Annotated in this window: 40 protein-coding genes, 1 tRNA gene and 3 pseudogenes; 17 read left to right on the forward strand and 27 right to left on the reverse strand. The window is 61.7% G+C overall.

Going from position 1 to position 46,755, the window contains the following annotated elements; translation table 11 throughout:
- Nucleotides 1-38: 38 nt before the first annotated feature.
- The 6 genes from M1B35_RS04505 to dibA form a co-directional block, all read right to left on the reverse strand.
- Nucleotides 39-1,019 (reverse strand): sulfate/molybdate ABC transporter ATP-binding protein, encoded by a 981-nt coding sequence (locus tag M1B35_RS04505; RefSeq protein ID WP_123328930.1) that lies wholly within the window; start codon nt 1,017-1,019, stop codon nt 39-41.
- 3 nt (nt 1,020-1,022) lie between these two features.
- A complete protein-coding gene (gene cysW, locus M1B35_RS04510) occupies nt 1,023-1,895 on the reverse strand; it encodes a sulfate ABC transporter permease subunit CysW (protein WP_123328928.1) in 873 nt (290 codons plus the stop codon).
- Nucleotides 1,896-1,907: 12 nt separating this feature from the next.
- Nucleotides 1,908-2,726: a sulfate ABC transporter permease subunit CysT gene (gene cysT, locus M1B35_RS04515; protein WP_268261338.1), complete on the reverse strand. Its 819-nt coding sequence runs from the start codon at nt 2,724-2,726 to the stop codon at nt 1,908-1,910.
- 149 nt (nt 2,727-2,875) lie between these two features.
- A complete protein-coding gene (locus M1B35_RS04520; RefSeq protein ID WP_123328924.1) occupies nt 2,876-3,886 on the reverse strand; it encodes a sulfate ABC transporter substrate-binding protein in 1,011 nt (336 codons plus the stop codon).
- 155 nt (nt 3,887-4,041) lie between these two features.
- Entirely contained in the window at nt 4,042-4,224 is a 183-nt protein-coding gene (oscA, locus tag M1B35_RS04525; RefSeq protein WP_007941032.1) for a sulfur starvation response protein OscA, read from the reverse strand.
- Nucleotides 4,225-4,499: 275 nt separating this feature from the next.
- Nucleotides 4,500-6,419 carry a phosphodiesterase DibA gene (gene dibA, locus M1B35_RS04530; RefSeq protein ID WP_123328922.1) on the reverse strand — a complete coding sequence of 640 codons (1,920 nt, stop codon included), beginning with the start codon at nt 6,417-6,419 and terminating at the stop codon, nt 4,500-4,502.
- Between the two features lie 144 nt (nt 6,420-6,563).
- On the opposite strand from dibA, the gene desA reads away from it, so the two are divergent.
- From desA to M1B35_RS04545, 3 genes are all read left to right on the forward strand, one after another.
- On the forward strand, nt 6,564-7,748 hold the full coding sequence (desA, locus tag M1B35_RS04535; protein WP_123328920.1) for a delta-9 fatty acid desaturase DesA: 1,185 nt from the start codon (nt 6,564-6,566) through the stop codon (nt 7,746-7,748).
- Nucleotides 7,749-7,894: 146 nt separating this feature from the next.
- On the forward strand, nt 7,895-8,890 hold the full coding sequence (locus tag M1B35_RS04540; protein WP_123328918.1) for a GGDEF domain-containing protein: 996 nt from the start codon (nt 7,895-7,897) through the stop codon (nt 8,888-8,890).
- Nucleotides 8,891-8,953: 63 nt separating this feature from the next.
- Entirely contained in the window at nt 8,954-9,202 is a 249-nt protein-coding gene (locus M1B35_RS04545) for a hypothetical protein (RefSeq protein WP_148053460.1), read from the forward strand.
- A gap of 156 nt (nt 9,203-9,358) precedes the next feature.
- On the opposite strand, the gene M1B35_RS04550 is transcribed toward M1B35_RS04545, so the two are convergent.
- From M1B35_RS04550 to M1B35_RS04570, 5 genes are all read right to left on the reverse strand, one after another.
- Nucleotides 9,359-10,573: a response regulator gene (locus M1B35_RS04550; protein WP_268261339.1), complete on the reverse strand. Its 1,215-nt coding sequence runs from the start codon at nt 10,571-10,573 to the stop codon at nt 9,359-9,361.
- A gap of 136 nt (nt 10,574-10,709) precedes the next feature.
- Nucleotides 10,710-11,987: a 4-aminobutyrate--2-oxoglutarate transaminase gene (gabT, locus tag M1B35_RS04555; RefSeq protein WP_123328912.1), complete on the reverse strand. Its 1,278-nt coding sequence runs from the start codon at nt 11,985-11,987 to the stop codon at nt 10,710-10,712.
- Between the two features lie 176 nt (nt 11,988-12,163).
- The gene (gene gabD, locus M1B35_RS04560; protein WP_268261340.1) at nt 12,164-13,606 is read right to left on the reverse strand and encodes an NADP-dependent succinate-semialdehyde dehydrogenase; all 1,443 of its coding nucleotides are present in this window, start codon (nt 13,604-13,606) and stop codon (nt 12,164-12,166) included.
- A gap of 394 nt (nt 13,607-14,000) precedes the next feature.
- Nucleotides 14,001-14,456 carry a hypothetical protein gene (locus M1B35_RS04565; RefSeq protein ID WP_123328908.1) on the reverse strand — a complete coding sequence of 152 codons (456 nt, stop codon included), beginning with the start codon at nt 14,454-14,456 and terminating at the stop codon, nt 14,001-14,003.
- An 81-nt stretch (nt 14,457-14,537) separates the two neighbouring features.
- Nucleotides 14,538-14,867 (reverse strand): hypothetical protein, encoded by a 330-nt coding sequence (locus M1B35_RS04570; protein WP_268261341.1) that lies wholly within the window; start codon nt 14,865-14,867, stop codon nt 14,538-14,540.
- A gap of 285 nt (nt 14,868-15,152) precedes the next feature.
- Here M1B35_RS04570 and M1B35_RS04575 point away from each other — a divergent pair.
- The 4 genes from M1B35_RS04575 (at nt 15,153) to M1B35_RS04590 (ending at nt 19,592) form a co-directional block, all read left to right on the forward strand.
- Nucleotides 15,153-15,229, forward strand: a tRNA-Arg gene (locus M1B35_RS04575).
- A 363-nt stretch (nt 15,230-15,592) separates the two neighbouring features.
- Nucleotides 15,593-16,114 (forward strand): sigma-70 family RNA polymerase sigma factor, encoded by a 522-nt coding sequence (locus M1B35_RS04580; RefSeq protein WP_268261342.1) that lies wholly within the window; start codon nt 15,593-15,595, stop codon nt 16,112-16,114.
- Nucleotides 16,115-17,083: a FecR domain-containing protein gene (locus M1B35_RS04585; protein WP_268261343.1), complete on the forward strand. Its 969-nt coding sequence runs from the start codon at nt 16,115-16,117 to the stop codon at nt 17,081-17,083. It abuts the gene before it with no gap.
- Nucleotides 17,084-17,180: 97 nt separating this feature from the next.
- Nucleotides 17,181-19,592 (forward strand): TonB-dependent siderophore receptor, encoded by a 2,412-nt coding sequence (locus M1B35_RS04590; protein WP_425273390.1) that lies wholly within the window; start codon nt 17,181-17,183, stop codon nt 19,590-19,592.
- A 110-nt stretch (nt 19,593-19,702) separates the two neighbouring features.
- Here the strand turns inward: M1B35_RS04590 and M1B35_RS04595 are convergent, their stop codons facing one another.
- The gene (locus M1B35_RS04595; RefSeq protein ID WP_123328878.1) at nt 19,703-20,641 is read right to left on the reverse strand and encodes a LysR family transcriptional regulator; all 939 of its coding nucleotides are present in this window, start codon (nt 20,639-20,641) and stop codon (nt 19,703-19,705) included.
- A gap of 121 nt (nt 20,642-20,762) precedes the next feature.
- On the opposite strand from M1B35_RS04595, the gene M1B35_RS04600 reads away from it, so the two are divergent.
- The 10 genes and pseudogenes from M1B35_RS04600 to M1B35_RS04645 all read left to right on the forward strand — a co-directional run bounded on the left by M1B35_RS04600 (nt 20,763) and on the right by M1B35_RS04645 (nt 30,649).
- Nucleotides 20,763-21,662, forward strand: coding sequence for an amidohydrolase family protein (locus M1B35_RS04600; RefSeq protein ID WP_268261345.1), 900 nt, complete (start codon nt 20,763-20,765; stop codon nt 21,660-21,662).
- A 401-nt stretch (nt 21,663-22,063) separates the two neighbouring features.
- Nucleotides 22,064-23,247, forward strand: a pseudogene (gene rhmD, locus M1B35_RS04605) (L-rhamnonate dehydratase).
- 15 nt (nt 23,248-23,262) lie between these two features.
- On the forward strand, nt 23,263-23,583 hold the full coding sequence (gene rhaM / locus M1B35_RS04610; protein WP_268261346.1) for an L-rhamnose mutarotase: 321 nt from the start codon (nt 23,263-23,265) through the stop codon (nt 23,581-23,583).
- Between the two features lie 61 nt (nt 23,584-23,644).
- Nucleotides 23,645-24,703, forward strand: coding sequence for an L-rhamnose/proton symporter RhaT (rhaT, locus tag M1B35_RS04615; protein ID WP_123328875.1), 1,059 nt, complete (start codon nt 23,645-23,647; stop codon nt 24,701-24,703).
- A 24-nt stretch (nt 24,704-24,727) separates the two neighbouring features.
- Complete coding sequence (lra1, locus tag M1B35_RS04620; protein ID WP_268261347.1) at nt 24,728-25,498, forward strand: L-rhamnose 1-dehydrogenase Lra1; 771 nt, start codon at nt 24,728-24,730, stop codon at nt 25,496-25,498.
- Nucleotides 25,499-25,513: 15 nt separating this feature from the next.
- On the forward strand, nt 25,514-26,320 hold the full coding sequence (locus tag M1B35_RS04625) for an HpcH/HpaI aldolase/citrate lyase family protein (RefSeq protein WP_268261348.1): 807 nt from the start codon (nt 25,514-25,516) through the stop codon (nt 26,318-26,320).
- Nucleotides 26,321-26,340: 20 nt separating this feature from the next.
- Nucleotides 26,341-27,777, forward strand: coding sequence for an aldehyde dehydrogenase (gene aldA, locus M1B35_RS04630; protein ID WP_123328872.1), 1,437 nt, complete (start codon nt 26,341-26,343; stop codon nt 27,775-27,777).
- Between the two features lie 144 nt (nt 27,778-27,921).
- Nucleotides 27,922-29,253: a carbohydrate porin gene (locus M1B35_RS04635; protein ID WP_268261349.1), complete on the forward strand. Its 1,332-nt coding sequence runs from the start codon at nt 27,922-27,924 to the stop codon at nt 29,251-29,253.
- A gap of 96 nt (nt 29,254-29,349) precedes the next feature.
- Nucleotides 29,350-30,201, forward strand: a complete 852-nt coding sequence (locus M1B35_RS04640) for a hypothetical protein (protein ID WP_268261350.1) — start codon at nt 29,350-29,352, stop codon at nt 30,199-30,201.
- On the forward strand, nt 30,185-30,649 hold the full coding sequence (locus M1B35_RS04645) for a hypothetical protein (RefSeq protein ID WP_268261351.1): 465 nt from the start codon (nt 30,185-30,187) through the stop codon (nt 30,647-30,649). The genes M1B35_RS04640 and M1B35_RS04645 overlap by 17 nt, the downstream gene beginning before the upstream one ends.
- Nucleotides 30,650-30,667: 18 nt before the next feature.
- On the opposite strand, the gene M1B35_RS04650 is transcribed toward M1B35_RS04645, so the two are convergent.
- From M1B35_RS04650 to M1B35_RS04715, 15 genes and pseudogenes are all read right to left on the reverse strand, one after another.
- Nucleotides 30,668-30,850, reverse strand: coding sequence for a hypothetical protein (locus M1B35_RS04650; protein WP_123328868.1), 183 nt, complete (start codon nt 30,848-30,850; stop codon nt 30,668-30,670).
- Nucleotides 30,851-30,922: 72 nt separating this feature from the next.
- Nucleotides 30,923-31,577 (reverse strand): annotated as a pseudogene (locus M1B35_RS04655) (hypothetical protein).
- Nucleotides 31,574-32,155 (reverse strand): RNA polymerase sigma factor, encoded by a 582-nt coding sequence (locus M1B35_RS04660; protein ID WP_268261352.1) that lies wholly within the window; start codon nt 32,153-32,155, stop codon nt 31,574-31,576. The pseudogene M1B35_RS04655 and the gene M1B35_RS04660 overlap by 4 nt, the downstream one beginning before the upstream one ends.
- 37 nt (nt 32,156-32,192) lie before the next feature.
- Complete coding sequence (locus M1B35_RS04665; protein WP_268261353.1) at nt 32,193-33,926, reverse strand: vWA domain-containing protein; 1,734 nt, start codon at nt 33,924-33,926, stop codon at nt 32,193-32,195.
- Between the two features lie 89 nt (nt 33,927-34,015).
- Complete coding sequence (locus tag M1B35_RS04670; protein WP_123328865.1) at nt 34,016-34,576, reverse strand: YbhB/YbcL family Raf kinase inhibitor-like protein; 561 nt, start codon at nt 34,574-34,576, stop codon at nt 34,016-34,018.
- Nucleotides 34,577-34,755: 179 nt separating this feature from the next.
- Nucleotides 34,756-35,043 carry a hypothetical protein gene (locus M1B35_RS04675; protein WP_268261354.1) on the reverse strand — a complete coding sequence of 96 codons (288 nt, stop codon included), beginning with the start codon at nt 35,041-35,043 and terminating at the stop codon, nt 34,756-34,758.
- Nucleotides 35,003-35,368: a hypothetical protein gene (locus M1B35_RS04680; protein WP_268261355.1), complete on the reverse strand. Its 366-nt coding sequence runs from the start codon at nt 35,366-35,368 to the stop codon at nt 35,003-35,005. The genes M1B35_RS04675 and M1B35_RS04680 overlap by 41 nt, the downstream gene beginning before the upstream one ends.
- Nucleotides 35,369-35,423: 55 nt before the next feature.
- Nucleotides 35,424-36,227, reverse strand: coding sequence for a hypothetical protein (locus M1B35_RS04685; protein ID WP_268261356.1), 804 nt, complete (start codon nt 36,225-36,227; stop codon nt 35,424-35,426).
- 34 nt (nt 36,228-36,261) lie between these two features.
- Nucleotides 36,262-36,804 carry a hypothetical protein gene (locus M1B35_RS04690; protein WP_268261357.1) on the reverse strand — a complete coding sequence of 181 codons (543 nt, stop codon included), beginning with the start codon at nt 36,802-36,804 and terminating at the stop codon, nt 36,262-36,264.
- Nucleotides 36,794-37,159 carry a hypothetical protein gene (locus M1B35_RS04695; protein ID WP_268261358.1) on the reverse strand — a complete coding sequence of 122 codons (366 nt, stop codon included), beginning with the start codon at nt 37,157-37,159 and terminating at the stop codon, nt 36,794-36,796. The genes M1B35_RS04690 and M1B35_RS04695 overlap by 11 nt, the downstream gene beginning before the upstream one ends.
- Nucleotides 37,160-37,291: 132 nt before the next feature.
- Nucleotides 37,292-37,471 (reverse strand): annotated as a pseudogene (locus M1B35_RS04700) (YrhB domain-containing protein); the annotation flags it as partial.
- A gap of 95 nt (nt 37,472-37,566) precedes the next feature.
- Complete coding sequence (locus M1B35_RS32135; protein WP_425273388.1) at nt 37,567-37,794, reverse strand: toxin glutamine deamidase domain-containing protein; 228 nt, start codon at nt 37,792-37,794, stop codon at nt 37,567-37,569.
- Nucleotides 37,795-37,999: 205 nt separating this feature from the next.
- Nucleotides 38,000-38,404 carry a hypothetical protein gene (locus M1B35_RS04705; protein WP_268261359.1) on the reverse strand — a complete coding sequence of 135 codons (405 nt, stop codon included), beginning with the start codon at nt 38,402-38,404 and terminating at the stop codon, nt 38,000-38,002.
- A 1,207-nt stretch (nt 38,405-39,611) separates the two neighbouring features.
- Entirely contained in the window at nt 39,612-39,896 is a 285-nt protein-coding gene (locus M1B35_RS04710; protein ID WP_268261360.1) for a hypothetical protein, read from the reverse strand.
- On the reverse strand, nt 39,896-46,755 hold a 6,860-nt coding region (locus tag M1B35_RS04715), incomplete at its 5' end, for a two-partner secretion domain-containing protein (protein ID WP_268261361.1). The genes M1B35_RS04715 and M1B35_RS04710, both read right to left, overlap by 1 nt.

The following is a 46,755-nucleotide window of genomic DNA, read 5'->3' on the forward strand; positions in this document are numbered from 1 at the left end:
CGGCGATGAGGGCCTGGAGATCGACGGTGATTTATCCGTCAGGCTTTTTGCCAGACCTTGGGCTTGAAGAACAAGGTCTCGCCACGGGCCAGTCCGATCAGGCTGTCGTGGTCTTTCACCACTTCGGCTTCGATCAAATCGCTCTGCCCTTCCACCTTGAGGGTCACTCGGGTGGTGGCGCCCAGCGGACGAATGTCGCGCACTTCAGCGGCATGGTGGTCTTCGAGTTCCGAACGTGACAACGACACTTCGTGCGGACGGAACAGCACGTGGTTGTCCTCGCCCAGGTGCAGGCGGTTGGAGTCGCCGAGGAAGTGGTAGACGAAATCGCTGGCTGGGTTCTCGTAGACCTCGCCCGGCGAACCGATCTGCTCGATCACGCCCTTGTTCATCACCACGATGCGGTCGGCCACTTCCATGGCTTCTTCCTGGTCGTGGGTCACGAACACCGACGTCAGGTTGATGTCTTCGTGCAGGCGCGCCAGCCAGCGGCGCAGCTCTTTACGCACCTTGGCGTCGAGAGCACCGAAGGGTTCGTCCAGCAGCAGCACTTTCGGCTCTACCGCCAGGGCGCGGGCCAGGGCGATACGCTGGCGCTGGCCACCGGAGAGTTGTTCCGGGTAGCGGTCGGACAGCCAGTCCAGTTGCACCATGTTCAGCAGCTCGTGGACCTTGGTCGCGATCTGGCTTTCCGTGGGGCGCTGGTTTTTCGGCTTCATGCGCAGGCCGAAGGCAACGTTGTCGAACACGGTCATGTGGCGGAACAGCGCGTAGTGCTGGAACACAAACCCGACGTTGCGATCACGCACGTCGTGGCCGGAGACGTCCTCACCGTGGAACACGATGCTGCCGTCGTCCGGGGTTTCCAGGCCGGCGATGATGCGCAGCAAGGTGGTCTTGCCGCAGCCGGACGGGCCGAGCAACGCCACCAGCTCGCCACTCTGGATGTCCAGATTGATGCTGTTCAGGGCCTTGAAGGCGTTGAAGTTCTTGCTGACATTACGGACTTCGATCGACATGAATTATTCCTCTGCCGCACTGGCGCGCAGGCGGTTGATGCGGTTCTCGCTCCACTGCTTGAGCAGCAGGATGAAGAGCGCCAGGATCAGCAACAGACTCGCCACCGCAAACGCGGCAACGTGGTTGTATTCGTTGTAGAGAATCTCGACGTGCAGCGGCAGGGTGTTGGTGACCCCGCGGATGTGCCCGGACACCACCGACACCGCACCGAACTCACCCATGGCCCGTGCAGTACACAGCACCACGCCGTAGATCAGGCCCCATTTGATGTTGGGCACGGTGACGTGCCAGAACATCTGCCAGCCATTGGCGCCCAGCAACCGCGCGGCCTCTTCTTCCTGGGTGCCCTGCTCCTGCATCAGCGGGATCAGTTCACGGGCGACGAAGGGCACGGTGACGAAGATGGTCGCCAGGACGATGCCCGGCAAGGCGAAGACGATCTGGATGTCGTGGTCCTGCAGCCACGGGCCGAACAGCCCCTGGGCGCCGAACATCAACACATAGACCAGACCGGCGATCACGGGCGACACCGAGAACGGCAGGTCGATCAGGGTCACCAGGATGCTTTTGCCACGGAAGTTGTACTTGCTCACGCACCAGGCGGCGCTGACCCCGAACACCAGGTTCAACGGCACCGAAATCAGCACGGCAATCACCGTGAGCTTCAGCGCCGACAGGGCGTCGGGTTCGAAGATCGCGGCAAAGAACGCACCGAGGCCGAGCTTGAGGCCCTGGGACACCACGATAAACAGCGGCAATAGCAGGAACAGGGCAAAGATCAGCCAGCCAAGGCCGATCAATACCCGCCGCGAAGCCGGGCTGCCACGACGGGCAGCATTGGCCGAGGAAGCGGCGGAAATAGACGATTGGGACATGTTCGCGCCTCCTTAAGGTCGTTCGATGCGGCGCTGCAGCAAGTTGATCAGCAGCAACAGGACAAAGGAAACCACCAGCATCAGCACGCCGATGGACGTGGCGCCGGTGTAATCGTACTGGTCGAGCTTGACCATGATCAGCAGCGGCAGAATCTCGGTCTTCATCGGCATGTTGCCGGCGATGAAGATCACCGAGCCGTACTCGCCGACGCCCCGGGCAAAGGCCAGGGCAAACCCGGTGAGCCAGGCCGGCAGCAGCGCCGGAACCAGGATGTGGCGGAACACCTGCCAGGGTTTGGCCCCCAGGCACGCGGCGGCCTCTTCGACCTCACGGGGGATATCGGCCAGTACCGGCTGCACCGTACGCACCACGAACGGCAAGGTGACGAAGGTCAGGGCCAGGGTGATGCCCAGCGGTGTGTAGGCGATCTTGAAGCCCAGGTCGGTGGCGAACTGGCCCACCAGCCCGGTGGGCGCATACAACGCAGTCAGGGCGATACCGGCCACGGCGGTGGGCAGGGCGAACGGCAGGTCGATCATCGCATCGATGATCTTGCGGCCGGGGAAGGTGTAGCGCACCAGCACCCAGGCCAGCAGCGTGCCAATGACGCCGTTGATGATGGCTGCGTAGAGCGCGGTGCCGAAGCTGAGTTTCAGCGCGGCCAGCACTCGGGGCGCCGAGATAATGGCCCAGAACTGATCCCAGGTGAGTTGAGCGGCATGGACAAACATTGCCGCCAGCGGAATAAGCACGATCAGGCTGAGGTACACCAAGGTGTAGCCCAGCGTCAGCCCGAAGCCGGGTATGACGGGGGAGATACGACGCGACATAAGAGTCCTTGGTTAGCGGAACCGATACGCAAAACCCGCAACTGAATGCGGGCTCTACCTTGTAGGAGCCGGCTTGTCGGCGAAAGGGCCCCAAACCGGGTACCAGCCTTCAGGGCGCCCTCGCTGGCAAGTCAGCTCCTACAACAGGCTTACTGCGCGGTGTAGATCTGGTCGAACACACCACCGTCATTGAAGAATTTCGGTTGCGCAGTTTTCCAGCCGCCGAAGTCCTTGTCGATAGTCACCAGGTCCAGTTTCGGGAATTGCTGGGCGTATTTGGCCGCCACCTTCTCGTCACGTGGACGATAGAAGTTTTTCGCCGCAATTTCCTGGCCCGCCGGGCTGTACAGGTGTTTCAGGTAGGCTTCGGCGATTTGCGTGTTGCCCTTTTTCTCGGCGTTCTTGTCGACCACGGCCACCGGTGGCTCGGCGAGGATCGACAGCGAAGGCACCACGATGTCGAACTTGTCGGCACCGCCATCTTCTTTCAGGGCCAGGAAGGCTTCGTTTTCCCAGGCCAGCAACACGTCACCCTGACCGTTGTTGACGAAGGTAATGGTCGAACCGCGAGCGCCGGTGTCGAGGATCGGCACGTGCTTGAACAGCTCTTTCACGTATTCCTGAGCCTTGGCTTCGCTGCCACCGGCTTTCAGGCCGTAGGCCCAGGCGGCGAGGAAGTTCCAGCGGGCACCGCCGGAGGTTTTCGGGTTCGGCGTGATCACCGACACGTCTTTCTTGATCAGGTCGCCCCAGTCCTTGATGCCTTTAGGGTTGCCCTTGCGCACCAGGAACACGATGGTCGAGGTGTACGGGGTGCTGGCGTCCGGCAGGCGGGTCTGCCAGTTTTCCGGCAGGGTCTTGCCCAGCTTGGCGATTTCGTCGATGTCGCCGGCCAGGGCCAGGGTCACCACGTCGGCACGCAGGCCGTCGATCACTGCGCGACCCTGTTTACCGGAGCCGCCGTGGGATTGCTGGATCTTCACGTTGTCGCCCGGGTGTTCCTTTTTCCAGAAGCTGGTGAATTCAGCGTTGTAGTCCTGGTACAGCTCACGGGTCGGGTCGTAGGACACGTTGAGCAGCTCGTAATCTTTGGCAACGGCGGAACCGGCAAAAACGGCGCTGGCGAGGGCAGCCAAGGCATAGTGACGAATCGAAGACATGGTGAAGCTCCTGAAATTTTTTGACGTGTTGGCTTTTCTTATGGCGCTTCAGGCCCGCATTCGTGCTTGAACGCTCTTCATTCTGCTGGGGGTCATGGCTGACGCCCTCCGGTTGTCCAGTCGGGCCTCTCGATCACGAGAGGGTGACGCGGAATTCAGCTGGGTTTGTTGCCGGGGTTTTGCAGACGGAATTTCTCTTTGCGCTCGATCTGCACGACCTGGGCGTTGTGCACAGTGATTTCCACTGCGCCGAAACGCAGATCGCGCAAGGCGCTTTGAATCTCGCGCAGAATGGTTGCTTCGTCCTGGCCGTCGACGCTACGTAGAGATGCGCTCATGGTTGCTGCTCCTGAATGGGATGTGCCGGGCAGTGGCGGCACTGCTGGTGGCGTGGAGCAATAGTAGATAGCCGCGGATATTCTTAAAAATACTATTTAAGAATGTTTATATAACTAAAAATACAATCCCTTGCAGGCCCTGTGCTGCCTGCGTTTGCACAGCCCAGGGGGTGATTCGCACGGGTCATGGAAGTGGCCCCAGGCCACCCGGGGAGGGGGCGTGGGGCATTCCCGGGCGGGCGCCCGGGAGTGAAGGAAGGGTTCGAACAAGCGAATCAGTGGATCGCCGGTGCCTTGTTCCAGTCCAACTGCGCGGCCGGTACCGGACGGCCGAACCAGTAGCCCTGGGCCAGGTCGCAGCCCTGGTCGAGGAGAAAGCGCGCCTGCTCCATCTGCTCGATGCCTTCGGCATGAACCTGCATGCCCATGCTTTGAGCCAGGGCGATGATGACCCGGGAAATCGCCGCGTCGTCCTCATCAGACGGCAAGCCGGCGACAAACCCCTGGTCGATCTTGAGTTTTTGCACCGGCAGGCGCTTGAGCCGCAGCAGGGACGAGTAACCGGTGCCGAAGTCGTCGATGGCCAGGCGTACCCCTAGCTCACGCAGGCGATGCATCTGCTCAAGGGCCACTTCCGGGTCTTCCATCACGGCGCTTTCCGTGACTTCCAGCTCCAGGAAAGCCGGGTCCAGGCCGGTGTCGTGCAGCACCTGGGCCACTTGCTGGTACAGCTCACGTCGGGCGAACAGGCGCGACGACACATTCACTGCGAGAAATGACAACACCACCCCGTCCGCCTGCCACTGGCACATCTGCTGGCAAGCGTGCTGCATGACCCAGGCGTCGATCTCGGCAATCAGCCCGGTGCGCTCGGCAATCGGGATGAACTCCGCCGGCGACACCAGGCCACGCTCGGGATGCTCCCAGCGCACCAGAGCCTCGACGCCGATCAAGCGGCTGCTCTTGAGGTCGTGCACCGGTTGGTAGAAGACCCGCAACTCCTGCTGCTCCAGGGCCCGGCGCAATTCGAAGGCGATTTCCACCCGCTGCTGGGCATGGGCGGTCAGCTCTTCGGTGTACAGGGCATAGCCGTCGCGACCGGCACTCTTGGCCTTGAACAGGGCCGAGTCGGCATTGCGCAACAGCTGTTCGGCGCTCAGGGCGTCACTGGGGAACAGGCTGATGCCGATGCTGGCGTTGATAAACAGTTGATGCCCCTCCAGCTCGAATGGCTGCTTCAGGCCGTCGATGATCCGCTGGGCCAGGGCGGCCGCCTGCACCAGCTGCGGGCAGCTCTCGGCCAGCACGGCAAACTCGTCGCCGCCCAGGCGCGCCAAGGTAATACCCGGGCCGAACATGCCTTGCAGGCGCGCAGCCACGGCCTTGAGCAATTGGTCGCCCAGGGTGTGGCCGAGGCTGTCGTTGATCATCTTGAAATGATCCAGGTCGATCAGCAGCAAGGCGCAGCCGCGCTTGTGGATCTGCGCCGACGCCAGGGCCTGTTCGGCACGGTCGGTGAACAGCAGGCGGTTGGGCAGGTCGGTGAGCGGGTCGTGGTGGGCCAAGTGGGCCAGTTCGTGCTCGGAATCCTTGATCGCGCTGATGTCGGAGAACACCGCCACATAGTGGCTGAGCTGGCCGTGATCATCCTGGATGGCGCGGATGGTCTGCCATTGCGGGTAAATCTCGCCGCTCTTGCGCCGGTTCCAGATTTCCCCGCTCCACTCGCCGGTGGCCTTCAGGGTCTGGAACATCGCCTGGTAGAAATCCAGGGAATGGTGGCCGGACTTGAACATGCTGGGCTGGTGGCCCAGGACTTCCTCACGCTGGTAACCGGTGATTTCCATGAAGGCCCGGTTGACGTGGACGATCTGGCCGCGAGTATCGCTGACCAGCACCCCTTCGCGGGTGCAGTCGAATACCGCTGCCGCCTGGCGCAGACGCTCGCGGTCTTCACGCTGGTGGCGCAGGCCGCGGTCGGCGCCCAGAAAGCGCAACAATCGGGCCCGGGCACAAAAGATCAGCGCCGCGCTGACCGTCACCCAGACATAACCATTGATCAGTTGCCAACGCGCCAGGTCCGCTGACTCATCGAAGAAACTGCTCAATAAATGATCACTCACCTGCAACCACACAATCGATAGCAGCAGGTAGAGCAGTGCGGCACGCAAGCCATTGCGATAAGAGACCGACATAAGGTCGTCTATGTCCTTACGAAAAGTTCGGGATTATAGAGGAAGAAACATTCCGCCACTCTTATCTGAAAGGCCGACTGGTTTTCTGCCGGGTGTTAGTGATAATGCGAGGGCTGTTTTTCTTTATCGAGGGCCCTATAGCCTATGTGGTACGAAGGTTTGCTTGGCTTGTCGCCTTGGCAATTGGTGGCAGTCACCCTGTTAATGACCCACGTGACCATCGTCGCTGTCACGGTCTATCTGCATCGCTACTCTGCCCATCGCTCCCTGGAGCTGAACGCCGGGCTTAAACACTTCTTCCGCTTCTGGCTGTGGCTGACCACGGCGCAGAACACCCGCGAGTGGACCGCCATCCACCGTAAGCACCACGCCAAGTGCGAAACCGTCGACGACCCCCACAGCCCGGTGATCAAGGGCCTGTCCACGGTGCTGCGCAAAGGCGCCGAGCTGTATCGGGAAGAAGCCCAGAACCCCGAAACCCTGCGCATCTACGGCAAGAACTGCCCGGAAGACTGGATCGAACGCAACCTCTACAGCCGCTACAAAATGGCCGGTATCGCCTTGATGGCGGTGATCGACTTGCTGCTGTTCGGCACCATCGGCATCACCATCTGGGCGATCCAGATGATGTGGATTCCATTCTGGGCCGCCGGGGTGATCAATGGCCTGGGCCACGCCGTGGGCTATCGCAACTTCGAATGCCGCGACGCCGCCACCAACCTGGTGCCGTGGGGCATCATCGTCGGCGGTGAAGAGCTGCATAACAATCACCACACCTACCCCAACTCGGCCAAGCTCTCGGTGAAAAAATGGGAGTTCGACATGGGCTGGGCCTGGATCAAGCTGTTCAGCTTCCTGCGCCTGGCCAAGGTCCAGCGGGTTGCGCCCATCGCCCACCGAGTGGAAGGCAAGGGCCACCTGGACATGGACACCGCCATGGCGATCCTCAACAACCGGTTCCAGATCATGGCCCAGTACCGCAAGCTGGTGATCGCGCCGCTGGTCAAGCAGGAGCTGGAGAAAGTCGACCATTCGGTACGTCATCAATTCCACCGTGCCAAGCGCCTGCTGTCGCGGGAAACCAGCCTGCTGGATGACCGTCACCATGTGCGTATCCAGACCATGCTGGAGCACAGCCAGGCCCTGAAAGTGATCTATGAAAAGCGCCTGGCGCTGCAACAGATCTGGGCCAAGACCAGCTCCAACGGTCACGACATGCTGGCAGCGATCAAGGACTGGGTACACGAGGCCGAGGCCAGCGGGATTCAGTCCCTGCGCGACTTCGCCAACCAGTTGAAAACCTACTCCCTGCGCCCCGCTACTGCCTGACGCCGTTGATCGGTGCGCCCCACTCTGGGGCGCACCGTTCGGAACTTAGCGGCAAATCCCCTATCTCAAGGAACACTTCGCCATCCAGGCGGGCTTTGTGTGGCCGCTGTTGAATACCGCGCGGCACGTCTTTGAGATTTGTGCCGATGGTCAACAAAAACCTAGAAACACCATCTTCCTTCCTCCCCCAGTGGCCCGAGGCCGCGCAGACCCTTATGGCGCTGATGCATGCCCAGGGTGAAGTCGCTCGCCTGACCGAACGCGAGCAGTTATTCAGCTCCTTGCTGGTCAGCGTCAACGCCGTGCTGTGGGCCTTCGACTGGGAGGCGCGCCAGGTGCTATATGTCAGCCCCGCCTATGAGCGCATCTTCGGCCGCGCCGCCGGTCGCTTGCTCGCGGACTTCAACGAATGGCGCGACAGCATCTACCCCGATGACCTGGATTACGCCGAGCGCAGCCTGGCCCAGGTCCTGGAAACCGGTGCCGTGGAAGACCGCGAATACCGCATCCTCGATGCTCAGGGGCAAGTCCGCTGGCTCAGCGACAAGTGCTTTATCAACCGCAATGCCGAGCCCGGCGAGCGGGTGATCATCGTCGGCATCGCCGAAGACATCACCGAGAAGAAGCAACTGGAAGCCGAGTTGCAGCGCCTGGCCACAACCGATGTGCTGACCCAGAGCAGCAACCGCCGGCACTTCTTCGAGTGCGCCCACCATGAGTTCGAGCAGGCCCGCCTGCAAGGCGCGCCCCTGGCGTTCCTGCTGCTGGATATCGATGACTTCAAGGTGATCAACGACAGCTACGGCCACCCCGAGGGCGATCTGGTCCTGCAGCGGGTGGCCGAAAGCGGCCGCGCCGCACTGCGCCGTGGCGACCTGTTCGGGCGCATTGGCGGAGAGGAGTTCGCAGCGGTGTTCCCCGGGTGCTCGCCGGACATGGCACAGCAGGTCGCCGAACGGCTGCAACGGGAGATCCAGCGCCAAAGCTTCAGCCACGGCGGCCAGAGCTTCAGCATCACCGTCAGCCAGGGCCTGACCAGCCTGCTGCCGGAAGATGAAACCCTCGACAGCCTGTTCGCCCGCGCCGACGCCGCCATGTACGAAGCCAAGCGCCAGGGCAAAAACCGTATTGTCACCGGGTAACCGAGGGTGGTTGCTCGCACGTAGGCCGTTTCGCCGGTACCCCGGCTTTCAGGGAAACGTTGGATGGACAAGGAGCAGTTGCTTAGGCGCGTGAACAGCAAGCGCAATGGTTGTCGGGGCAAGCGTTTGGTGTGCGTGCTGATTGGCTTGGCATTTTTGGTGCTGGGCGTGGCGCTGGCGCTGCGCAACGGGCCACACCCGGCGCAGTTGCTGACGCTGATTCCTGCGTGGCCGTTTTTCTACCTGGCATTTTTTGCCGAAGACCAGACCGTCGAAAGCTGGTTCGATCTGTGCGCGAGCCTGGGCAATTGAAAAGGGCCGGCAGGCGCCAGGGCAAAAACCGCATCGTCACCAGGCAACCAAAGGTGATTGCCTTCTTGTAGGAGCTGGCTTGCCAGCGATGGCGTCAGCGAGGCTGGTGCCGTGTTTGAGGGCGTGATCGCCGGCAAGCCGGCGCCTACAAGGGGATTAGCCTTTGCGCAGGCGCGCCAATTCCGGCAGGCCGATCTTCAGCAGGCGCGCGGTCTTGCTCCGGGCCACCTCTTCAGCGCCTTCATGGCTTCCCAAGCGTGCCAACTGCGCCGCCAGGTTCATCGCCAGCGCCTCACGGGAGTAGACCCCGCCGCCCAGGGCATAGACCGAAGCGATCAGCTCCCGCAACTCCAAGGGCATTCGCCAGCGAGTGCGCAACGCCGAGCCATAGGCGGCGCTGAACTCCTCCAGGGCGTCACCAATCTCTTCCTGGTCATCCAGTGCGCCCCCCGCCTGCTTCCACTCCTGCAGGCAGCGCAGCAACGCCAGATCACCCAGCCGATGCAGCAACCCGGCGCAGTAGCAACGCTCCTGGTCCAGGTCCAGCAAACGCGCCAGGCTACGGCCATATTCCGCAGTGTGCAGGGACAGGTTCCAATAGCGCTCGGCGTAGTCCGCCAGGGCCGGATCGCTCAAGCGCGCGCTGCGCTTGAGGGCCAGGCCGAGGATCAGGTTCATGCTTTGCCCGGTCCCCAGCCGATGCAGCGCCTGACCCAGGGTCTGCACCCCCTCGCCATGGTGCTGGGCGGCACTGTTGGCCGCGGCAATCAGCACCGCAGTGATCTGCGGGTCAGTGCGCACTTCATCTTCCAGCAAGCGGATGTCCAGCCCCTGGGGATTGAGGCTGCGCTTGACCGCCAGTTGCACGTCGGTCAGCAGCGGTGCACCGTCGGCAACATCGCGGCGGCGCTCCAGAAAGGTCCACAGGGTCATGCCTGGGGCCAGGGTCGGCACTTCGCATGCTACCTCTTGCCCGGCATCCAGCAGCAGGCCCTGCAGGCGCTGGGTCAGGCCTTCCATGTTGAGAGGCTTGGTCAGGTAGGCGGTGGGCGCCAGCGGCAGGGCCTCGCGCACGCTGGCACTGTCGCTGCGCGAGCTGAGGAGGATAAAGGGCAGCACCGGGTTGCGCTTGCGCTGGCGCACACTGCGCAACACGCTAAGGCCATCGACGCCCGGCAGTTCCCAATCGGCAATCACCAGGTCATAGGGTTTGGCAGCCAACAGGTCCAGCGCCTCCTGGCCCGTGGCACAAACATCCAGCTGTGCGTCACAGCGCACATTCAATAACACCTGTTTCAGCAAATCCCGGGACCAAGGGTCGGCCTCGGCAATCAACACACGGGGTACAGCAGGCAATTCCAAAGCCGTCATGCAAAACGCTCCTGGAGCAATCCTTTGCACCTTAGATCAATGCGGCGCCCTGCATAAAGAGTAAATGGCCTCCAGGCCTATCGATGACGAAAAAAAACCCGCCGAGGCGGGTTTTTTTCGATCAGGTCACAAACAATCAGAGTTCCGAGAAGCACTCTTCGATGATCGCCAGGCCTTTGTCCAACTGCTCGTCCGGCGAGGTCAGCGGAACCAGAACCCGCAGCACGTTGCCGTAGGTGCCACACGACAGCAGGATCAGGCCCTTGTCGCGAGCCTTGGCCACGACCTGCGCCACAGCGGCGGCGTTCGGCTTGTGGCTGTCGCCGTTCTCGAACAGCTCGACCGCGATCATCGCGCCCAGGGCACGCACTTCACCGATCACTGGGTACTTGGCCTGGATGGCCTTCAGGCCGCTGACCAGGCGCTCGCCCACGGCCTTGCAGCGGTCCAGCAGGTGCTCTTCTTCAAACACTTCCATCACCGCCAGCGCAGCGGCGCAAGCGATCGGGCTACCGGCGTAGGTGCCGCCCAGGCCGCCTGGAGCAATGGCGTCCATGTATTCAGCCTTGCCGCAAACACCGGCCAGCGGGAAACCGCCCGCGATGGATTTGGCGAAGGTGGTCAGGTCGGCAGCAACGCCCATCTGTTCCATGGCGAAGAAGGTGCCAGTACGGCCAGCGCCGGTCTGTACTTCGTCAGCGATCAGCAGGATGCCGTGTTGGTCGCACAGGGCACGCAGGCGCTTCATGAACTCTTTTGGCGCGACGTAGAAACCGCCCTCGCCCTGGACCGGCTCGATGATGATCGCAGCGATATCACGGGGCTCGGCGTCGTTCTTGAAGATGCGCTCGATGCTGGCGATGGAGTCGTCGATGCTCACGCCATGCAGTTCGTTCGGGTACAGGGCGCGGAACACGCCGCCCGGCATCAGGCCCATGCCGGCCGAGTACGGCACGACTTTACCGGTCAGGCCCAGGGTCATCATGGTGCGGCCGTGGTAGGCGCCGGTGAAGGCGATCACGCCAGCGCGGCCGGTGGCGGCACGGGCGATTTTCACGGCGTTCTCGACCGCTTCGGAACCCGTGGTCACCAGCAGGGTTTTCTTGGCGAAATCACCCGGGATCTTGGCGTTGATCTTTTCGCACACTTCCACGTACGGCTCGTAGGCCAGAACCTGGAAGCAGGTGTGGGTCAGCTTGTTCAGTTGCTCGGTCACTGCGGCGATGATTTTCGGGTGCACGTGACCGGTGTTCAGCACGGCGATACCGCCGGCGAAATCGATGAACTCGCGACCTTCAACGTCGGTCACGGTGGCGTTCTTCGCCGACTCGGCGAAGATCGGGTGAATCTGGCCAACACCGCGCGGTACAGCGGCTTCACGGCGTTTCATCAGGGATGCGTTGGTCTTGCTCATAGTGTCCTCATTCACCGCTGCAACAGCGGTGTGGTTCAAGGGTTGCGGGGCGGGGAGGCGCCTGCGGCAGCATGCGATGATCGACTGCGGCAGGGGTCCCGGGCCACCTTGAATAGTGCGTTTTTACAACGGCGCAAAGGGACAGCGCTCTCGTGCCCCTTGCGCTTGAAACCGGATCAGATACCCAGGCAGAGGTATTTGATTTCCAGGTAATCCTCGATCCCGTACTTGGAACCTTCACGGCCCAGGCCCGAGGCCTTGATGCCGCCGAACGGCGCCACTTCGTTGGAGATCAAACCGGTGTTGACGCCAACCATGCCGTATTCCAGGGCTTCCGCCACACGGAACACCCGGCCCAGGTCGCGAGCGTAGAAGTAGGACGCCAGGCCGAACTCGGTGTCGTTGGACATGGCGATGACTTCGGCTTCGTCTTTGAAGCGGAACAGCGGCGCCAATGGGCCGAAGGTTTCTTCCTTGGCCACGGCCGCGTTTTTCGGCACGTTGGTGAGGATGGTCGGTTCGAAGAAGTTGCCTTCCATCGAATTGCCACCCGCCAGCAGGGTCGCGCCTTTGCTCAGGGCGTCGGCGATGTGTTCCTTGACCTTGGCCACGGCTTTTTCATCGATCAGCGGGCCGGTGGTGGTGCCTTCTTCCAGACCGTTGCCGATCTTCAGCTTGGCCACCGCGACTTTCAGCTTCTCGGCGAACGCGTCGTAGACCGAATCCTGGATGTACAGGCGGTTGGCGCAGACACAGGTCTGGCCGTTGTTGCGGTACTTGGAGATGATCGCGCCTTCGACGGCCTTATCCAGGTCCGCGTCGTCGAACACGATAAACGGCGCGTTGCCGCCCAGCTCCAGGGACACTTTCTTGATGTCCTTGGCGCATTCGGCCATCAGCTGGCGACCGATTTCGGTGGAGCCCGTGAACGACAGCTTGCGCACGATCGGGTTGCTGGTCAGCTCGCCGCCGATGTCGCCAGCACTGCCGGTAACCACGCTCAGCACGCCTTTCGGAATGCCGGCACGGTGCGCCAGTTCCACCAGGGCCAAGGCCGAGAATGGGGTTTGCGAAGCAGGCTTGATGACCATGGTGCAACCGGCGGCCAGGGCCGGGCCGGCTTTACGGGTGATCATCGCTGCCGGGAAGTTCCACGGGGTGATGGCTGCGGTCACGCCGATCGGCTGCTTGATCACGATCAGGCGCTTGTCGGGCTGGTGGCCCGGAATCACGTCACCGTAGATGCGCTTGGCTTCTTCGGCGAACCACTCGATGAAGGAAGCCGCGTAAGCGATTTCGCCCTTGGCTTCGGCCAATGGCTTGCCCTGCTCCAGGGTCATCAGGCGACCGAGGTCGTCCTGGTTTTCGATCAGCAATTCGAACCAGCGGCGCAGCTTGTTGGCGCGCTCTTTGGCGGTCAGGGCACGCCAGGCTGGCAGGGCGTTGTCGGCGGCTTCGATGGCACGACGGGTTTCAGCGGCACCCATCTTCGGCACGGTGCCGATGATTTCGCCGGTGGCCGGGTTGTTCACTTTGATCGTCTGGCCATTGTCCGCGTCGACCCAGGCCCCATCGATAAAGGCTTGTTGACGGAACAATTGGGCGTCTTTGAGCTGCATGTCGGCTTCCTTAACAGCACCGCGCATACGCGGGGCGAATTGTGATTGTTGAAAGGCGCCTGGCAGAGGTCGAAAGCGCTGGCGCTTTCGTCCATCGGTCATCAGGCTGCCGTCAGGGAAATCATTCACTGGGCTGAAGCACAGAAAGAGCGCACTGAGGATAGACGTGCGGTTCAGCGCCCAGATTGAGAGCGTTTGAAATCTCAAACGAATCCTAGGATCAAAGGGGGTAAAGGACAATAGCCTGTTCGAAAAAAAGAACGTGAACGGTTGCCTGGTCGAATATTTCGGATAAACGTCACTCAGACGACAGCTACAAAAACGCCCTTGTCACCCCGTCAGAGGTGGCAAGAACGTTGGTGTGGTCACCCTGTGGAACCGGGTGTTCAAACCTTCAGGACTTAAAGGAATTGAGCAGGGTCAGCAGACTCCTGAGGTCATCGGGCATCCCGCGCTGGGCGATGCTCTCGGTCGCTTCCGCACCGGCGCAACTGTCGACACCATCGACGAATGTCATCGGCTGCCAAGTGGGGCTGCGGGCCGCTGCCGATGCCCGCCCCCCCAGATTGATGGCTTGCCCAGAGCTCGCCTTGTCCGAGATATCCAACGATCCACGGAGCTTGTTATCGGCGGGTTTAATGACTTCTGCCTTGAGCTGCGGTCGGCCGGGTCGTTGCTGTTCAAGCAGCGCAAGAAGCTCTACTGGATGTTTCGGCAACTGGCCGTTAGCCGCCAGCGATGCGACGAATGGCTCCAGAATCTCCTTTTCATATGCCGTTAAGGGGCGCTTCAAATAAGCTTCGACAACTGAAATGATCGACTTCAAATGACTATCAGGGGTTTCTGTCATCGGATGCTCCCTCCCAGGGTGGCGTACAAAGAAACAACCAGGCTATTGCCCACGGCCCCGACGAAGGGCCGAACAAGTGCACTAACGACCAGTGGCCGGGTCGAGCGGGTCCGCTGCCGCGCTCGCGGCCTCCCCGGCTGTCGGTACGGCGGCGCCGAGCAGCACATCGGCACTCAGTATCTGCAAACGATCCTCGGTGGCGGCGAGTTGATCGCCCTCGGCCGGGTGGTCGCTCATCTGCTTGAGCAATACGGCCTGGGCCGCCAGCGCCACTTTGCTGTCCGCAGCGAAGTAGCCGTCGGCCGATGGCGAGAGCCCGGGGACCTGGCGGGCGCTCATATCCTGATCAAGGGACGTCGAAGGCGGGGCCAACACATCAGTGATTGGCGAATTAACGAGGGGGTCGGACACACATCACTCCTTGATAAACGGGGCTGTGCGACAGCGCCAAGGTGCAACGACAACAGCCGAATAAAAGTCGCCAAAGAACTCTAGCTCAACCTCACGACAGTGATAGCCCCATGACTTGCGCCACCGTCGCCACCCACAAGCTTTGAACAACGCCCTCAGCGCGGACCTTTTTCCGGCTGCCAAGCACCCGACACCGCTCATAACGACGCGGCGCCTACCGCTGCCCACGAAACAAAAACCGGCGTGGACGCCCCGAGCGGACATGGGTATGATGTCGCCCGCACTGCATCCGTAGCTCAGCTGGATAGAGTACTGCCCTCCGAAGGCAGGGGTCGTGGGTTCGAATCCCGCCGGGTGCACCAGATTGCAAGCGAGACCTGTCCCAGACAGTCTACGAAACACCCTAAAAAGCCCGCCTTGTGCGGGCTTTTTTGTTTCTGGCGATCCATCCCTGTGTCGGCAGTCCAGCCTGGGCACCCCAGCTTAAGCGCTCGGTTGAAGAGCGGCTGGCCGCGCCATTTTCCGAATCATTCATCCCCAGAGACGCCGATCTCGTTCGCTTGGTCCGCCATGTCCAAGCAGGCGGTGGTGAGGAGTTTTTTACACCCTTGGGCGGGACATCAGCACAGGGACGCCCTTCAGTGAGCCCTGCACCCCTTACTTGTAAGAGTCCAAGCCTTTGCTGATATAATGAGACGAATTCTCATTAACGTCTTTCATATCCCGTGCAATCCACTTCATCTCGGCATCAGGCCATCTACCAGCTTTACAGCCACCACCACGGCTGGCTGCAGAACTGGCTGCGCAAGCGCTTGGGCAGTAACGCCGATGCTGCGGACCTGGCCCAGGATACGTTCGTGCGACTGCTCTGCAGTGCGCCTGGCGAGCCGCTGAACTGCACGGCGCCGCGCGCCTATCTGGCCACCATCGCCAATCGCCTGACCATCAACCTCTACCGCCGCCGCTCGCTGGAGCAAGCCTATCTGGCCGCGCTGGCGCAAATACCGGAAGACCTGGCGCCATCGCTGGAGCATCAGGCACTGGTGCTCGAAGCCCTCGACGAGATCGACCAGGTACTGGCCCTATTGCCCGCCAAAACCCGGCAGGCATTCCTGATGGCGCAGCTGGAGGGTTATACACAGGAAGAGATCGCCAGCCGGCTCAACCTCAGCGTGCGCTCGGTGCAACGCTACCTGGCGCGGGCGTTTGAAGAATGCATCGTGCTCGCCAGCCAGAGCGCGCAGTAGATGAGTAATACACCCATCGACCGGCGCATCGCCCGTGAAGCGGCCAACTGGTTCGTGCGCTTGCAGAACAGCAGCGCCGGCGCCGCCGAGCATGCCGCCAGCGCCGAGTGGCGGGCGCGACACGCTGATCACGAACGGGCCTGGCAACTGGCTGAGCGCTTCAGCGGCCGAGCCCAGCAGCTTGCCGGTGATGCCGGGCGGGCGGCCCTGGAGCGCCCGCACAGCCTGGAGCGGCGACAGGTGCTCAAGACCCTTGCGTTGCTGATCGTCGCCGCCCCGCTCGGCTTCGCAGCACACCGCAGCCTGCCGTGGCGCGAGTGGCAGGCAGATGAGCGTACCGCCACCGGTGAGCAACGCACCCTGCGCCTGCCGGATGGCGGGCAGATTCGCCTGAACACCGGCAGCGCTGTCGATATCGCCTACGACGACAACGTTCGCCGCGTGCGCCTCATCGCCGGCGAGATGCTCTTCGAGGTCCCCCACGAGCAGGCAAGACGGCCGTTCATCGTCGATACCACCGAAGCGGAAATCACCCTGCTCGGCAGCCGCCTTCTGGTGCGTCAGTACCCGCAGAGCACGTACCTCGCCGCACTGGAGGGCGCTGTGCAGATACGCCCGCGGCTGTCACGGGGGGATGATGGCCTGATGCGTCTGGCGGCCGGCCAGCAAACCCGGGTCAACAGCCTGGCTGCGGAGCCTGCCATGGCGCTGGCGCAAAATCGTCTCGACTGGCTCAGCAACGTGCTGCGCGCAGAAAAGATGCGCCTCGATGACTTCATCACGGAGCTGGATCGCTATCGACCGGGCCTGCTGCGTTGCGATCCGGCAGTGGCCGGGCTGCTGATCTCCGGCACCTTCCAGTTGCGCGACACCGACCAGATTCTCCGGGCCCTGAGCCAGACCCTGCCGGTGGACATCCATTACAGGACGTCCTACTGGGTCACCATCACGGCACGCGAAAAAGTGTAATAAGAATCATTGTCGCGTTTTCCCCAGGCTGCGTGTCCCTCCCGTAACCACATCATTTTCACAGGGCGGGGACGAACACATGGCGACGACGCAGGGCATGCAACCACTGGCGCGGGCAGTACACGCTGCCGCACTGGGTCTGATCATCGCGGGCGGCAGCCTGACTGCAGCAGCGGCGCACGCCGTCGAGCAAAGCGCGCAGCAGAACCCGACCTATCATGTGCCAGCCGGCAACCTGAGCAGTGCCCTCTCCGAGTTCGCCAGCCAGGCGAATATCACCCTGCCCATCGAGCCGGGCCTGGTGGAAGGTTTGCGCAGCCCTGGCCTGAATGCCGCCACCAGCGTGGAAGGCGGCCTGCAGCAACTGCTCAAGGGCACCGGCCTGCAAGCGTCACCCCAGGGTAATGGTCTCTACCTGCTGGCACCGCAGGCTGCCGGCACAAGCCTGGAACTGGGCGCTACCAGCATTACCGGACAGGGCCTGGCGGCGACCACCGAGAACAGCGGTTCCTACACCACCGGGACCATGCAGACCGCCACCAAGCTGCCCTTGAGCCTGCGCGAAACGCCGCAGTCGGTCAGCGTGGTCACCCGCAAGCGTATGGACGACAAGGCCATGACCAGCATCAGCGATGTTGTCAAAAGTGCGCCGGGGATTTTTCTCAATAACTCCGGTGGCGCTGGGCGGCCCACGTTCAGCGCTCGCGGTTTCGACGTCGACAACATCATGTACGACGGCTTTCCCACCAGCTTCCTGACCTACCTGCCCAGCGGAGAAGCCAACCTGGCCATGTATGACCGGGTGGAGATCGTTCGCGGGGCCGCCGGACTGACCCAGGGCGCCGGCAACCCTGCGGGCGCCATCAACCTGGTGCGCAAGCGCCCGACCCATAAGTTCCAGGCCACGCTCACCGGCAGTGCCGGTAGTTGGGATGATTACAGCGGCACCCTGGACGTCGGCGGCCCGCTCAATGAAAACGGCACCCTGCGCGCCCGTACTGTGGTCTCGCGACAGGACGCCAAAAGCTTCCGGGACTCGGTGGAAAGTGATGCGGACCTGTTTTACGGCGTGGTCGACGCCGACCTGAGCGAAAGCACCACCCTGACGCTTGGTGCCTACCGGCAGAAAAACCACACCAACTACATCTGGGGCGGGCTGCCCATGGCCCGTGGCGGTGGTCATCTGGGGCTGCCACGCGACACCTTCCTGGGGCATGACTGGGAATACTCGGACAATCGCACTACCGGCTATTTCGCCACCCTGGAGCACGGTTTCGCCAACGACTGGACGCTTCGCGTGGCCGCCATGCAGTCCAAGACCGACACCGACGTGCTGGCCTCTTCGATCTGGGATTACGACCGCCACTACCTATGGACGGAAGCCATGGAGCAGAAGGAAACCGGCTATGACATGGCGCTCAGCGGCCCGTTCCAGATGCTCGGTCAAGAGCACGACCTGACGGTGGGCGTCAGCAAACGCCAGCTGGATTATCGCTCCGGTGACGCCTGGAGCGCGTACACCGACGCGGGCAGCAATCCGTTTGAGTGGGATCCACGTGGTCATGCCAAGCCTGATTACGTCACTGGCGATAACGGCCTTCCCGAGACCACCACCCAGGACAGCGTCTATGCCAGCACCCGTCTGCGCTTGACTGAGCCGCTGTCGCTGATTCTCGGCGGCCGTTTGGACTGGTACGAATTCGAAGACCGCGCAAACCCTGACGGCAACTACAAAGTCACCCGCAACCTGACCCGCTATGCCGGCCTGGTGTATGACCTGGACGCCAATCACTCGGTCTATGTCAGCTACACCGACATCTTCAAGCCGCAAAGCAGCAAAGGCCTGGACAGGAAAGTGATCGCCCCGGTAGTGGGCGAGAACTACGAAGTGGGCATCAAGGGCGAATACTTTGATGGAGCCTTGAACGCCAGCATGGCTGTGTTCCAGATCGACCAGAAGAATCGCGCCCAGGAGCTGCCTGATTCCAAAGGTTGCGGTTCAGGCGCCACCAGTGCCTGTTATGAGGCTGCCGGGCTGGTACGCAGCCGCGGCATCGACCTGGAAATCCAGGGCGCCGTGACCGACAACTGGAAACTGGCCGCCGGTTACACCTACACCCAGACCCAATACGTCAACGACGCCACCGCCTCCCGGGAAGGCGAAGACTTCGACCGCAAGAAACCCCGTCAGCTATTCAAGCTGTCCACGATCTACAACCTGCCCGATGAGCTGCAACGCTGGCGCATTGGCGGTGATGTCTACCAGCAGAGCCGCATCCGCACCTCGGGGGGCACCGGCGCCACGGCATGGAAAAACCAGCAGGGCTCGTACACGGTGGTCGGCCTGGTGGCCGGCTACAAAGCCACCGAGCACCTGGACCTGCAGCTCAACGTCAACAACCTGTTCGACCGTACCTACTACAGCAGCGTGGCCAATGGCGGCTATAGCCCGTACGACATCTACGGCGACCCACGCAATTTAAAACTGACGGCTCGCTACAGCTTCTAAAAAGCGCTGCATCGTCCACGTCCAGGGAAGGACGTGGGCCGGCTTGACTGCAATGGGTGGAGCCACAGGGAGCGCCCAAAAACACCTGCCAGACGCCTTCCCTTTCACCCTCAGCGCTGCGCCCTCTCGCGCAACATCGTCAAGAAAATCTCCAGCTCCCGACTCAGCGGTTCATCCTTCCTCAGCATCACCCCGAACGGGCTCAACTGTTCTTCGATTTCCAGGTCCAGGGCGGTCAGCAAGCCGGTGTGCACGTGGTCGCGGACCACGGTGTCGGTCAGCACCAGGATGGCGTCGGTAATCTGGACCAGTTGCAGCATGGCGAACACCGAGGTGCATTCAATGACGTCGCTGGGGGAGGCCACGTCGAGGCGGGCGAAGGCGTTTTCCAGGGCGACGCGGGCGGGGCTGGTGTCGGGCTGGAGGATCCAGGGCCAGGCTTCGACCATGTCCGCCAGGTCAGGGGCGGCGACCTGGGTCAGGGGGTGGCCGGCGCGCACGACCACGGCCAGGTGTTCGTTGCCCAAGGGTTCGAAGGCGAAGCGTTGGCGGTCTTGGGCGTGGGACAGGCGGGCGATGGCGACGTCGATGCGGCGCTGGTCCAGCAGTTCGCTGAGCTGGTCGCTGGTGTCGCCCATGATCCGCAGCCGCAGCAGCGGGTGGCTGGCTTTCATTTCAGCGATGGATTGCACCACCAGGTCCGGCACCGCGCCCATGATCGCGCCCACCGACAGGTAGCCATAACCACCGGCCTGGCGGTCGGCCAGGTCTTCGGCACAGCGCTCCAGGCCGTTGAGGGCGGCGCGGGCGAAACGCAGCAGTTCTTCACCAAGCACGGTGGCGCGCATGCCTCGGGATTGACGCTCGAACAGGGTGCAGCCGAAGGCTTCTTCGATTTCCTGGAGCATGCGCGTGGTGGCCGGCTGCGACATGTTCAAGGCTTCGGCCGCGCGGTGCAGGTTCTGGCTGTTGCCCAGGGTCACCAGCATCAGCAGGTGCTTGTAGCGCAGGCGATTGAACAGGCTGCGGGCAGTGATCGGCGTCGACATAAAGGCACCTTGTTTGTTGTTCTGATACCCGCAGGGTATCGCAACGGGCCAATCCACTATTAGCTTTTGCGCGACGGGTTTGTTATTCCACTGCCCTCGACAATAACAATGGAGACCGCCTGTGAGCGCCCTCGCCCCCACCGCTTATACCGGCCCGATCATCGACAGCCACATCCACCTGTTCGACCCGCGCCGCCCTGAAGGCATCCCTTGGCCAACGCCGGCCGACAGCATCTATGCAGCGCATTTGCCCAGCGATTACTGGGCCCTGGCAGCGGACCACGACATCACCGGGGTGATCGCCGTAGAGGCCAGCCCCTGGGTCGGGGACAACCGCTGGTTGCTGGAGACCTTGCGCGACGATCCGCGGATGTTGGGTTTTGTCGGCAACCTGGACCCAGCTGATCGGGCGTTTCGCCAGGAACTGGAATGGCTGGAACAGGAGCCGCTGTTTCTCGGCCTGCGCTACGGCAACCTGTGGGATCGGGACTTGCTGGAGGACCAGCACAAACCTGGGTTTATCGACAACCTGCGGGCCCTGGCCGACAGCGGGCGCAGCCTGGACAGTGCCAACCCGGACGGACGCCTGCTGGATGGCCTGCTGCAACTCAGCGAGCGGCTGCCGGAGCTGCGAATCATCATCGATCACTTGCCCAATGCGCCGATCGAGCCCGGCGAGGAACAGGCCTTTGAACGCCGGGTACAGGCGTTGGCGCAGCGGCCCAATGTGTTCGCCAAGTTGGCGGAGATTCCGCAGGTGGGTGAACAGGGGGTGATTGTCGACCCAGGGTTTTATCGCGAGCGCCTGGATTTGCTCTGGCAGGCCTTTGGCGAGGACCGCTGCTTCTTTGGCAGTGACTGGCCCAACAGCGAGCAGGTGGCGAGTTTCGACAGCACCTTGGGGTTGGTGCGCCGTTGCATGGCGGCCTATTCCCTGGAAGGCCAGGAGAAGTTCTTTTACCGCAATGCGGCGCGGGCTTATTGCCTGCAGTCATTCGCCCAGCCGCTAAAGACCTCGTAGGAGCCGGCCGACGTTTCGCTTGCCGGCGAGGGAGGCCTTTGGATAGTGCACTGGCCTCAGGCAGGCAATCGCCGGCAAGCCGGCTCCTGCAACGGTGGGCAGGATCAGGCCGACCCAATCGATACCCTGAACGCATCGGTATTAAGTTTATTTGAATTAGTCTGCATCGATTCGCCTCCGTAGACTCAGCCCCATGCACTGAGGCAGCCCCTGCGCTGCCCCTCCTTTGCGCCTCGATAAATCCAATAAGGAACCGGCGTGATGAAAAGCTTCCCTTTGCCTTGCCCAAGCGCCAGCAACCCGCCCGATCTCCCCCGAATTCCTCGACGCCGCGGCTGACTTCTTCAGCCCGGGTCTTCGACTCGTCCGCACTTTGCCCCTTTGCCTTGCAGGAGAGCTTCATGAGCACACCGACCATCAAGCACGTTCGCGCTTTCACCCTCACCGGAGGCGGCGCCGACTATCACGACCAGGCGCCGGCCACTGGATCGACGATCACATTTCCACCCCCATGGGCCGCTACCCCGAGTACCGCCAGAGCCGCCAGAGCTTTGGCATCAACGTACTGGGCACCCTCGTGGTGGAGATCGAAGCCAGCGACGGCAATGTGGGTTTTGCGGTGACCACCGGCGGTGAGATCGGGGCCTTTATCGTCGAGAAGCACCTGGCGCGCTTCCTCGAAGGGGCCAAGGTCACCGACATCGAAAAAATCTGGGACCAGATGTACCACGCGACCCTCTACTACGGCCGCAAGGGCATCGTGCTCAACACCATTTCCGGGGTCGACCTGGCGCTCTGGGACTTGCTCGGCAAGATCCGCAAAGAGCCCGTGCACCAACTGCTGGGCGGGGCGGTGCGCGACGAGCTGCAGTTCTACTGCACCGGCGCCCGCCCGGACCTGGCCAAGGAAATGGGTTTTATCGGCGGCAAGATGCCCCTGCAACACGGCCCCGCCGAAGGCGAGGAAGGCCTGCGCAAAAACCTCGAACACTTGGCCAATATGCGCGAGAAAGTCGGCGACGATTTCTGGCTGATGTTCGACTGCTGGATGAGCCTGGACCTGAACTACGCCACGCGCCTGGCCAAGGGCGCCGCCGAGTTCGGCCTGAAGTGGATCGAGGAGGCCCTGCCGCCAGACGACTATTGGGGCTACGCGGCACTGCGCAAGAACGTGCCGAGCGGCATGCTGGTGACCACCGGCGAGCACGAAGCCACGCGCTGGGGCTTCCGCATGCTGCTGGAAATGGGTTGCGCCGATATCATCCAGCCGGACGTGGGCTGGTGCGGCGGGATCACCGAGCTGATCAAAATCTCGGCCCTGGCCGATGCCCACAACGCGATGGTGGTGCCCCACGGCTCGTCGGTGTACAGCTACCACTTCGTGATCACCCGCACCAACAGCCCGTTTGCCGAATTCCTCAATATGTCGCCCAAGGCCGACCAGATCGTGCCGATGTTCTCTCCGCAACTGCTGGGCGAACCGGTGCCGGTCAATGGCCGTATGCGCGCCTCGGTGCTGGACAAGCCGGGCTTCGGTGTCGAGCTCAACCCCGAGTGCGCCCTGCACCGCCCTTACCCCCGTTGATCGAGGACCGCTGCCATGCCGATCCGCGCCTTTCGCATGAACGTAAACCCCGGCCAGGAACAGGAGTACCTGCGCCGCCACGATGATATCTGGCCGGAGCTGGCGGACCTGCTGCGTGACGCCGGGATCGAGGATTACCGGATTTTCCTCGACCCCGAGAGCCACGCGCTGTTCGCCGTGATGAGCCACCGGGAGCACCACGGCCTGGACGATTTGCCCGGGCACCCGGTGATGCAACGCTGGTGGCAGCACATGAAGGACATCATGCCCAGCCACGCCGACGGTTCGCCGCGCAGCGTGGACCTGCAGCCGGTGTTTCACCTGTCAGCCCTTTGAACCCTGCCGGTGCCTCGGCGCCGGCCTTGACCGCCCATAACAATAAAAAGGAACGCGCAACGTGGAAATCATTTTTCTGGGAGTGATCCTGCACTTTATCGGTGGCTTCGCCTCCGGCAGTTTCTATATCCCCTACAAGAAAGTCGGGGGCTGGGCCTGGGAGAGCTACTGGATCACCGGTGGCCTGGTGTCCTGGCTGGTGGTGCCGCTGATTGCGGCGCAGCTGACGGTGCCGGGCTTTGTCGAGATCCTGCGCAACGCCGACAGCATCACCCTGTTCTGGACCTACTTCTTCGGCGTGCTCTGGGGCATCGGCGGGCTGACCTTCGGCCTGACCATGCGCTACCTCGGCCTGTCCCTGGGCATGTCGTTGATCATGGGCCTGACCTCGGCCCTGGGCGCGCTGATGCCGCCGATCTACCGCGACCTGTTCACCGACGCCCAGGCCGGCACCTTCACCGAGATGCTCGGCAACCCCGGCGGTCATTGGGTGTTGATCGGTGTGCTGGTATCCCTGCTGGGCATCGCCCTGTGCGGCCGCGCCGGGCTGGTCAAGGAACGGGAAGTGCCAGACAGCACCAAGTTCGAAAGCGTCAAGGAGTTCTCCCTGGCCAAGGGTGCCCTGGTGGCATTGATTTCCGGGGTACTCAGCGCCTGCTTCAGCTACGGCATCGCGGCCGGCCAACCCCTGGCCGAAGCCGCCATCGCCCACGGCGCCAACAGCCTGTTCCAGAACAACGTGACCTTCATGGTGATCATGTGGGGCGGCCTGACCACCAACGGCATCTGGTGCCTGTGGCTCAACTACCGCAACCGCACCTTCCACAACTACACCGACCGCTCCACCCCGCTGCTGCGCAACTACCTGCTGGTGGCCGCCGCCGGCACCCTGTGGTTCCTGCAGTTTTTCTTCTACGGCATGGGCGCCAGCCGCATGCACAACGACGCCAGCTCCTGGGTGCTGCACATGTCGTTCATTATCATCGTGTCGAATTTCTGGGGCCTGTACTTCCGTGAATGGCAAGGCACCAGCGCTCGGACCAAACAGGTGCTGCTGCTGGGCATCGCTGTGATCCTGGCGTCCATCGCCATGGTCGGCTACGGCAATTACCTGGGCTGATCCCACTTCCAAAGGAGTCTCTTTATGTTGCTCAAAGACAAGACCGTCATCATCACCGGCGCCTCCCGTGGCATCGGCCGCGCTGCAGCCCTCGAATGCGCCCGCCAGGGCGGCCGCGTGGTGGTCGCCCACAGCGGCAGCGCCCAGGGCCATGCAGCCGCCGCCAGCCTGCTCAAAGAAATCGAAGCCTTTGGCGGCCAGGCAATTCAGGTGGGCAGCGATGCCGCCGACCTGGACACCGGCGAGCGCCTGGTGGACGCCGCCGTCGAGGCCTTCGGCAGTGTCGATGTGTTCGTCAACAACGCCGGTATCTGCCCGTTCCACTCCTTCCTCGACATGCCGAAGGAGGTGTACCTGAAGACCGTCAACACCAACCTCAACGGCGCCTATTTCGCCGTGCAGGCCGCCGCCAACCAGATGAAACGCCAGGGCACCGGCGGCGCGATCATCGCCGTCAGTTCCATCAGCGCCCTAGTGGGCGGCGGCATGCAGACCCACTACACGCCGACCAAGGCCGGCCTGCATTCCCTGATGCAGTCCTGCGCCATCGCCCTGGGCCCGTATGGCATTCGCTGCAACTCGGTGCTGCCGGGCTCCATCGCCACCGACATCAACAAGGACGACTTCGCCAACCCGGAGAAGCGCGAGTACATGATCCAGCGCACGCCACTGGGCCGCTTGGGTGAGCCGGACGATATCGCCGGGCCGATCGTGTTCCTGGCCTCCGACATGGCGCGCTACGTCACCGGCGCCGCGCTGCTGGTGGACGGCGGCCTGTTCGTCAACCTGCAATAACCCGGGAGCCCCGCCATGCAGATGCCTCGCAATCGCTTCAAGGCTGCCCTCACCGGCAGCGACACCCAATACGGCCTGTGGGCCGGCTTCGCCACCGGTTATGCGGCGGAAATTGCCGCCGGCACCGGTTACGACTGGCTGCTGATCGACGGCGAGCACGCGCCCAACACCGTGCCCAGCATCCTCGGCCAATTGCAGGCCGTGGCGCCCTACCCCACGGCACCCGTGGTACGCGCAGTGAATGGCGACAGCACCCTGATCAAGCAACTGCTGGATATCGGCGTGCAAAGCCTGATGGTGCCCATGGTCGAAACCGCCGAACAGGCCCGCCAACTGGTACGCGCCATGCGTTATCCGCCCCACGGCATTCGCGGCGTCGGCGGCGGCCTGGCCCGGGCCACGCGCTGGGACGGCGTACCCGACTACCTGGCCACCGCCCATGAAGAGCTGTGCCTGATCGTCCAGGTGGAGTCGCGCCTGGGGGTAGAAAACGTCGCCGAAATCGCCGCGGTCGAAGGCGTGCACGCCGTGTTCGTCGGCCCGGCGGACCTGTCCTCCGGCCTGGGTTTCCCCGGTAACCCGGGGCACCCGGACGTGCAGGCGCAGATCCGCACCGCCATCGACGCCACCCTGGCCGCCGGCAAGGTCGCCGGGATCCTCGCTCCCTTCGAAGAGGACGCCCGCCGCTACCGTGAATGGGGCTGCCAGTTCATTGCCGTGGGCATCGACATCAGCCTGTTCCGTCAGGCCGCACTGAGCAACCTGGCGCGCTATCGCGAGCCGGACAGCAGCGCCGCCACCACCCCCTCCCGCACTTACTGAGTCGCCCAGGAGAACGCGCCATGAGCCAGACCCTACCGATCTACCAGAACTACATCGCCGGTACTTTTCGTGCCAGCGCCGAGCACCTGCCGGTGACGAACCCGGCCACCGGCGCACTGCTGTCCCACGTGCCCGCCTCGACCCAGGAAGACGTGGACCAGGCCATCGCCGCCGCCCGTGGTGCGCAAAAGGACTGGGCGCGCAAACCGGCCAACGAGCGCGGCCAGTTCCTGCGGCAGATCGCGGCGAAGATCCGCGCCAACGTGCCGCAACTGGCGCGGGCCATCACCGCCGAGCAGGGCAAGATCTCGGCCCTGGCGGAAGTGGAGGTCAACTTCACCGCCGACTACCTGGACTACATGGCCGAGTGGGCGCGGCGCATCGAAGGCGAGATCATCACCAGCGACCGCCCCGGCGAGAACATCTTCCTGTTCCGCAAACCCCTGGGCGTGGTGGCCGGCATCCTGCCGTGGAACTTCCCGTTCTTCCTGATCGCGCGCAAGTTGGCGCCGGCGCTGATCACCGGCAACACCATCGTCATCAAGCCCAGCGAGGAAACTCCGAACAACTGCTTCGAATTCGCCAAACTGGTGGCTGAAACCGACTTGCCGGCCGGGGTGTTCAACGTGGTCAGCGGCGCCGGCAGCGTCGGCGGCCAACTGAGCAGCCACAAGGGCATCGACATGGTCAGCTTCACCGGCAGCGTGGCCACCGGGGCACGGATCATGGCCGCCGCCGCGCCGAACCTGACCAAGCTCAACCTGGAACTGGGGGGCAAGGCACCGGCCATTGTCCTGGCCGACGCCGACTTGGAACTGGCGGTCAAAGCCATCCGTGATTCGCGGATCATCAACACCGGCCAGGTGTGCAACTGCGCCGAGCGGGTCTATGTGCAGCGCAGCGTCGCCGAGGACTTTATCGAGCGCATGGGCCAAGCCATGAGCGCCACCCGCTACGGCGACCCGCTGGCCGACAGCAGCGTGGAAATGGGCCCGCTGATTAACCAGGCCGGCCTGGACAAGGTCGCGGAAAAAGTCCGCATCGCCCGCAGCCAGGGCGCCCGGGTGATCACCGGCGGCAACGTGGCCGACCGGCCTGCGGGCTTCCACTACCAGCCCACGGTGCTGGCCGGTTGCAGCGCCGACATGGCGATCATGCGCGAGGAAATCTTCGGCCCGGTATTGCCGATCCAGATCATCGACGACCTGGACGAAGCCATCGCCCTGGCCAACGACAGCGACTACGGCCTGACCTCGTCGATCTACACCCGCAGCCTGAGTCAGGCCATGCACGCGGTGCGTGAGCTGGACTTCGGCGAGACCTACGTCAACCGGGAAAACTTCGAGGCCATGCAGGGCTTCCATGCCGGGGTACGTAAATCCGGCATCGGTGGCGCCGATGGCAAGCACGGCCTCTACGAGTACACCCACACCCACGTGGTGTACCTGCAAGGCTGAACCGCGCCGGGCCTGACCCCGTTCAGGCCCGGCCACTCCCCCGACTTCCGCGACCAACGTGCATGCCACGTCGCGGATCACTGCGCCCGGTAAAAGCCGCGCGTGGGGCTGCACCCACAACAATAACAACAGGTAGATCTGCTCATGAACACACACTTTTCCGGGGTTGTACTGTGCCTGCTGGCCAGTGGTTTCTCCGCCGGCAGCTTCGCTTATGACGCCCTCGATCCTCAGTCGCCCTGGCTGCTGGGAGACTGGAACGGCGAGCGGCAAAAGCTCGCTGAACAGGGCTTCGACTTCACCCTCAAATACGTCGCCGAGCTGGGTTCCAACCTGGCCGGGGGCTATGACAGCAGCACCACAGCAAGGCTCAGCGACCAGATCATCCTCGGCGTCGACATGGACCTGCAAAAGCTCCTGGGCTGGCAGGACGCGACGCTGCGCATCGGCATCGGCGAACGCCATGGCAAGGACATCACCAACGACCGCGTGCACCACCCCGACGCCACCGGCCTGACCTCGACCATGGAAGTCTACGGCGGCGGCAACGCCTGGCGCCTGTCGCAGCTGTGGTACGAGCAGAAGTTCTTCGAACGCAAACTGGCGGTGAAGCTCGGCCGCTTCGGTCACGGCGAAGACTTCGACCAGTTCCCCTGCGAATTCCAGAACGTGACCCTGTGCGGCTCCCAGGAAGGCAACTGGAACGGCACCTGGAATAGCTTCCCCATCAGCCAGTGGGCCATCCGCGCGCGCTACCAGTTCACCCCCGAGTTCTATGTGCAGGCCGGCGCCTACGACAAGAACCCCGGCAACGCCGAGCTGAGCAACGGCTTCAAACCGTTTATCGCCGGCTCCATCGGCACCAGCTTCCCGGTGGAAGCGGTGTGGAAAGGCCGGGTCAACGACCTCTCTTCCGAGTACCACCTGGGCTATTACTACAGCGACGTGGACGGCCGCGACCCGCTCAAGGACGCCAATGGCAACGCCGCGGCCCTCAGTGGCCAGCCGTACAAGAAATACACCGACAACAGCGGCTGGTGGCTCTCGGCCCAGCAGCAACTGACCACTGTCGACGGCAACAACAAGCGCGGGCTGAACGTATTCACCAACCTGACCTTCAACGACCCGGACAGCAGCATGGTGAAGAACCTGATCCAGGTCGGCCTGATCTATCGCGGGCCTTTTGCCTCGCGCCCGGACGACACCGTCGGCCTCGGCGCCTCGCGGCTCAAGGTCAACGACCGGGTCAGCCGCAACGCCGAGCTGATCAACGCCAGCAACGGTGTGAACGCCCTGGACGACGCCCTCTACGTGCCGGAGCAGAAGCGCGAGTACAGCTATGAGATCAACTACGGCTACCAGGCCACCCGGTGGCTGATGGTGCGGCCCAACCTGCAATACGTGAAATACCCCGGTGGCCTGACCCAGACCGACTCGGCCGTGGTCGGCGGCGTGCAATTCATCGCCGACTTCTAAGCCCCTGCGACACGCCCCGTCCGCCGCGCTCAACCGAGCGCTGTCGTGACGGGGCGCAACTTGCTACATTCGGCGCCCTCTGGACAGGAGGTCCCCATGCTGCGCCATCCGCTGTTCAACCAACCCTACCAACCCGAGTTGCGCTCCTGCATCGCCTGGTTCATTGGCTATGACATGCCCCCGGAACTGGATGCCGAACTGAGCCGCTACAACCCCAATGACCCCGAAGACCGCGAATACCTGATCCGCCAGTACGGCCTGAAACGCTTCTACAACCAGGAAAATTTTCGCCATCGGCAGCGGCTGGTGGAGGTCCTGGAAACGGCCCTGGCCGATCCGGACTACGACTTCGAGCAGATCTGGGAACCCGTCGAGGACGACTATGAATTCGATCAGTGGCCCAGCAGTTGGCCCGCCGTGCTCGACAATAGCCGGGACTTCTTCCAGCGCATGCTCAATGCAGCACGGGAGCTGTGGCACGAAGACCTGACCCGCGCGAGCCTGCCTTCGCTGGCAGAGTGCCGGGCCATCCCGACCCGCGATCGCGGTTCCAGCGACTGGCTGTTCAGCATCGACAACACCGAAGCCTGGCGCGCCGTCTTCGATATCACGGCCACGCCCTATGACCTGGACACCTTGGGCGCGCAGTTGCAACGCGAGCAATTGAGCCTGAACCTGTCCGGCGTCCTGCCGCGCCAGTCCGTGCCGGCCAGTTGGCCGGTGAGCCAGGCCCCGACCCACTGCAGCTTCGTGCTCAACGTCCAGGGCATCAGCGAGCTGGCGGTCAGCGGCTGCCGTTTCGATGGGCGCATGCGCACCCAATTGACCCGTTTGAACCCGGGTTATCACCTGCGCCTGGAGATCGGCTTCGACTGCGTGATCGAATGCGTGGCGCTGTACGTGAGCATTGCCGACGTCAAAGGGACACGAGATGAAAAGCAACTTTGAAACAGCCCTGGAACGCCAGGAAACACCCCAGTTCTTTCGCGGCCAGGGCGAGTACCTGACCCGGGATGGCGATTGGGACGAACACCTGTTCTGCATCAACTGGCCGGGCATCTTCGCCTACCTGCGCAACCACGCCGACGGCGAGCAGCAACTGAGCACCAGCTTCGAAGGCTACGTGTACAGCATCAAGGAAAGCCTGGAGGACTGCTTCGGCCTGCGGGAGAACCTGTTCGGTTACTACACCACCCGCACCCGCTGGGCACCCGAGAGCAGCGACCTGATGGCGCAACTGCCAGAACCTTGCCGACGGCGGATCATCCAGCGCCTGAGCTGGTACCGCTGGCAGTTGGAAAACCACACCCGGTTGTTGTCGCAACGGGCACAACGCATGGCCGAGCACGGCGCTGCCGCCGAGTTTATCGACCTGCCCGCTTTGCCCTACGCCTGAACGCGCCGGCCGCCGAGATCATTGATCCTCGGCGTGTTGATCGTCCTGCTGATGGGTATCAGCCTGCGCTTCTTGATCGATACCCTCCTCGCCCTCTTCAAGTTCGAAGTCCTTGCGACTTTCCTTGATGGCCTGACGGATATCCGCACCCTTGATCGGGCAGTTCAACATTGCAGCTATGCGGTCGATGCGTGGTGCCATGACCCGCCTCTCACTTTCTGGAAACTGGCTGGATAGTGCGCGCTTTCGGCGCTCACGACCAACTCTTGCGTGTTATTCAGGCTTCAGGGTCTTCAGGCGCTGGTCCAGGTCCTCCTGTGGATAACGTTTGTGCAAGGCCGCCAACAGCGCATCGGCTTGGGCTGCCTGGCCGTCCTTACGCAGGCGCAACACCTCGCGCAGCTGTTGGTCCAGCGGCTTGGCCGGCGCCGCAGCACGTTTGGCCATCTTGGCTTGCGCGGGTTCTGGCGAGGGTTTGGCCAACGGCGGCGCTTCATCCATCAGCATCTCGGCCTGGGGCGAGGCGGCGAAGCGGCCCATCGGCGCCACGGGTGCAGGGGCGGCGGGCGCGCTCATGGCCTCGGCCGACTCAGCAGGGGCCGACTCGGCCCGCTGGCGCGCCAGCGGTGCGGCGGGGGCCGGTGCCCGGCGCCAACATCGGCGTCGGGTACTGCTCGGGCGCACGCTGGACCAACGTCAGGATCAGGGCCACGCCAAACAGGCTGGCGAACGCCATCTGCCAACGCGGCTTCTGGCACGCGTTCAGCCAGCGCTGCCACAGGCTTGGCGCAGGGGCCGGGACTTCACGCCGGGCGCTGGCCAGAATCAACGCATCGAGGCTGGCCGGCGGTTCACCAACACGGTGTTGGCGCAGGTGCGTGAGCATCTGCTCTTCGGCAGACGGCGGGGTTTGTCGGGCGTCAGTCATGTCAGTACCTCGTCGGCCAGCAGCCGACGCAGTTTTTTCAGCGCGTAACGGAAACGGCTTTTCACCGTTTCCAGCGGTGTGGCGGTCAAGCTGGCGATCTCCGGCAACTCCAATTCGCCATGGGCCCGCAACAGGAACACTTCCCGCTGGTCGGCGGGCAAGTCCTGCAGGGCGGCTTCAATGCGCTGCCGATCGCGACTCAGGCTCAATTGCTGCTCGGGGCCGGGGTCGTTGTCGGCCTGGCCGTGGGCCTCTTCGTCGTAGCTGTCGTGCAGCGGATTGCGCACCCCGTGCTTGCGCCAGTGGTCGATCAGCCGGTTGCGGGCAATCTGGTACAGCCAGGTGCGAAAGCTCGCCCGGCCCTGGGGCTGGCTGGCGCTGCGGATCAGGCTCAGCCAGGTGTCCTGATACACCTCGTCAACCAGCTCCGGGCTGTTGCACAGGCCTTGGAGAAACCGGTAAAGACCCTGGCGATGGCGCTGGTAGAGCACCTCGAAGGCCCCGGGATCACCGGCGCGGTAGCGCGCCAGCAGCGTTTCATCGCTGCGGGCGTCGACACTGGGTTGTGCAGCTGACATAAGCGCGCTGAACTCCTGTTCGCTGCAAGGCATGGGATTACTCAAGGCGGCCCTGGACGTTGGCCGCATTGGCCGGTGCCGGAGTTTGCAGGCTTTGCGCCAACTCGACCAGTTGCACAAATTCGCCGCGCAAGCCGAAGTGGTCGTCACCCTTGGCGCCACGGGCCAGGGCTGCGGTGTCCTTTAGGCTGAAGCTGGCGGTGTAGCGCCCGTCCTTGAGCTGCTGGGCGAACGCTGCCACGGCTGCCGCAAAGCGTAGATCATCACTGGCCTGGGCCAGGCTACGGTCTGTCGGCGTGGCGCTGATAGGGCGCTCGATCAGGCGGCTGCTGCCTCCTTCCGGGGCTTTGTAACGCACCCGCAGCATGGCCAGCTCGCCTGACTTGCCGCCCTGCTCGGGGGCCTTGGCCTGGCCGTAACGCAGCGGCTCCAGCCAGCCTTTCTGGCCTACCGGAACAATTTCATACAACGCGGTGACCGTATGCCCCGCGCCGATTTCCCCGGCGTCGACCTTGTCATTGCTAAAATCTTCACGCTTGAGTGCGCGGTTTTCGTAACCCAGCAAACGGTACTCGCTGACCTGGGCCGGGTTGAACTCCACTTGCAGCTTCACGTCCTTGGCCACCACCGCCAAGGTGGAGCTGAGCTGATCCACCAGCACCTTGCGCGCTTCGCGCAGGTTGTCGATGTAGGCGTAGTTGCCATCGCCGGCATCGGCCAGTTGCTCCATCAGGTGCTCGTTGTAGTTGCCCACACCAAAGCCCAGGGTGGTCAGCGACACGCCGCTCTTACGCTGCTCGGTGGCCATTTGCTTGAGGCTGTCGAAGTCGCTGATGCCAACGTTGAAGTCGCCGTCGGTGGCCAGCAGGATGCGGTTGATGCCGTCCTTGATAAAGCCCTGGCGGGCCATCTGGTACGCCAACTCGATGCCCGAAGCCCCCGCCGTGGAACCGCCGGCAGTGAGTTGCTCGATGGCTGCGCGAATCTTGGCTTTGTCACGCCCGGAGGTGGGTTCCAGCACCACCCGCGACTCGCCGGCATACACCACCAGCGACACTCGGTCCTGGTCACGCAGTTGATCCACCAGCAGCTTGAGGGTGCTTTTCACCATCGGCAGGCCTTCGCGGCGGTCCATGGAGCCGGACACGTCCACCAGGAACACCAGGTTAGCCGGTGCCAGCTCGGCCACGGCACGGTCCGAGGCCTTGATGCCGATGCGCAGCAATTGGGTGTGGGGGTTCCACGGCGACGGCGCCAATTCGGTGGTCACGCCAAAGGGGGAGCCGTCCTTGGGCAGGGCGTAATCGTAGGGGAAGTAATTGACCATCTCCTCCAGGCGCACCGCGCCCTCGGGCGGCAGGCTGCCCTGGCTGAGCAGGCGGCGCACGTTGGCATAGGCCCCGGTGTCCACGTCGGCACTGAAGGTCGAGACCGGCGCCTCGGCGACGCTGTGGATCGGGTTGTCCGGCAGGGTCTGATACTGCTCACGGGACGGCTCGGCGTAAGCGGCCAACCGGGACTCCGGTGCCCTCTTGGCCATGCGCATGGGTGTGGGCGCCGCCGGCATGCCCAGACTGCGCGTAACCTCCATGTCCGCCTGCGGCGCTGCCTGATCGACCTGTGGTTCGACCGGGGCCTGCAAGGCACCTTGAGGCTCGGGGCTGGCGACGGACGGCGGTGGCGAAGAGACGCCGCAACCGGCAATGGCCAACAACAACCCGGCGGCGAAACCCTGTGCGGCCGGGCGAAGGTAATGCAGAGGAAGGGACATGGGGGCTGACCTCGGGAAAGAAATGATCCATTCCTCCCTTCAGACGAAGGGCTTCAGCGATTCGGGTTAAGCCCCCAGAAATTTTTTACTCAGCGCACGTAACGGCGCACCACGCTGCTGTTGCGCAGCACATGGCCGTTGATCTTCTCCAGCAATTGCACACGGGTCAGGCCGGCCGGCAGCGCGTCGGGGGCCAGGTCCAGGGCAAAAATCTGGATCACGTAGTGGTGCGCGCTGTCGCCCACCGGCGGGCATGGGCCGACGTAGGTGGTGGTGTTTTTGCTGTTGGTGCCACCCAGGCCTTCCAGGGTGGCCTTGGTGCCGGCGCCAGCAGCAATCTGCCGGGTACCCGGCTTGATGCCGTAATGCACCCAGTGGTCCACGCCCTGGCCCTTGGCGCCGTCCGGGTCGTGCATGACGATGGCGTAGCTGCGGGTGCCCTCGGGGCCTGCGGTCCAGTTCAGGGCCGGGGAGTTGTTGTGCCCGCCGCAGCCCTTGGCGTCGCTGGCATTACCAGTGGTGAACAGGCGGTCATCCGAAACCCCTGGAATGTTCAAGGTGAAACGCTCCTGGGCCTGGGCCGGCAGGTGCAGGCACAGCAACAGGGCGCTGGCGACCAGCCAAGGAGTGCGAGAGGCAAAGCGAGACATACGGAAGCACCTTTTTGCGGATAGGGTCAGGGGGCCAGAAGACTATAGGCGAGCCTTGGCACGGCACGCCGAGGGAGATTGAGCTTGAGGATAGGGGTGCTTGTAAATGGCCCGAGGTGGATTTAATCAAACCCGCGCGGCAGCGAGCGGCCTCGGGCCAGGCCGAGGCCAGCGCCTCCTCAGTGGGCGGGGCCCATGATTTCTCGAACGTCGTCGTCCAGGTCCTCAAGACTGAGCTCCGGGTTCAACAGGGCCAGTTGCTCAGCGCTGATGGTCAGGCTGTGCAGCACCGCCTCGATCACGTCCTTGGGCAAGTCCACTTCGTAATCGTCAGCCGCCAACTGTTGATACAGCGCTGCCGTGTCGACGAAAAAACCCAGCCAGGCATAAGCGTCCAGGTTCGCCGGCGCCGCCGACCACGACGGCTCATCGACACCCCGCCAGAAAAAAGAACCGGGCGCGGTCATTGGAGAACGCTGGCTCGTTCTTGAAACTGGCGAAACGCTCCGGCACTTGCTGCAAGAGTTCGCCGGTATCAGTCACGGCTCCGGGCTCAACCACCTTGCCCGCCACGCCTTCAGCGGTGAAGTGCAAGAAGTACTCGCTGCCCGAACTGTCACGCATCGACGCCATCAGTTCCTGCCCGGCGCCATCCCAATCGGCATTGCAGGAAAAGTACCGGTATTGCCACTCGGGCATGACGGCGGCTTCCAGCAGTGCCAGCCCTTGGGCCAGCCTTTTCAGCGCGTTGATTGGGGGTAATTGGTTTATCGCGTTGAGAGCCTGGGCCATAAGCCGCACCTGTTCCTTGTGCCTGTTAGCGAAGCCGCTGTTTAACCGCCGGGTTTTATGCCCCGCCGCGGCCAATGTTCGAAAAGTCGAACGTTGGATGTCGGCCGTCACTGTAACGCCACTTTTTCCCCGACATAAACGCATCCTCGCCAAAGTGGCTGCGGATCGCCAAACGCACCTCGTCCGGCACCGGGTCAGTGACCTGCTCGGTGGCCTGCAGCCAATACAAATCATCGGCCAACTGCTCGATCCGCAGGAAAGGCGCACTCTCGATGAGCGCTCTGCCAAACAGCTCGATGTAGGGTTTGCCGTAAAGGGACACATTGGGGATTTCAGGCAATCGCAGGCTGAGATTGAAAGGCGTGTCCCACCCGGGAAAGGCCATGCTTCGGATGTCGCCGTACACCCCCTCGGTGGAGGCCGTCAAGCGCTTCACCAGGGCCAGGAAGTCGTCGAGCACCGCGGGTTTCTTGAGAAACGCCTTGTGCATCAGGAAACCGCCGACAAAGGGCAATGACGGCGGCGTCGACTTGTTCCACTGCACCTGGTACTCGCCACTGCCCCCCGCCGACAGGACCAGGCTGCCCGCCTCAGCTGTATGGCCTGGCTGGGCCAGGAACTTGACGGGTTCATCCACGTCGACGAAGGGCTGGTTTCCCTCGAAGGGCCCAAACTGGGTGGGCCGGATGGAACTCGGGGCAGCCTGAAGCGTGTGCACGATTTCCCGGGCCACCACGGGGTCGGAAAAGTCGCGCAATGAACTCAATGAAAAGGTAATGCCTGGAAGTAAATGGCTCACGAAACACCTCACCAGGTGGACGTTATAAAACACTAAATTATTAAACAGCCTATTAAACATACCGCCACAGGAACCGTGGCTTTTAATTTATTTTTTAAAAAGTTATATACACCCCTTTTTTTTCGTCTATCGCCTGCTCAAGCATTTCTTTAAACTCTCTAACAGCCTCAAGCGCATCATCTGGAACTTTTCCTTCAACCTCCAAAACCTTACTGAGGCTTTCGCTCACTTCATTTTGAGTCTGGAAGTAAGAACCCATTTTCCCAGGATCAAAGAAATTTTCATCCGAACCTAACGGCACGCCTAAAAAAGGCAAAAACCTTAATTGACTTTCATCAGAAAACAGCTCTTGAGAAACACTCCACCATAAGCCAAGCCCTCGGTCATCAGTGGGCGAATAATATTTCGTAAGTGCGAAATCACCATACTGATGAACATCCTTGCGTTCAATCATATCCTCCCAGTCATCTTCTAACGCGAAACCCTCATATGGATCAACTAAAGACTGCTTATTAGAAATAATGAAATCCCGCACCTGATCGATATTTCCCGAGCGCAAACTGCCCTCCAACAACGGCTTAAGTTCACGATTGAAACCATCAATATCAAAAACAAATGCTTTATGCTCATAGCTCATAATTTAAATCCCGTGATTTCATGGAAAAAAATTCACTTGGCAAGTGCAAATCTGTTCTCACAGGTACGCCGATTTTAGGGTCATATCGCTTTATGCCTATGGTTTGTAGCAAAACGCCCTCTCTTTGCCTGAATGCCTCAATAAACCTAATGATCTCTTGTCTGTCCTTCGCGATCGGACAGCCTAACAGCTTATCATCCACAATAAGCCTACGATCAAAGTTAGCTGCATCAAGAACGGCTTTTTGGAGATTTGCTCCGGGCTGTGCTTCCCCTGTTTTCAAATCGACTCGCTTTGGAAAAAAAATTGGATTCCCCGACTTATCGACAATAGGTTGTTCAACGATACTGAACAATCCGGACTCTCTGCGAATATCCGCTTGTTCTTTATGGACCTGTCTACCAAGAGAAGTCGATGCTGTTTCACCGGTAACGGCTGCCTTGCTAACCCCGCTCGCTCCCAGCTCTTTTGCACCAAAAAACCACCCCTATTTTTCTAATTTCTCCATCACATATTGATCAAGATATTCTTTTAGAGGCTTGGCAGTCCCTAGAACATGAAGCCCTCCTGTTTCCTTATCAATTAGGAAGGGTCCGTTTCCAGCCAGTTGAGCCGAAAAACTCCATGTCTCTAAATACTCTTTAGACTGATAGCAAAATAACCAGCCCTCAGAAAACTCTCACTCATGTGTTAACTGCAGAGGACCATCTGAGTCTTTTAAATACGCCTTAGCTCGTTCCAGAGCACTCTCATAGGTAATCATTAATTAGTTCTCAGCAACTGTAGCGTCTTAAAGTTACTCATATTAGCCGGCTTTCCAGTTTGCCCATCTAGATATCGGACAACCCCATTCTGATTAACTACGTTGAATACATGGCCTGGCTGACCTAGACCATAGGAACCGAACACAATACCGCGCGCCGTCCCCGCCACCGACCATGTGTTGGGTGATAGTCTCGGGTGAAGACACACCACTAAATTTAGCGCCATATTGCTTCTCTAGCACTGTCAACGGAACACCTTTGGTGGAATTTATCGGCAATACAGATGCTGGGTTACCTGCCAGTGTTGCATCAGTAGCAATCGAATAATTAACACAGTTATGGGTTCGTCCAGCATCTGGATAACCTGGGTTGACGTTCCTTATTGAACCTGCAGTCTCATCCGCAACGCCTGTCGCTTTTGGACCAAGTGTTCAACTGCCGCTCTGACCCAAAACCTTTATCTCGCGCCAGTAAATATTTTCTGGTAATGCCTGATTCTGATTAAACAGTGAAAAAATCTCAATCACATCATCAATATTAAACCACTCATCTTTTTTTAATGGAACACGGCCTGCGCTAAACGACAGCAGGGTTCCATCTTCAAAGTTCGTGCTGGAGTTTGAATGATAACCTCTAAACAGCTTTTTACTTTTTGCGTCATATCTTTCAATAAAACAAGTAAATCTGCCTCCAGCCACTTGCACGTAGTTACCCTCATCGTCAGTAATGCATGCGAATGAGCTAGGGCCGTAGCTTTTTAATTTTTTTAGCACCTTTATAAGCTGCGCCTGATTAACACCAACTTTTACAGGACTATTTTCGGCTTCGAGCTTCATATTTACCACCATCACGACACATAGACTGTTGTAGTGTTTTCGATAACCTTGCCATTTAGCCGTCCTTTTTCTTGCGCCCCAAACTTATTAACAAAGTAGTCGACAAACTCTTGATAGCTGGTCTTGCTAGCGGTTCCGCTTTTGACCTCAAGACCGTGCAATTTACCGTTTGCATCACGTACTACTATGTCATACCTACGATCACCGAGAGGTCATTTAACAACCATCTCAGTGCCTACAACTTCCATCCCGTTTGATTCTAAATGTTTAGCAAACTCATCTGCCTTAACTGTTCCCGGAGGAGATACACCAGTCGTACTTGCAAATTTTCCGTCAGGGGTTCGATAGCTTCCATCTGAATGCAGTTTTATTTCGGGAGTTAGATTATTCTCTAGGCTAACTTTCGTCCCGCCCGTCGTAGCTGTACCTGCTACCTCCTTTGCATCACCAGTCGCTTTTGCGACCAACAGTATCAACCGACGCGAATTTCGCTGCCTACACGCGCAACGCCAGACGTGGCGCGGCCTGCGCGCCGGTCAGCCCAGCTGATTCGCGCTCACTGAATAAAACCACCCCGACGCGGGTTTTGAGCCTGTCACAGCACACCCGGACGACCCAAATCAGCCGACGACAAAAAGCCCTGGCCGGTTCGGTGGCGAAGCCATCGGACCGCCAGGGGCCAACAAGCGCAGCGCGTTAGGCTTCGGGGTTCAAAGGGGTTTCCCCTTTGGTACGGTCGATTGGTTACGAATGGCGCAGCTCATTTGTAAACAGTCGGTAACGTGCCTCACCAAAAACGTGCTGGCTCTACGTCAGAGGGAAATTGCTCTGAGTCGCTCTAAATTGATCTGATTTGCTCTACGCTTCTCTAATTTTCACTAACCCAACGGGGTATCGGGGCACACCCTGATCAGGTTTTTGGGGAGACCGACTGCGTGCAGGCGGTGGCCACAAAACATTTCCTGTCCGGCAGCAGCAATTGGAAGCCATTGATCAACTACCCAAGAGCCAACAGAAATTTATTGCGCAGATGCTCGATGCCCTGATCGCTCAAGCCACGACCAAAGCGAGCAACGAAGGACGGGAGGTTTTGCAGTAAGCAGATAGAACAACACCGGCGCGAGGCCGGTGCAATTCCAATCACTTTTACAGAAAACATCAGTGAGAGTTCTGCAATCGGGGCCAAGCAAAATATCTAAACATCAAGTTATGGATATATGCCAAGCCGCTCAAGCTCAGAGAAAAAATACTCCATACCTTCCCGCATGCTATCTGTATCTTTCCTTATTACAACATCATTACTTGTCGACATATTTAAAATAAAAGTATAAATATTACGTTCTCTTTCACCATCCACCTTAAAGATGAAAAAACCCTTATTTTTCATCGCCACCAACTCTAGTACTTGAATAAATTCCTCTAGCCCGACGCTATTCATATTTGGCGAACCGAAACGGGCTGCATATTTTTCAGAAAGCTCATAGAAAGACATTAATCCAGCCCTCTTAATGCTTTTGAAATATCTTGGACATTAGTCAGCTTCCCCGTCGCAACCTTATCCACAACATTCCAAATAATTTGTTTTGGCGGGCCATCCACGCCGTTTTTTATAATCAACTGCTCAACCACCTCAACGGCAGTCCGCTTGTTCCCATTATCAAACAGATGCCCGCCAGCAATATCCCTGACCATTGAGCCAGCCTTATTATAAAAACCATCATAATTGGCAGCATTTGCAATAGCCGTATCAACTTCTCTAAATGAAACCGAACCGCCAAACTGTGAATTTATAGCAGTGATGTCGTCTGCACTTAAGCCGACCTTGAAACCACCAAGACCTGTTCCACTTGGAAGGTTTGACGCTGAACTTAAGCCACTAGTAGCTAGATCATCTACCTTTCCGGCAGCGCCACCAGTTACTTTTGCACCACCCAACGCCAACGGCGAGCTCACGGACTGGCTGTAGGAGCTTAGTTCTTTCGCTCCATTGGGGTAAACCACCTTCATCGTATCGTCGGACACCGTGACGACGCTGCCCTTGGGCAGTACTTTGCCGGTGGCCAAGGTGATGGCTTCACTGAGCTGGACCGTGGTGTTGGCCTGGATGACTTTGCTCTCGACCAGCTTCGCCCCGCCCACCAGCAGCAGTTCGCCGCTGCCCGCTGCTACGGCCTTGGCACCGGCGGCGCCTGCGGCTCCAGCCCGGCCAACGGGGGTGAACTCGAGCATGGTCACGGTTTTCAGGTCCGGGATGACCGTGGACGTGGCCCGCTCGGTGAGGTCGTCGAAGCGCTGGCTGGAGCCGTTGAAGAGGCTGATCTCGGAGTACTTGTTGAGCGCCGTCTTCGATCCGTACTGGTTGCCGGTCAGGGCGATGTTGCCGCCGCCCATGGAGCCGAAGGAGCCATAGTCGGTTCTGCCGAACAATGAGCTGTCGGCCTTCTGCTCGGCCGTCGCCTGGAAGGCCAACACCGGCTTGCCGTAGGCGGTGATGGCCGAGCCGTCGTTCCAGGTCAGCGGCGTCCCCTGCTGGGCCATCTGGGTGACCGCGGCCTGGGCCACCTGCATGTCCTGGGTGAAGTCGCTGGACAGCGGGTTACCGCGGCTGGACTCCTGGGCGAACTTGTTGGCCAGGGCCGCGTATTTATTCGCGGTGCTGTTATCCAGTTGGCTGTCGCTGGCAATCGTCAGCAGCTCTTCCCAGGTGAAATCCTGGAAACCCGGCCGGCCGCGTTCGGCGGTCAGTTGCGCGGCTTTTTCCTTGATCCGACGCACTTCTTCCGGGTGCAGCTGACGGTTGTACGCCGTGGCGTTCTTGGCAATGTTCGCCCCGGTCTGCAGGTCGCCATCGACCACGCCCGCCGCCACCAGCCCGACCAGCTGCGAGGCCGCCAGTTGCAGTTTCGAGTCTTTCTTGACCAGGTCGGAGAGGCTGTTGCTCAACGCCTCGTTGGCCCCGGCTGCCGCAGCACCGACGGCGAACCCTTGGCCGGACGCTTCACTCAAGATACCGCCCACCAAGGCGTGCAAGGCCACTTTCTGCGGGCTGCCATCGGCCCACTTCTGCTCCAGGGAGTAACCGCCCACCGCATTGAAGGCCACGCCTTGAAGGGCGTTCTGCAGTTCGTTGGTCAGCGAGCTGCCCAGATTGTCGCCAAAGCTGCCGCCCTGGATGGCCGTCTGGGCGATGGCGTGGGTGGCGCCCTGGGCCCCGGAATACAAGCCGAACTTGCCGATGTCGCCCCAGTCGGACAGGTTGAAGCCCTTGGTGACTTTATTGACGTTGTCGCCGGTCACGCCAAAGGCGCCGTCCAGCACGCCGGAGGTAAAGCCTGCCGTCACTGCGCCCGTGGCATAGCCCTTGAGCGCATCCTTGGTGGTGATGTCCTTGAACGCGGCGCCGAGGTTGCCGCGGTTGTTGATCACGCTGACCGCGCCTTGGCTGGCCATGGAGGTCATGACGCTGGTGGCCATGACGTTGCCCCAACCCGCCGCCACCGTGGTGGTGGTCGTCACGCCGCCGACCGTGGCGGTGGTGGTGCTCGCGGCCGCCATCGCCGAGCCCTGGGCGGCACCGGTCGCAGCCAGGCTGCTGGCCGCACCGGCGGTGAGCACCGTAACCACGATGATGATCGCCAGGACCGCGCCCTGGCCCAGGCTCGAATGGCTGTACTTGAAGGAGTCGTGCACTTCCTTCACTTGCCGCCAATCCACGTCACCGCGCTGTTCGGCTTCCTTGACCCAGGCCAGTTGCGGGTTGCCCTTGACCATGGCGTCGATGGTCTGGCTGACCGTCTGCCGGTCCACTTGCTTGACGTCGATGGTCAGGCCATCCACGGCCTGGATCGCCATTTGCCCCTGGGCCACCAATTGGGTCTGGCGCAAGGTTTCGTCGGTCTTGCCCTTGCCCTTGGCACTGGTCCAGGCCAGGTCGCTCTTGCTGCGCTCATGGCTCTCTTGATGCAGGTCCTTGACCGCCTCGAAGGTAATGGCGCCGCCGCTGTCGATCAGCAGGTCCTTGCCGCTGTTGAGCGTGGCGACCTGGTACATCTGGTCGCCGGCGCTCTTGACGGTAAGGTTGCCGCCGGTGGTGATGGTCGAGCCCACGTAGCGCACGTCGGTGACTTCATCACGCCGGGTTTCCTTGCTGCCCCAACCGCCTTTTTTCTTCTTGTCGTAGAGGTGGTAGTCGCTGTTCTCGGCGGCCAGCATGCCCAGTTGCTTGCCGCCGTAGAGATAGGCTTCACCGCCGCTTTTGAGCTGGCTGGCGATCAGCAACAGGTTGCCGCCGGCCACCGCCTTGAGGTTGCCGCCAGCCTCGATCTCGCTGCCTTGCTGGCGCACCACGCTGTCTTCGACGTCGAGCTTTTTGCCACCTCCTTTCTTGTGATATTCGCTGTGGCTTTCGTTGGCGGCGGAGGCAATGTTGAGGTTGCCGTCGATCGCCAGGCTGAGGTCGCCCCCGGCCTTGATCTTGCTCGCCACCACCGCCATATCGCCGCCGGCGCTGGCAATCAGGTTGCCACCCACCGTAACGTCGCTGCCGTATTGGGTGGTCTGGCTCTTGCTCCAGTGGGCTTTCTTGCGTTGACCGGTGCTGCTGTCGAGGCCTTCGGCAGCGATGATGTTCAGGTCGCGGCCGGCGCTGAGTTGGGCGTCGCCACCGGCGCTCAAGGTGCTGCCGACGCTCTGCAGGTCGCGTCCGGCGCTGACCAGCAACAGGTTGCCGGCTTCGACGCGGGCGCCTTTATCGACGAAGTCCACGCGCTGGGTGCCACTGGCATGGGCGGCGTCGTGGGTGGTGACGCTGCGCAGGTTGAGCACATCGCCCTGCTGGGCGACCAGGGTCACGTCCTGGCCCTTGAGAATGCCGCCCTGGGCGTTGCGGATGCTGTCGGTGGCCAGCAGCGACAGGCGCTGGTTGGCTTCCATCAGGCCGCTGTTGTCGATGTTCTCGGCGCCGATCAGCAAGCTGTTGCTGGCGCGCAGGGTGCCTTGGTTGCTCAGGCCGCTGCCCGCCATCAATTGCACATCGGTGCCTTGAATCAGCGCGCCGTTGGGGGCCAGGCGGTTGTTCGCCTGAGCCAGGTAGAGCACCGGCACCAGGACCTTCTGGCCCTGCACTTCCTGCTCCTGCATCCACACGATGTCGTGGGTCAGGGCCGCTACCTGGGCCGACGTTAGGGCCACGCCCGGCGCCAGGTCGAGGGCGTCCTTGCTGGCAATAGCGTTGTCCATCAGGTAGCGGAACATCGCCTCATCGCTGGTCAGGCCGGCCAGGAAGCGCTGGCCGGTACGGGCCAGCACCGCGTCGCGGATCAGCCGCTGCTCGTACAAGCCGTCGCCCAGGCGGCGCTGTGCCACATCGGTGTCGAGGCCCAGGCGGCTGAGCAGGTAGTCGGAGTTGAGGAAGTTGCCCAGGTTGGCGAACCGCGGATCGCTCTCCACCAGGTACGGATGGCCTGGGTCGCTGTTGACGTGGAACAGGCCGCCCGGGCCCTGGGGCAGGCTGAAGCCCGGCAGGCTCAGGGGATCGACCGGCTGTTGCGTGGTGTCCGCCGCCAGTTGCGGGTTGAGGGTCACCGGGGTGGCGATGGCGCTGCCGCCCACGTGGGTGTCGCCGACTTTGCTGCCACCGGTGACAAACGCAAACGACGGCCGGATCACCCCTTGCTCGATCACCTGGGCATTGATCTGCACCTTGCCGCCGGCCTGGACCACTGCGTTGTAGGAGAGGTCCTGGCTCGGGGTGTACACCGGGGTGGCCAGCAGGTAGTTGTCCGAGGTGCTGGACTGGATGAACTGGCTGATTTCGGTGGCAATGTCGCCGGTGCCGCCCGGCCAGTTGCGGGCGTTGAAGCCCTCTACCCAACGGAAGATCGACCCCAGGGAACGAGAGCGATAGGAGTTGAGGAAACGCTGGGTGTTGTACTCGCCCAGGGTCGCGCCCTGGTTGTTGAAGGTCAGCGCGTCGATGGTCAAGTCGCCCGCCGACGACAGCAGGCTGTAGCGGTTTTCCACCTGGCCGCCGGTCAGGGTCATTTCCGCGCCGGAAATCAGCGAGGCCCGGGGGCTGGAGTTTTCAGCGTAAGTGCGGTCGATCTCTTCAAGGATGAAGTTGGCGTTGCGCTTGCCGCCGGAGCAGTCGTAGCAGCTGTCGTAGGTCATCCGGGCAGCGACTTTGCGGGTGACGATGTCCACGCTTTCCCGGGCGTTTTCCAAGGTCGCGGCGTTGATGCTCATGCCGCCGACGCTTTCCACGGTGCCGGAGAGGTTATGAAAGCCCTGGGCCTGGCTGCCGTTGAGGTCCCGGGCCATGTCCAGGCGGCCAAAGCTGTACAGGTCGCCGCGCAGGTTGAGCAGGTTGTCGCTGAGCAGCAGCATGTTGGCGCCACTGAACATCAGCCCGCCCTGGTTGACCAGGCTCGGCGCCTCGATGCGCAGGGATTGGCCCGCGCCGAGGGTGCCCTGGTTGTTCAGGCTGGCGACCTGCAACAGCATCTGGCCGGTGCTGGTGATGCTGCCGCGGTTGATCAGGTGGGTGCCCAGGACGAAAGTGCCCTGGCCGCCGCTGCGCACATCGGCGCCCTCGCCCAGTTCGGCACTGGCCGCGCTGACGCTCATGTTGCCCAGGCTTTTGAGCCCGCCATTGCCTTGGTAGCTGCCGCTGAGGGTCAGCCGCAGATCGCCGTCGGTTTCCAGGCTGCCATGGTTGATCCAGTGGTCACCGCTGGCTTCCAGGCCGTCGATGGAGATCAGCTTGCCGCTGGCGCTCTGGGTGAAGGTGCCGACCTTGAGGCCGATTTTCTGGGCCTGGATCACGCTGGTGTTGGTCCAGTCGGCCAGGTCCAGGTCGAGCCGGCTGTTGGTGATAAAGCTGCCGCCGGCATTGCCGGTGTCGGCCAGAGACAGGGCAAAGCCCTCGCGCCCCAGGTGGCGCAACATGCCTTGCTGGTTACTCAGGCCGACGCTGTTCAGGCTCAAGCGGGCGTTGCCGATTTCCACCAGGCCCTGGCTGTTGTCGAACAGCCCACCAATGGCGAAGCGGCTGGTGCCTTGGGTGCCCAGGGCCCGCAGTTGGCCATTGGCGTTGCGCAGGGCTCCGGCGTCCACATTCAAGGTCGAGCCGGATTCGATCAGGCCGTTGCTGTTGTCCAGGGAGCCCACCAGCAGCAGGCTGACCAGTTTGGCGCCGAGGCTGCCGCCGTTGCTCAGGCTGTGGGCGTCCACGGTGACGCTGTTACGGGCCTGGATAAGGCCGCGGCCGTTGGCCAGGTCGCCCCCCTTGAGCAGCAGATCACCGCTGCCCAGCAACTGGCCCTGGTCGTTGTTCAGGCTCTGGGCCAGCACGTCGAGCAGGCCGCCCTGGGCACTGATCATGCCCTGCTGGTTGTGCAATTCGGCGGCGCTCAGGGTCAGCAGCCCGGCGCCGGTCAGCAGTTGGCCGCCCCGGTTGTCCAGGGCCCCGGCCACCGTGGCCCGCAGTTCGCCGCGGGTGGCCTGGAGCGTGCCCTGGCGGTTGTCCAGTTGTTGCAAATCGGCACTCAAGCGGCCCTGGCTATTGATCAGGCCCTGGTTGCTCAAGCTGCCGCCTTCAAGGTGCAGATGGCTGTTGCCGTCGAGGCCACCCTCGGCGTCGAGCCCGGCATTGACCTGCCCCTGGTTGACGATCTGCGACCCTTGCAGGTGCACATCGCCAGCCGCGGCCAGTTGCTTATTCACCGTCACCTGATTGCGCGCCACCACCTTGGCTTTCTTGGCGGCGTAAACAGTGTCGTTGAGGGCGATGTCCTGGGCCTGCAGCTTGACGTCGCCGGCCGCCGAGGCCCGGGCCATGCTCAGCTTGCCGTTGACGTCGATCTGCAGGTCGCCGCCGCTGGCGGCCATGTCGCCGGCCAGCTTCACGCCCACGCCGGACTCGGTGCCCACCAGTTTGATGGCTCCGGCGTACATGCCGCCCAGGGCCGAAGAGTCAATGGCCAGTTGCGGGGCCTGGCTGCCGTCCGGGGCCTTGGCGGTGGCGGCCAGTGTCTTGGCGTCCACCTCGTTGCGCCCGGTGACGATGGTCAGGTCCTTGGCATGCAACTCTGCGTTGATCTGCGCGCTGCGGGTGATGATCTCGAAGCTGCCGACATTGCTCGCATTGAGGCCACGGCCTTCGATGGTCACTGCGCCGCCGTCGACGTCGTAGCTTTTCAGCTGGCCCTTGGTGTCGATCACCGGCCGCCCAGTGGTCAGGGTGGCCTTGGGCGTGTTGATAAAGCCGCAGCCGTCGCACGTGATGCCGTGGGGGTTGGAGACGATCACATGGGCCGATTTGCCGGCCACCTCGGTGTAGCCCTTGAGCTGGC

Source organism: Pseudomonas morbosilactucae (assembly GCF_023241665.1).
GTDB lineage: Bacteria > Pseudomonadota > Gammaproteobacteria > Pseudomonadales > Pseudomonadaceae > Aquipseudomonas > Aquipseudomonas morbosilactucae.

Excerpts from the sequence above, each read along its gene's own strand:
- M1B35_RS04675 (WP_268261354.1), bottom strand. The coding sequence starts at position 35,043 with ATGACCGCGCCCGGTTCTTTTTTCTGGCGGGGTGTCGATGAGCCGTCG.
- M1B35_RS04640 (WP_268261350.1), top strand. The coding sequence starts at position 29,350 with ATGCTGCGCCATCCGCTGTTCAACCAACCCTACCAACCCGAGTTGCGC.
- M1B35_RS04565 (WP_123328908.1), bottom strand. The coding sequence starts at position 14,456 with ATGACAGAAACCCCTGATAGTCATTTGAAGTCGATCATTTCAGTTGTC.
- M1B35_RS04545 (WP_148053460.1), top strand. The coding sequence starts at position 8,954 with ATGGACAAGGAGCAGTTGCTTAGGCGCGTGAACAGCAAGCGCAATGGT.
- cysW (WP_123328928.1), bottom strand. The coding sequence starts at position 1,895 with ATGTCCCAATCGTCTATTTCCGCCGCTTCCTCGGCCAATGCTGCCCGT.
- desA (WP_123328920.1), top strand. The coding sequence starts at position 6,564 with ATGTGGTACGAAGGTTTGCTTGGCTTGTCGCCTTGGCAATTGGTGGCA.
- M1B35_RS04595 (WP_123328878.1), bottom strand. The coding sequence starts at position 20,641 with ATGTCGACGCCGATCACTGCCCGCAGCCTGTTCAATCGCCTGCGCTAC.
- M1B35_RS04505 (WP_123328930.1), bottom strand. The coding sequence starts at position 1,019 with ATGTCGATCGAAGTCCGTAATGTCAGCAAGAACTTCAACGCCTTCAAG.
- gabD (WP_268261340.1), bottom strand. The coding sequence starts at position 13,606 with ATGCAGCTCAAAGACGCCCAATTGTTCCGTCAACAAGCCTTTATCGAT.
- M1B35_RS04550 (WP_268261339.1), bottom strand. The coding sequence starts at position 10,573 with ATGACGGCTTTGGAATTGCCTGCTGTACCCCGTGTGTTGATTGCCGAG.
- M1B35_RS04520 (WP_123328924.1), bottom strand. The coding sequence starts at position 3,886 with ATGTCTTCGATTCGTCACTATGCCTTGGCTGCCCTCGCCAGCGCCGTT.
- M1B35_RS04685 (WP_268261356.1), bottom strand. The coding sequence starts at position 36,227 with ATGTTTAATAGGCTGTTTAATAATTTAGTGTTTTATAACGTCCACCTG.
- M1B35_RS04710 (WP_268261360.1), bottom strand. The coding sequence starts at position 39,896 with ATGTCTTTCTATGAGCTTTCTGAAAAATATGCAGCCCGTTTCGGTTCG.
- M1B35_RS04590 (WP_425273390.1), top strand. The coding sequence starts at position 17,181 with ATGCAACCACTGGCGCGGGCAGTACACGCTGCCGCACTGGGTCTGATC.
- cysT (WP_268261338.1), bottom strand. The coding sequence starts at position 2,726 with ATGTCGCGTCGTATCTCCCCCGTCATACCCGGCTTCGGGCTGACGCTG.
- M1B35_RS04705 (WP_268261359.1), bottom strand. The coding sequence starts at position 38,404 with ATGAAGCTCGAAGCCGAAAATAGTCCTGTAAAAGTTGGTGTTAATCAG.
- dibA (WP_123328922.1), bottom strand. The coding sequence starts at position 6,419 with ATGTCGGTCTCTTATCGCAATGGCTTGCGTGCCGCACTGCTCTACCTG.
- M1B35_RS04625 (WP_268261348.1), top strand. The coding sequence starts at position 25,514 with ATGCAGATGCCTCGCAATCGCTTCAAGGCTGCCCTCACCGGCAGCGAC.
- M1B35_RS32135 (WP_425273388.1), bottom strand. The coding sequence starts at position 37,794 with ATGGCGCTAAATTTAGTGGTGTGTCTTCACCCGAGACTATCACCCAAC.
- M1B35_RS04670 (WP_123328865.1), bottom strand. The coding sequence starts at position 34,576 with ATGTCTCGCTTTGCCTCTCGCACTCCTTGGCTGGTCGCCAGCGCCCTG.
- M1B35_RS04540 (WP_123328918.1), top strand. The coding sequence starts at position 7,895 with ATGGTCAACAAAAACCTAGAAACACCATCTTCCTTCCTCCCCCAGTGG.
- aldA (WP_123328872.1), top strand. The coding sequence starts at position 26,341 with ATGAGCCAGACCCTACCGATCTACCAGAACTACATCGCCGGTACTTTT.
- M1B35_RS04660 (WP_268261352.1), bottom strand. The coding sequence starts at position 32,155 with ATGTCAGCTGCACAACCCAGTGTCGACGCCCGCAGCGATGAAACGCTG.
- M1B35_RS04650 (WP_123328868.1), bottom strand. The coding sequence starts at position 30,850 with ATGGCACCACGCATCGACCGCATAGCTGCAATGTTGAACTGCCCGATC.
- lra1 (WP_268261347.1), top strand. The coding sequence starts at position 24,728 with ATGTTGCTCAAAGACAAGACCGTCATCATCACCGGCGCCTCCCGTGGC.
- rhaM (WP_268261346.1), top strand. The coding sequence starts at position 23,263 with ATGCCGATCCGCGCCTTTCGCATGAACGTAAACCCCGGCCAGGAACAG.
- oscA (WP_007941032.1), bottom strand. The coding sequence starts at position 4,224 with ATGAGCGCATCTCTACGTAGCGTCGACGGCCAGGACGAAGCAACCATT.
- M1B35_RS04645 (WP_268261351.1), top strand. The coding sequence starts at position 30,185 with ATGAAAAGCAACTTTGAAACAGCCCTGGAACGCCAGGAAACACCCCAG.
- M1B35_RS04680 (WP_268261355.1), bottom strand. The coding sequence starts at position 35,368 with ATGGCCCAGGCTCTCAACGCGATAAACCAATTACCCCCAATCAACGCG.
- M1B35_RS04690 (WP_268261357.1), bottom strand. The coding sequence starts at position 36,804 with ATGAGCTATGAGCATAAAGCATTTGTTTTTGATATTGATGGTTTCAAT.
- M1B35_RS04665 (WP_268261353.1), bottom strand. The coding sequence starts at position 33,926 with ATGTCCCTTCCTCTGCATTACCTTCGCCCGGCCGCACAGGGTTTCGCC.
- M1B35_RS04635 (WP_268261349.1), top strand. The coding sequence starts at position 27,922 with ATGAACACACACTTTTCCGGGGTTGTACTGTGCCTGCTGGCCAGTGGT.
- M1B35_RS04585 (WP_268261343.1), top strand. The coding sequence starts at position 16,115 with ATGAGTAATACACCCATCGACCGGCGCATCGCCCGTGAAGCGGCCAAC.
- gabT (WP_123328912.1), bottom strand. The coding sequence starts at position 11,987 with ATGAGCAAGACCAACGCATCCCTGATGAAACGCCGTGAAGCCGCTGTA.